The 48,216-nt window shown below is 35.0% G+C and carries 53 protein-coding genes and 1 riboswitch (1 of these 54 cut by a window edge); of the genes, 15 read left to right on the forward strand and 38 right to left on the reverse strand.

Features of this window, described 5'->3' with window-relative positions; translation table 11 throughout:
* From FD33_RS01990 to FD33_RS02025, 8 genes are all read right to left on the reverse strand, one after another.
* Nucleotides 1-849: the 5' portion of a LysM peptidoglycan-binding domain-containing protein gene (locus FD33_RS01990; protein WP_025085498.1), read on the reverse strand. The gene continues 318 nt to the left of window position 1, outside the view; the window shows 849 of its 1,167 coding nt (coding positions 1-849); it begins with the start codon at nt 847-849; its stop codon lies off the left edge, out of view.
* Between the two features lie 90 nt (nt 850-939).
* Entirely contained in the window at nt 940-1,491 is a 552-nt protein-coding gene (locus FD33_RS01995; RefSeq protein ID WP_034544213.1) for an ECF transporter S component, read from the reverse strand.
* A 72-nt stretch (nt 1,492-1,563) separates the two neighbouring features.
* Nucleotides 1,564-1,682: riboswitch (FMN riboswitch) on the reverse strand.
* 85 nt (nt 1,683-1,767) lie between these two features.
* Nucleotides 1,768-2,493 carry a pseudouridine synthase gene (locus FD33_RS02000; RefSeq protein WP_025085497.1) on the reverse strand — a complete coding sequence of 242 codons (726 nt, stop codon included), beginning with the start codon at nt 2,491-2,493 and terminating at the stop codon, nt 1,768-1,770.
* Nucleotides 2,480-3,007: an SMC-Scp complex subunit ScpB gene (gene scpB / locus FD33_RS02005; protein WP_034544216.1), complete on the reverse strand. Its 528-nt coding sequence runs from the start codon at nt 3,005-3,007 to the stop codon at nt 2,480-2,482. Before scpB ends, FD33_RS02000 begins: the two co-directional genes overlap by 14 nt.
* A gap of 19 nt (nt 3,008-3,026) precedes the next feature.
* Nucleotides 3,027-3,749, reverse strand: coding sequence for a segregation and condensation protein A (locus tag FD33_RS02010; protein WP_025085495.1), 723 nt, complete (start codon nt 3,747-3,749; stop codon nt 3,027-3,029).
* Nucleotides 3,749-4,141 carry a hypothetical protein gene (locus tag FD33_RS02015; protein WP_025085494.1) on the reverse strand — a complete coding sequence of 131 codons (393 nt, stop codon included), beginning with the start codon at nt 4,139-4,141 and terminating at the stop codon, nt 3,749-3,751. Before FD33_RS02015 ends, FD33_RS02010 begins: the two co-directional genes overlap by 1 nt.
* A 14-nt stretch (nt 4,142-4,155) precedes the next feature.
* On the reverse strand, nt 4,156-5,076 hold the full coding sequence (gene xerD, locus FD33_RS02020; protein WP_193322477.1) for a site-specific tyrosine recombinase XerD: 921 nt from the start codon (nt 5,074-5,076) through the stop codon (nt 4,156-4,158).
* 10 nt (nt 5,077-5,086) lie between these two features.
* Nucleotides 5,087-5,947, reverse strand: a complete 861-nt coding sequence (locus FD33_RS02025; protein WP_056955709.1) for a CvfB family protein — start codon at nt 5,945-5,947, stop codon at nt 5,087-5,089.
* A gap of 288 nt (nt 5,948-6,235) precedes the next feature.
* Between FD33_RS02025 and FD33_RS02030 the strand changes: the two genes are divergently transcribed.
* The 5 genes from FD33_RS02030 to FD33_RS02050 all read left to right on the forward strand — a co-directional run bounded on the left by FD33_RS02030 (nt 6,236) and on the right by FD33_RS02050 (nt 10,898).
* On the forward strand, nt 6,236-7,357 hold the full coding sequence (locus tag FD33_RS02030; protein WP_025085492.1) for an NAD(P)-dependent alcohol dehydrogenase: 1,122 nt from the start codon (nt 6,236-6,238) through the stop codon (nt 7,355-7,357).
* Between the two features lie 188 nt (nt 7,358-7,545).
* Nucleotides 7,546-8,418, forward strand: coding sequence for an ABC transporter ATP-binding protein (locus FD33_RS02035; RefSeq protein ID WP_025085491.1), 873 nt, complete (start codon nt 7,546-7,548; stop codon nt 8,416-8,418).
* Nucleotides 8,411-9,172, forward strand: a complete 762-nt coding sequence (locus FD33_RS02040) for an ABC transporter permease (RefSeq protein WP_025085490.1) — start codon at nt 8,411-8,413, stop codon at nt 9,170-9,172. Before FD33_RS02035 ends, FD33_RS02040 begins: the two co-directional genes overlap by 8 nt.
* Complete coding sequence (locus FD33_RS02045) at nt 9,169-10,287, forward strand: sensor histidine kinase (protein ID WP_025085489.1); 1,119 nt, start codon at nt 9,169-9,171, stop codon at nt 10,285-10,287. Before FD33_RS02040 ends, FD33_RS02045 begins: the two co-directional genes overlap by 4 nt.
* A 2-nt stretch (nt 10,288-10,289) precedes the next feature.
* Nucleotides 10,290-10,898 (forward strand): response regulator transcription factor, encoded by a 609-nt coding sequence (locus FD33_RS02050; RefSeq protein WP_025085488.1) that lies wholly within the window; start codon nt 10,290-10,292, stop codon nt 10,896-10,898.
* A gap of 397 nt (nt 10,899-11,295) precedes the next feature.
* Here FD33_RS02050 and FD33_RS02055 read toward each other — a convergent pair whose 3' ends face one another.
* The 4 genes from FD33_RS02055 to dnaE all read right to left on the reverse strand — a co-directional run bounded on the left by FD33_RS02055 (nt 11,296) and on the right by dnaE (nt 18,442).
* Complete coding sequence (locus tag FD33_RS02055; RefSeq protein WP_025085487.1) at nt 11,296-12,102, reverse strand: DUF4931 domain-containing protein; 807 nt, start codon at nt 12,100-12,102, stop codon at nt 11,296-11,298.
* A gap of 119 nt (nt 12,103-12,221) precedes the next feature.
* Nucleotides 12,222-13,991: a pyruvate kinase gene (gene pyk / locus FD33_RS02060; RefSeq protein ID WP_025085486.1), complete on the reverse strand. Its 1,770-nt coding sequence runs from the start codon at nt 13,989-13,991 to the stop codon at nt 12,222-12,224.
* 63 nt (nt 13,992-14,054) lie between these two features.
* Entirely contained in the window at nt 14,055-15,014 is a 960-nt protein-coding gene (gene pfkA / locus FD33_RS02065; protein WP_054642294.1) for a 6-phosphofructokinase, read from the reverse strand.
* Between the two features lie 104 nt (nt 15,015-15,118).
* Complete coding sequence (dnaE, locus tag FD33_RS02070) at nt 15,119-18,442, reverse strand: DNA polymerase III subunit alpha (RefSeq protein ID WP_025085485.1); 3,324 nt, start codon at nt 18,440-18,442, stop codon at nt 15,119-15,121.
* Between the two features lie 93 nt (nt 18,443-18,535).
* Between dnaE and FD33_RS02075 the strand changes: the two genes are divergently transcribed.
* Entirely contained in the window at nt 18,536-18,742 is a 207-nt protein-coding gene (locus FD33_RS02075) for a YjzD family protein (protein ID WP_082397480.1), read from the forward strand.
* 99 nt (nt 18,743-18,841) lie between these two features.
* On the opposite strand, the gene FD33_RS02080 is transcribed toward FD33_RS02075, so the two are convergent.
* The 7 genes from FD33_RS02080 to obgE all read right to left on the reverse strand — a co-directional run bounded on the left by FD33_RS02080 (nt 18,842) and on the right by obgE (nt 25,223).
* Nucleotides 18,842-19,585, reverse strand: coding sequence for a hypothetical protein (locus FD33_RS02080; RefSeq protein ID WP_056955710.1), 744 nt, complete (start codon nt 19,583-19,585; stop codon nt 18,842-18,844).
* A gap of 64 nt (nt 19,586-19,649) precedes the next feature.
* Nucleotides 19,650-19,832, reverse strand: coding sequence for a 50S ribosomal protein L32 (rpmF, locus tag FD33_RS02085; protein ID WP_025085314.1), 183 nt, complete (start codon nt 19,830-19,832; stop codon nt 19,650-19,652).
* A gap of 87 nt (nt 19,833-19,919) precedes the next feature.
* Complete coding sequence (locus FD33_RS02090) at nt 19,920-20,240, reverse strand: lipopolysaccharide assembly protein LapA domain-containing protein (protein WP_025085313.1); 321 nt, start codon at nt 20,238-20,240, stop codon at nt 19,920-19,922.
* A gap of 11 nt (nt 20,241-20,251) precedes the next feature.
* The gene (locus FD33_RS02095) at nt 20,252-21,049 is read right to left on the reverse strand and encodes an SDR family NAD(P)-dependent oxidoreductase (protein ID WP_025085312.1); all 798 of its coding nucleotides are present in this window, start codon (nt 21,047-21,049) and stop codon (nt 20,252-20,254) included.
* A 14-nt stretch (nt 21,050-21,063) separates the two neighbouring features.
* Entirely contained in the window at nt 21,064-21,990 is a 927-nt protein-coding gene (gene rnz, locus FD33_RS02100) for a ribonuclease Z (protein ID WP_025085311.1), read from the reverse strand.
* A gap of 20 nt (nt 21,991-22,010) precedes the next feature.
* Nucleotides 22,011-23,936: an acyltransferase family protein gene (locus tag FD33_RS02105; protein ID WP_025085310.1), complete on the reverse strand. Its 1,926-nt coding sequence runs from the start codon at nt 23,934-23,936 to the stop codon at nt 22,011-22,013.
* Between the two features lie 12 nt (nt 23,937-23,948).
* Entirely contained in the window at nt 23,949-25,223 is a 1,275-nt protein-coding gene (obgE, locus tag FD33_RS02110) for a GTPase ObgE (RefSeq protein WP_025085309.1), read from the reverse strand.
* A 200-nt stretch (nt 25,224-25,423) separates the two neighbouring features.
* On the opposite strand from obgE, the gene FD33_RS02115 reads away from it, so the two are divergent.
* Genes FD33_RS02115 through FD33_RS02125 form a run of 3 tightly spaced genes read left to right on the forward strand, consistent with a single transcriptional unit; the run spans nt 25,424 to nt 29,057 of the window.
* Nucleotides 25,424-26,176, forward strand: a complete 753-nt coding sequence (locus FD33_RS02115) for a DeoR/GlpR family DNA-binding transcription regulator (protein WP_025085308.1) — start codon at nt 25,424-25,426, stop codon at nt 26,174-26,176.
* Nucleotides 26,177-27,097, forward strand: a complete 921-nt coding sequence (pfkB, locus tag FD33_RS02120) for a 1-phosphofructokinase (RefSeq protein ID WP_025085307.1) — start codon at nt 26,177-26,179, stop codon at nt 27,095-27,097. It abuts the gene before it with no gap.
* Between the two features lie 19 nt (nt 27,098-27,116).
* Nucleotides 27,117-29,057 carry a PTS fructose transporter subunit IIABC gene (locus tag FD33_RS02125; RefSeq protein WP_025085306.1) on the forward strand — a complete coding sequence of 647 codons (1,941 nt, stop codon included), beginning with the start codon at nt 27,117-27,119 and terminating at the stop codon, nt 29,055-29,057.
* Between the two features lie 291 nt (nt 29,058-29,348).
* Here FD33_RS02125 and FD33_RS02130 read toward each other — a convergent pair whose 3' ends face one another.
* The 9 genes from FD33_RS02130 to FD33_RS02160 form a co-directional block, all read right to left on the reverse strand.
* Nucleotides 29,349-29,867 carry an NAD(P)H-binding protein gene (locus FD33_RS02130; protein WP_264372455.1) on the reverse strand — a complete coding sequence of 173 codons (519 nt, stop codon included), beginning with the start codon at nt 29,865-29,867 and terminating at the stop codon, nt 29,349-29,351.
* 12 nt (nt 29,868-29,879) lie between these two features.
* Nucleotides 29,880-30,008 (reverse strand): Rossmann-fold NAD(P)-binding domain-containing protein, encoded by a 129-nt coding sequence (locus FD33_RS13010; RefSeq protein WP_264372390.1) that lies wholly within the window; start codon nt 30,006-30,008, stop codon nt 29,880-29,882.
* A 12-nt stretch (nt 30,009-30,020) separates the two neighbouring features.
* On the reverse strand, nt 30,021-30,776 hold the full coding sequence (locus FD33_RS02135; RefSeq protein ID WP_025085305.1) for an SDR family NAD(P)-dependent oxidoreductase: 756 nt from the start codon (nt 30,774-30,776) through the stop codon (nt 30,021-30,023).
* A gap of 12 nt (nt 30,777-30,788) precedes the next feature.
* Nucleotides 30,789-31,142, reverse strand: a complete 354-nt coding sequence (locus FD33_RS02140; protein ID WP_025085304.1) for a cyclophilin-like fold protein — start codon at nt 31,140-31,142, stop codon at nt 30,789-30,791.
* Nucleotides 31,135-31,566 carry a cupin domain-containing protein gene (locus FD33_RS02145; RefSeq protein ID WP_025085303.1) on the reverse strand — a complete coding sequence of 144 codons (432 nt, stop codon included), beginning with the start codon at nt 31,564-31,566 and terminating at the stop codon, nt 31,135-31,137. Before FD33_RS02145 ends, FD33_RS02140 begins: the two co-directional genes overlap by 8 nt.
* A gap of 31 nt (nt 31,567-31,597) precedes the next feature.
* The gene (locus FD33_RS12835) at nt 31,598-31,693 is read right to left on the reverse strand and encodes a hypothetical protein (RefSeq protein WP_234031756.1); all 96 of its coding nucleotides are present in this window, start codon (nt 31,691-31,693) and stop codon (nt 31,598-31,600) included.
* An 89-nt stretch (nt 31,694-31,782) separates the two neighbouring features.
* A complete protein-coding gene (locus FD33_RS12840) occupies nt 31,783-31,974 on the reverse strand; it encodes a YbhB/YbcL family Raf kinase inhibitor-like protein (RefSeq protein WP_051564185.1) in 192 nt (63 codons plus the stop codon).
* Nucleotides 31,975-31,989: 15 nt separating this feature from the next.
* On the reverse strand, nt 31,990-32,628 hold the full coding sequence (locus FD33_RS02155) for an NAD(P)H-binding protein (protein ID WP_056955711.1): 639 nt from the start codon (nt 32,626-32,628) through the stop codon (nt 31,990-31,992).
* A gap of 9 nt (nt 32,629-32,637) precedes the next feature.
* Nucleotides 32,638-33,381 carry an SDR family oxidoreductase gene (locus FD33_RS02160; protein WP_025085302.1) on the reverse strand — a complete coding sequence of 248 codons (744 nt, stop codon included), beginning with the start codon at nt 33,379-33,381 and terminating at the stop codon, nt 32,638-32,640.
* 355 nt (nt 33,382-33,736) lie between these two features.
* Here FD33_RS02160 and FD33_RS02165 point away from each other — a divergent pair, with 355 nt between their 5' ends.
* A complete protein-coding gene (locus FD33_RS02165; RefSeq protein ID WP_025085301.1) occupies nt 33,737-34,630 on the forward strand; it encodes a LysR family transcriptional regulator in 894 nt (297 codons plus the stop codon).
* A gap of 20 nt (nt 34,631-34,650) precedes the next feature.
* Here FD33_RS02165 and FD33_RS02170 read toward each other — a convergent pair whose 3' ends face one another.
* The gene (locus FD33_RS02170) at nt 34,651-35,193 is read right to left on the reverse strand and encodes a GNAT family N-acetyltransferase (RefSeq protein ID WP_034544156.1); all 543 of its coding nucleotides are present in this window, start codon (nt 35,191-35,193) and stop codon (nt 34,651-34,653) included.
* Nucleotides 35,194-35,586: 393 nt separating this feature from the next.
* Between FD33_RS02170 and FD33_RS02175 the strand changes: the two genes are divergently transcribed.
* Both FD33_RS02175 and FD33_RS02180 read left to right on the forward strand, forming a co-directional pair.
* Complete coding sequence (locus FD33_RS02175) at nt 35,587-35,907, forward strand: hypothetical protein (protein WP_025085300.1); 321 nt, start codon at nt 35,587-35,589, stop codon at nt 35,905-35,907.
* A 78-nt stretch (nt 35,908-35,985) separates the two neighbouring features.
* Nucleotides 35,986-37,509 carry a hypothetical protein gene (locus FD33_RS02180; RefSeq protein ID WP_056955712.1) on the forward strand — a complete coding sequence of 508 codons (1,524 nt, stop codon included), beginning with the start codon at nt 35,986-35,988 and terminating at the stop codon, nt 37,507-37,509.
* 38 nt (nt 37,510-37,547) lie between these two features.
* Here FD33_RS02180 and map read toward each other — a convergent pair whose 3' ends face one another.
* Nucleotides 37,548-38,387, reverse strand: coding sequence for a type I methionyl aminopeptidase (gene map, locus FD33_RS02185; RefSeq protein WP_056955713.1), 840 nt, complete (start codon nt 38,385-38,387; stop codon nt 37,548-37,550).
* 14 nt (nt 38,388-38,401) lie between these two features.
* Nucleotides 38,402-40,219, reverse strand: coding sequence for an excinuclease ABC subunit UvrC (uvrC, locus tag FD33_RS02190; RefSeq protein ID WP_025085297.1), 1,818 nt, complete (start codon nt 40,217-40,219; stop codon nt 38,402-38,404).
* Nucleotides 40,220-40,421: 202 nt separating this feature from the next.
* Between uvrC and FD33_RS12785 the strand changes: the two genes are divergently transcribed.
* On the forward strand, nt 40,422-40,568 hold the full coding sequence (locus tag FD33_RS12785; protein WP_167593944.1) for an SPJ_0845 family protein: 147 nt from the start codon (nt 40,422-40,424) through the stop codon (nt 40,566-40,568).
* Nucleotides 40,569-40,637: 69 nt separating this feature from the next.
* On the opposite strand, the gene FD33_RS12600 is transcribed toward FD33_RS12785, so the two are convergent.
* The 7 genes from FD33_RS12600 to FD33_RS02220 form a co-directional block, all read right to left on the reverse strand.
* Nucleotides 40,638-40,787 carry a hypothetical protein gene (locus FD33_RS12600; RefSeq protein ID WP_156407818.1) on the reverse strand — a complete coding sequence of 50 codons (150 nt, stop codon included), beginning with the start codon at nt 40,785-40,787 and terminating at the stop codon, nt 40,638-40,640.
* Between the two features lie 139 nt (nt 40,788-40,926).
* Nucleotides 40,927-41,436, reverse strand: coding sequence for a hypothetical protein (locus FD33_RS02195; protein ID WP_025085296.1), 510 nt, complete (start codon nt 41,434-41,436; stop codon nt 40,927-40,929).
* A 138-nt stretch (nt 41,437-41,574) separates the two neighbouring features.
* Nucleotides 41,575-42,276, reverse strand: coding sequence for an MgtC/SapB family protein (locus FD33_RS02200; RefSeq protein ID WP_025085295.1), 702 nt, complete (start codon nt 42,274-42,276; stop codon nt 41,575-41,577).
* 62 nt (nt 42,277-42,338) lie between these two features.
* Nucleotides 42,339-42,914, reverse strand: coding sequence for a PTS sugar transporter subunit IIA (locus tag FD33_RS02205; RefSeq protein WP_025085294.1), 576 nt, complete (start codon nt 42,912-42,914; stop codon nt 42,339-42,341).
* Between the two features lie 53 nt (nt 42,915-42,967).
* Nucleotides 42,968-43,420, reverse strand: coding sequence for a low molecular weight protein-tyrosine-phosphatase (locus FD33_RS02210; protein ID WP_025085293.1), 453 nt, complete (start codon nt 43,418-43,420; stop codon nt 42,968-42,970).
* Nucleotides 43,421-43,422: 2 nt separating this feature from the next.
* A complete protein-coding gene (locus FD33_RS02215; RefSeq protein WP_025085292.1) occupies nt 43,423-43,704 on the reverse strand; it encodes a helix-turn-helix domain-containing protein in 282 nt (93 codons plus the stop codon).
* Between the two features lie 549 nt (nt 43,705-44,253).
* The gene (locus tag FD33_RS02220) at nt 44,254-45,123 is read right to left on the reverse strand and encodes a LysR family transcriptional regulator (RefSeq protein ID WP_025086323.1); all 870 of its coding nucleotides are present in this window, start codon (nt 45,121-45,123) and stop codon (nt 44,254-44,256) included.
* Nucleotides 45,124-45,355: 232 nt separating this feature from the next.
* Here FD33_RS02220 and FD33_RS02225 point away from each other — a divergent pair, with 232 nt between their 5' ends.
* Nucleotides 45,356-46,978, forward strand: a complete 1,623-nt coding sequence (locus FD33_RS02225) for a malolactic enzyme (RefSeq protein ID WP_025086322.1) — start codon at nt 45,356-45,358, stop codon at nt 46,976-46,978.
* Nucleotides 46,979-47,012: 34 nt separating this feature from the next.
* The gene (locus FD33_RS02230; RefSeq protein ID WP_025086321.1) at nt 47,013-47,978 is read left to right on the forward strand and encodes an AEC family transporter; all 966 of its coding nucleotides are present in this window, start codon (nt 47,013-47,015) and stop codon (nt 47,976-47,978) included.
* Nucleotides 47,979-48,216: the final 238 nt, after the last annotated feature.

Genomic DNA, 48,216 nt, shown 5'->3' on the forward strand with positions numbered 1-48,216 from the left:
AGCATTTGAGTTAGAACTATCATCATTCGTTGTAGCAGAGTTATTACTACTATTGTTGCTACTTGAAGAATTATTGCTGCTTGTTGACTTCTTAGTCGTTGTCTTCTTGGCAGCCTTTTTCTTAGGTGTAGCCTTTTTAGTAGATTTCTTCTTTTTCTTGGTTGACTTGTCTTTGTTCTCTACTGATTTAGCAGATTGGGTACTATCCAAGTCACCGCCACTGCTACCTTTAACAGCATTAATAACCACTGGTGTAAACATAATGATAATTAAAGCAATAACTAAAGTAACAACTAAAGTATGATTACCACGTTGTTTTTCTTTAGTTACAGCACGTGACACATGTCCGTCATCATCAGTATCAGTGTCAAAACTGTTTTCCCAAGGCTTACTACTCTTCTTGGAATCATCTTCCGCCTCATCATCAACTGAATCAGCTGGTTCAGATTGATCAGTTGCTTCAGATTCTACTGGTGCAGGTATTGGTGCTTCAGGAACAGACTGATCGTCTTCTGGTGCTGAGTCATAATTATTATCGTCATAATTTGGTTCCGGATTATTATCCTGTTTTGCTTCGCTTAAATGATCTTGGCTTTCTTCAGATTGAAGATGGTCTACAGATTCCTGATTCTCATTCATTGATGAGTCGTCAGTATTTTCTTCTACAGGTGCATCATTAGAAGTTTGATCGTCAGAAACCGCACTAGTAGGTGTAACCACATCACTTGTGCCATCACTAATTAGATGATATTTCTTCAAATCTTCGAGACTAACGGATCCTTCAAGTCCTTGTGTGGATTTAGGAACGCGAGAATCGCCAGACATATTGTTTTTATCCTTATCGGCCATTAAAAACCAACCTCCTAATTTCTATCTCTTAAAGCATATCATAAAAGTTTAAAATTTTTCTTTAAAGATTTATAAAATTCTGTTAGTTTCTCATTTTATTGAGAAATGCCCTTTGATACGTGGATAAACAATCATCGTAGCCGCTGAAATAATCAGTGCCTTGACAATATTAAATGGTACCACACCTGTTGCCACATATTCGGCCAAACTCATATTTAGTTTCATTCCGATCACATTCATGTAAAGGGGCATCACAACAAAGTAGTTCAATAACGACATGATAACCGTCATTACAACTGTTCCTGCTATCACTGCCATAACCTTTTTATCTTTCTTCCAGAAGTAATTGAAAGGTAATAATAAAGCAACCGAACCTACAAAAGCAGATCCGTTACCAATCAAACCAGCTACACCACTACCAGTGACAATTACGTGCACCATTGACTTTAGTAATGCAATCAAAACTCCACCTACGGGACCAAATGCAAAAGTTCCAATCAGCGTCACCACATCACTTAGATCAATCTTCAAGAAAGGTAACCAAAACAGAATTGGAAACTCGAAAAACATCAGAATTGTTCCCAGTGCTGCAAAAACAGCTACTCCTATTATTTCATGCATCTTATCTAAACTTTTCCCCATTAAAATCAACCTCTCCAATTGATTTCCAAAGAAAAAAGACCTATTTTGGGCACACCAAAACAGACCTTAACCTTCTGTTTTCTTTCATCTAGACTTTACTATCGGTATTGGAATCTAACCAATTCAACCAGCAATGCTGGGTCGCGGACTATACCGCCGGTCGGGAATTTCACCCTGCCCTGAAAACCAATTATTTAATTTTATACACTCAATATAGCAGAACGCCTGATATAAGGCAACTGTGGAGTTTTTAATCTTTAAAACCATTTAATCAAATTAACGATTATCTTGCTTCAATTGAGCAACTTCTTGTCTTGTCAAGTCACGGTACTTACCAGAAACTAAACCGTCTAGAGTTAAGAAACCATAGTTCTCACGAGCCAATTTCTCAACCTTATGACCAACAGCATCGAACATATTCTTAACTTGATGATTATGTCCTTCATGAATAGTTATCCTAACAATTGAAGAGTTTTTCTTCTTATCCTTAGACATAACTCTGACTTTCGCACGAGAAGTTGTGTAGTCCTTAAACTTAATTCCAGACTCCAACTTTTTGATCTCTTCAGTCTCTAAAATACCTTCGATTTTAGCAATATAAGTCTTATCTACATGGTAGCGAGGGTGCATCAAATGATTAGCAAATTCACCATCATTTGTTAATAGTAATAAACCTGAAGTATCGTAATCTAAACGACCAATTGGATAAACACGTTCCTGTACGTCTTCTTCCAATAAGTCAGTAACTACTTTTCTACCCTTATCATCCTTAACGGCTGAAATCACTCCACGAGGCTTATACATTAGAATGTAACGTTTCTTTTCTGTTTCTAGAGGCATCCCGTCAACTTCGACTTTATCGCTGTGATCAACTTTGATACCCATTTCTGTAACTACTTTGTTATTTACTTTAACATGACCCTTGGCAATCAATTCTTCTGATTTACGTCTAGAAGCTACCCCAGCATCAGCCATGAATTTTTGTAATCTAACTTTCTCCATTTATATCTCCTATATCGGAACTATCCTCAAAATTTTCTATTTTTGGTAATTCTTTTAAATTCTTGATTCCAAAATAATCGAAGAACTCATCAGTTACTACATAAAGATTAGGATGACCAGGAACATCTTTCTTCCCATTTTCTTTAATTAATTTTCTCATCAATAAAGTATTTAAGCTTCCAGAACTCTGCACTCCACGAATCTCATCGATTTCAATTCTAGTGATTGGTTGACGATAAGCTATAATCGACAAAACTTCGAGTGCTGCTTGACTCAACTTAGTAGCCAACCCAGTTTTAAAGTACTTGGTTAATAGTTCATTGAATTCATTTTTAGTAACCAATTTATAATTCGAATTAAATTCAACTAACTCGACCCCAGAATCGACGTCGGTCATTAATTTTACTTTTAACTCTTCAATATTCTGTCTTAAGGCTGCACTATCTATTTCTAAAAGTCCAGCGAGATCCTTTTCTTTAATACCTTGATCTCCGGCCACAAATAATAATGCCATTATTTTTGCTTGATACACATTAATTCCTCAATTCAATAAATAGTTCACTTTGGAAACCATCTTGACTAACTGAAACCAATTGTTTACTGGCTAATTCCAAGATGGCCATAAAGTCTGTAACTATTTCTTCGATATTATTATTTAATTTCAAAAGGGCTCTAAAAGTCATTTTTTTAGCCAATCTCAATTCGCCCATAATATTATTAGTTGCATCTTCAATCGATAGAGTCTCATTTTCGATGGTTTCAGTCTCTGGTTGATGATTCTTCTGAGCACGTAACAATTCAGAATACGTTGCTGCTAAATCATCCAGAACAACCGAACCAGGTTTTAAAAATTGATCTAATTGTTCTTTAGGTAAACTGACTTCCTTATCAAATTGTTGCTTTCTAACTTGTTCTTTTTCTTCAAAATAAGCTGCAACTCGTTTGTATGTTTGATAAGTCAAAAGTTGAGAAACTAATTCATCACGCGGATCTTCTTGAATTTCATCTTCGATTTCATCCGGTGCCTGCGGCAACAACATTTTACTTTTGATTGACATCAAAGTTGACGCCATAACCAAATAGTCTCCTGCAATGTCCAATTGTAAAACCTTCATACTTTTCAAATAATCAATATATTGCTGCGTAATTTGTGCAATCGGAATATCATAAATATCGACTTTTGATTCTTTAATCAAATGCAATAATAAATCAATTGGACCTTCAAAATCAGTTAAAACTAAATTCAATTTTTGCATTAGCTGTTTTCTTTTTCCTTCATATCTTTTTCTAACTTTTGTTTATTTTGACGCCACTGTTGAATTTGTTTACTCAAATTGAAATTCCCTAAAATTACTAAATTAGGAAATTTCTGTTGAATGTCATCAAAAATTTTAAAAACATTACTCTGTGAACGATATGAAGGATTCAATGAAACGTATTCGATAAAGACAGTATTATCCGAGAATGATAATGCCACAATACCTGAATAGTCTTCCATGTTGCTTTTCCAAAGATATAACTGACGGTTTTCATCTTCAGAATAAAGCTGTAATTCTTGCTCCAAATTGTTCAAATCCTTGAGGTCACTGATATAAGATAAAAAGCCCATAGCAATCTTCTTATTTTCATCACTATATTTACTAAGCATCCCTATCCCCCTATCTAAGCTCTTGGAAAGGCCTTATTATAGACCTGCTTCATTCTTGTTTGATTAACATGCGTATAAATCTGTGTCGTTGAAATATCAGAGTGTCCTAATAGTTCTTGGACAACTCGAAGATCAGCTCCATTTTCCAATAAGTTGGTGGCAAATGAGTGTCGTAAAGTATGCGGCGTAACGTCCTTTTTAATTCCAACTTGAGCAATATACTTTTTGATCATACGCCAAATTGATTGACGAGTTAATTTCTTACCACGAAAGTTCAAAAAGACTTCTTTTTGTTGACCGTATTTAGCCACCAAATCTTTTCTAGTTTCTGCAAAATATTTTTTCAACCACTCAATAGCCGTATCGCCAATTGGCAATAGCCGTTCCTTATTTCCCTTACCTAAGGTCTTGATCAATCCCAAGTCCAAATGCAAATCATCCATACTCAGATTGACTAATTCACTGACACGTAAACCAGTCGCGTACATCACCTCAAAAATAGTTCGATCCCTAATACCCAAGGGTGTGGAAACATCTGGCGACTCAATCAGCGAATTTACTTCATCCATCGACAATACTACTGGTAAGTGACTTCCCTTTTTGGGAGCATCTAGTTCATTCATCGGATTAGCGTGAATCTTATCAATAACTTCCATCCACTGATAGAAACGCCTCAACGAAGAAAACATCCGCATCTGTGAAGTTTTGGATTTATTTTCTTTATCTTGACTAACAAAAAATTGTGTGACAACAAAATGATCTTCTGGATAAAATGGTATTCGCTTCTTTTCCAAAAAACTACTGAATTCCAATAAATCCTGTTGATATGAAACAATTGTATTCTGTGACAGTCCTCGATCCAAACGAAGGTAATGAGCATAGTCGGCAATTGTATCAATCATCTTTTGATTCTTAATTGATAATTTCTCACTCATATTGTTACCTCTATTTGAGATAAGTGTAGCCATCTTTTTGTTCAATCTTCTTTTGTTTCATAAGATTTCCCAAAGCACGTTTAAAGCTACCCTTACTGATACCAAAGTATTCTTTAATATCATCAGGATCACTCTTATCGGTATAAGGCATTTTCTTATCACGAGAGTGTTCCAAAACAGCGACAATCATTTGAGCATCTGGAGTAATTTCCTCATAAGCACGAGGTCTCATTGATAGATTCAAACGACGGTGACTAGTACCAATGACACGAGCCTTAACATGTTGACCAATATGTAATGGTTGTGATTGTTCTTCTACATGAATGAAGCCAATGTAATAACTTTCCGTCATAACAAAGGCACCACTCTCTCTAATGGCGATAATTGTACCCTCCTCATCCTTGTTCTTAACATCAGCACCAGGACTACGAGCAATTTGCGTATAAAGTTCAATATCGGCTAATTTACCCCAAAGTCTTCCCTTGTGATCAATATCCAATTTGACCATTAAACTATCGCCCTTTTTAGGCCATTCAGAATGTTCAAAAGGTAAATCATCTAAAGAAACAACGATATCTTTATCGTCTAAACCAATATTAACGAACACACCCAAGTCGGTTCTAACTTCAGTTACTTCAGCAAAGTCCCAAATGCCTTGTACAACGAAGGGCATTACTGTCGTCATTTTATTTTTGTGAGCCTGATTCTCATAGAGAAAACCATTGATCTCATCACCCAATTCAGGGATCTCTGTTAATTCATTTAAGTCTAAAGCGAACGTCTTACCGTCGATTTGAACGAAAGCTTCATCTTTATTTAAATCAGTCACAGTACCCGTCAATACTTGACCATACATTTCTGTTATATCCATATTCACCATACTCTTTATTTTAATTTTCTTTGCTATTACATTTTACCAGTTTACGTTACATAATACTTTTAAGATTTTAATATTTTCATAAATTAATTTCTCTTTTTAAAAATCGTACTATCTTGTGATGAGATCGATTTTATTTTCACGATAAAAACTTATAAAATATAGCTCTTTAATAACAATTTTTTTAAAACCTAATTGAATTATTTTAAATATTGTGAAATAATTTCTTATTTAGTAAGCGTTTTCAAAAATGTTTTATTTTATGGAAGGGGGTTTCTTGTTATGAAAATTAAAGCTGCTGTTGTTGATAAAGTAAATGATCCATTTGTTATTAAAGATGACGTTGAATTGGCCGATCTTGAGGACGACGGTCTACAAGTTAAAGTTGTTGCATCTGGCATTTGTCACTCTGATGAAGCCTTACGTAAAGGTGATGCCGCATTTAGTTTCCCAGTAATTTTAGGACATGAAGGTTCTGGAATTGTTGAAAAAGTCGGTAAAAACGTTAAGAACTTCAAGCCTGGTGATCACATTATTATGTCCTTCTACTCCTGTGGTGAGTGTGACAATTGTTTAAAGGGCAAACCAACACAATGTCGCAATTATGCTAAATCAAATCTTTCAGGAACACGTCCTGATGGCACTGATCACTTCACTGAAGATGGTCATCACGTTAGTGATATGTTTAATCAATCTTCATTCACAACTCATACAGTAATCTCACAGAGAAATGCTGTTAAGGTTCCTAATGACCTTGACTTAAGAAAATTAGGACCTCTTGGCTGTGGCTACGTAACTGGTAGTGGTACAGTCTTCAATACCCTTCAACCAAAACCCGGTGATACAATTGCTGTCTTTGGTACAGGTGCCGTTGGACTGGCTGCAATGATGGCTGGTAAAATCTCAGGTTGTGTCAAAGTTATCGCTGTAGACATTGTTGATTCACGTTTGGAACTAGCTAAAAAGATGGGTGCTACTGATACCGTTAATAGCAAAAATGAAGATGCTGTTGAAGCCATCAAGAAAATCACTAATGGTTTAGGTGTCGACTGGGCCGTTGATACAACCGGTGTTGAAAAAGTTATGAAAGATTCAATCGCTGCTTTAACACAAGGTGGTACAACTGCAACTATTGCCGTTACTCCACATAACATCACTTTGAGTACTTGGAATAATCTCTGTGTTGACGATAAGAAGATTGTCGGTGTCAATATGGGTGATTCAATTCCTCAAATTGATATCCCTCGTCTAATTGAATTCTACAAGATGGGTGTCTTCCCATTTGATTTAACTGAAAAATTCTATGATTTTGATCAAATTAACGAAGCTGATGCTGATTCAATTAGTGGTAAGACAATCAAACCTGTTTTAGTTATTGATAAAGATTATAAACCTGAAGCATAATAGTTCTTTAAAATCTCCGGTCCACTTTTTTAGGGTTGGAGATTTTTTTGATGTTTATGTTTTCGTAAAACATTTAATAATACAAAAAACATGACATTTGTCATATAAATTAATGACATTGCTTACTATTGCTGTACAGCCAATTCTCTTAAAATAAAGTTATTCAATTAAGAGATGAGGTTAATCATATGACTATTTTAGAAATTCAACATATAAACAAATCCTTTGGCAAAAAAGTTATTTTAAAAGATATCAATCTTCAAATTGAATCATCATCCATCATTGCCTTAGTTGGTGCAAATGGTGCCGGAAAGACTACTTTAATCAATATTATTTTAAATCTAATTCCTCAAACCTCTGGTCAGATTAAATTTCTAACTAATGAAAATTGGAAACAAATTACCGGTGTTATGATGCAAGATAATATCGTATTGCATCGAATTACTGTTAAAGAAATTATTAGCCTAACCCGTAGTTATTTCGACAAACCACTTTCATACGAAGAACTCCTGAACATCTCTGGTCTAAATAATCATCAAAACAATCTAATGACTGGACTTTCCGGTGGTCAAAGGCGTCGATTGGCTTTTGCATTAGCATTAGCTGGTAATCCTGAAATACTTTTCCTTGATGAACCTACGGTCGGCATGGATAGCAACGCCCGAAATGAATTTTGGCAAGAAATTGATCGATTGAAAAAATCTGGTAAAACAATTTTTGTTACTAGCCATTACTTAGAAGAATTAGAAAACATTGCAGACCGATTCTTAATTTTACAGAACTCAACTATTGCCTTCGACGGTACAATCAAACAACTTCGTAGTCGTGAAGGCCAAAGTTTGGTTGAATTCGACAGTGAATTGAATCAAATTGACTTCGAAAATTTAGCAAATGTAATCTCAATCAATCTGATTGGACATCATTTTCAAATTATTACTAACGATGTTAATCAATTAATCACTGAACTAACACCTTACTTAAAAGCAATTGACAATTTACAAGTAAAACAAAGTACTTTGGACACGCTATTACTTAACTACAAGGAGAATAATCATGAATAAATTTATCTTTCAAACTAAAATCAACTTCAAACGTATAGTCCTCAGAAATAAAGCCTTCTTTTTCTTTGATATGTTACTACCAATCGTTTTTTATATCCTGTATACTAAAATTCTCGTAAGTAATGTGCCTGTTAGCTATCTCAAAGTTTGGAATAAAGACTATTTAGTTAGTATGATGATTTATGCCTGTATGTTAGGTGGGATTATCACTACAGCAAATACACTCTTAGAAGACCAAATGTCTAATTTCAAATTATTTGTCATGCTAAGTCCCCTTTCAAATTTTCAATACTATGGGTCCATGTCAATTGTTCTTATCACTTTGAATCTAGTATCCTCTATTGCACTTACTACAGTAGCAATGATCGTTAATCATGTCAGTATCTCAATCGGACTACTATTTGAATTAATTTCAATCAATCTTCTAGGTACCATATTATTAATTCTAATTGGTGTACTAATTTCATTTGCTAGAAAACCTAATACTGTTAATTTATTAACAAACTTGGTAGTATTTCCTTTGGCAATTCTAAGTGGATTATGGTGGCCCATTAATATCATGCCTACTTGGTTACAAAACATTGGTAAAGTAATGCCCACTTATCAATTATCCGTTATTGATAAAAATATTCTACATCAGACGACTCAACATATTGGTCCTTTTATTAATCTGTTGATTTGGTCCTTCATTATTTTCTTGATTCTATTTACAGTAAACAAAATTCAAAAAGAAAAAGGACTTGTTACGCAATGAAGAACTTCATACAGAGACAAATTTTATTCCCAAAAAGACTGGGCTTTATGCCCTACTTTTGGGTTTTTTCATTATTTCTTATGATAGCCCAGCTTTTGGCTCATGAGCCACATTTTAATTGGTGGCATTTAATTTTAATGATCATCTTTCTCAAATTTTATCGTGATGGCTACTGGATTAATCCCTATCTGTGGCTAGATCTTCTCGTACAATTGTCTATTGCCGTCTATTTTGTCATTTTATTTCCTGATGGTGGCGGTACGTTCTTCATTTACACTGCATGGGAAATTGGTTCATTACCGCTAAAATCTAAAAAATTCTTTCAATATTATGCTATGTTTCTAATAATTTCGCTAAGCTGCATTACATCATTCGTACTTTTTAGTCCAGTGATGAATAGTTATGGATTCATAGGTGTAATTATTACTTTAACTTTTACAATAGGTTCACCTCTTGCAGCCAGATCATTGGCCAACACTTATCGCCGTAACTATCAAACTAAGAAAAACAACAAACGTCTGGAATCCATTATTAAACAGAACGAACGTGACAGAATTGCCAAAGACTTACACGATAACATTGGTCAATCCTTTTCCATCATTACCCTCAAGGCTGAACTTGCTTCTAAATTAATCGATAAAGATCCTACAAAGGCTCAACAGCAGTTGCAAGATATTTCTAAAACCTCTCGTGAGGATTTGAATTTAGTTCGTAAAATAGTTGCCGATCTCAACGGAAAAACTATTGCCAGTGCCATGATTGAGGAAGAAAATAATTTACATGTTGCTGACATAAGGCAACATTCGGTCAACGAAGAAATATCAGCTGATTGGCCGAAAGCGGTTCAACACGTCTTATCTGCCATCATTAAAGAAGCTACTACAAATGTCATTCGGTACAGCAAAGCTAATATGATGAACCTCATCTTTGAGGAAGATCAAAACAACTACTTACTAAGAATTCAAGATGATGGAATAGGTTTCCAAAAGTCGAATAATCGTCAAACATTTGGTTTAACTGGCATGAAAACGCGTCTTAATAAAATTGATGGTAAAATTGAAATAGAATCCAAACACGGCGTGTTGATAAAAATATCTGTTCCAAAAGAGGAGTAATTATGACATCCATTTATATCGCTGAAGATCAAGAAATGCTTAACTCAGCTCTTTCCGCGATTCTTAATTTAGAAGATGATTTTACCGTTATCGGAAATGCGACCGAGGGACAAACAGCCCTTAAAGAAATAATTTCCTTAAAACCAGACGTAGCAATTCTAGATATTGAGATGCCTCAAATGACTGGTTTAGAGGTTGCTAAGGAACTTCGTTTAACAAAGCAGGATTTAAAAATCGTTATTCTTACAACCTTTGCTCGCAAAATCTATTTTGAACTGGCCGTAGCTGCTCAAGTGAATGCATATTTATTAAAAGATGGCCCTACCGATAAGCTAGTTGATACAATTCATAAGATTTTAGATGGTCAAACTATTTACGATTCAAATTTGGTCTCAACTATTTTAACAGCAGTCAAGAATCCCTTAACCCCTCAGGAATTGAAAATTATGAAGGAATTTTCTCAGGGAAAATCAACCCAAGAAATTGCCGACAGTGTTTTTCTCTCCAATGGAACAGTCAGAAATTACATTTCTTCCATTCTCAGTAAAACTGGTACCCACTCTCGGATTGAAGCTTTAAATATTGCTAAAAAGAACAATTGGATTGAATAGATTTAATTGTTCTTTATTTAGGGTTACATAACATTTTTACTCCGAAGCTAATATAAAAAAGTGATTCCTACTCAACTCTGGTTAAAGTGTGAATGTGTTTAATACGTAATTTTGTAAAGTAAAAACGACCTCTATTAAGAAATTCAAGTAAAGGATCTATCTTGAATACTTAATGGAAGTCGTTCTTTTGATTTAAAGCTTCTATATTCGTAGATTTAAAACACCAGATAATACTAGAACTAAGGACCAAGCGGTGGTAAAAATTTGTAGGCCTCATAGCTTGAAGTCGTATCCACCACGTTCCAGTGGACCATAGTTTTTTTGTGGACAACAGCATATTTCAAATATATTAGTTGGTATTAGTTACAACCAAGTTTAAAAAACCTTATCTTTTAATTTATTCTGGATTTTCAATTTCTGAACTATGAGCATTTTTTTGCAATCTTTGCAATAAAACAGCCGCAATACCTCTCACCTGCTTATCACCATCGCGTTGCGACAGACGATAACCTACAAAATATGGTGAAACTACATATCTAGCTTCAATTTTGCAAATGATCTTTTGTCCAATTTTATAGAAAAACAAATTGTAAGAGTCAAACTTACCACCATAAAGGTCATCCAAAACATATTTAACTGTTACACGTGTGAATTCAGCTAAATCATCAATGTATTTAGGATTATTGATAACTACATTGAATTCTACAAATCCCATGATTGGTTTTTCCGAAACATTAACATTAATGTGTTTTGAATTAAATACATTCATTCCAGTAAAATTTTCAGCTTCGATATGCTTATAACCATCAACTTTATCTAAACCTATCACTTGAAAATGTGGATGACGTAATGAGCCACCCGACATGGGGCCAAAATTCTTATACAACAAAACACTCTTGTATTTCTCACTCTGAATCATTTCATTCCAACAGTGATAAACAAATTCAAAAACTTCTCGATTCTTAGCAATTGAATAATTAGAAATATCACCATAATGATCACTTGATTCAATTAATACCGTCTGATTAGTATCCTTAAGAGTCTTAAATTTGTTTTCTAACCAAATCATATCACCCTTTTGTTCAATTATATTAGTTAAGTTTTCTCTATCACAGAAAGGACAATAATCCCTCTTCTTTTTAATATCTCGAGGCTTTCCTTTCGCCTGTTCGATCTCAAATACTAAAACATCTTTATTTGACAATTTTTCACCTCAGTATCTCTATTAATATGATATTACCGCAAACACAAAAAAACTGAAAGAAACTCGTCAGTTTCTTTCAGTCAATTTATGTTTTAAAACGTGTTTACTTCATTTAAAAATTAAAGTGAACGTGAAGCACCCTTGTATACAACACCACGTCTTGAATCAACAGTAACAGTGTCACCATCTTTAACAAGTGATGTAGCATTCTTAGCACCAACAACAACTGGTAGACCCATAGCAATACCAACAACGGCTGCATGTGATGTCAAACCACCGTTTTCAACAACAACGGCACTAGCTTTTTCAAGAGCTGGTAGGTAATCCTTGTCTGTCATCTTTGTAACAAGAATGTCGCCTTCGTTAACCTTCTTGTTAGCTTCTTCAGCTGAGTTAGCAACTACAACATTACCAACAACTGATTCTTCACCAACACCTTGGCCTTTAACCAATGTTGATCCAATTAGTTGAACCTTCATTAAGTTAGTTGTACCACTTTCACCAACAGGAACACCGGCAACAACAAGAATCAAGTCACCTTCCTTAGCAAAGCCAAGTTCTTGAGCTTTCTTAGCAGCTAAGTCAAACATTTCATCAGTGTTTTCTGGCTTGTCAACAACAACTGGATCAACACCCCAGTTAACTGTCAAACCACGTTGTGTAGTTTCATCAAATGTTAGAGCTAGGATGTCAGCACTTGGACGGTATTTAGAAATCATACGTGCAGTGTAACCTGACTTAGTAGCTGTAACGATTGTATTGATGTTTAGTTCTTCAGCAGTTCTAACAACTGATTCACCGATTGATTCTGTAACGTTTGAACCCTTGTAATCTTCGAAACGTTGGATTGCAAGTGAGTTATTCTTGTCTAATTGTTGTTCTGTACGTTCGTCGATACGAGCCATAGCAGCAACAGCTTCAACAGGGTAGTCACCATTAGCACTTTCACCTGAAAGCATTGTAGCATCTGTACCATCAAGAACAGAGTTAGCAACATCAGTAACTTCAGCACGTGTAGGACGTGGGTTTTCTTGCATTGAATCAAGCATTTGTGTAGCTGTGATAACTGGTTTGCCAAGAGCATTACACTTCTTGATCAAAGCCTTTTGAACGAATGGTACGTTTTCAAATGGAATTTCAACACCCATATCACCACGGGCAACCATCAAACCATCTGAAACTTTAAGGATAGAATCGATATTATCGATACCTTCTTGTGATTCGATCTTAGGGAAGATTTGTACGTATTCACAGTGTTTTTCTTCAAGGATTGCACGAATATCTAGGACATCTTGAGCTTTACGAACGAATGAAGCTGAGATGAAGTTAATACCTTGTTCCAAACCAAAACGAATATCATCTGAATCTTTTTCTGTGATACCTGGTAGACGAACTTCAACACCAGGAGCATTGATACTCTTTCTTGAACCGATCATACCGTCATTTTGAACAACAGTAACCAATTCACGGTTCTTGTCATCTTTTTCAGTAATCTTCAAGTCAACAAGACCATCATCGATCAATACGTGACCACCAACATGTGTATCATCATATAGACCAGGATATGTAGAAGCAATCTTTTCTGGAGTACCTGTTAATGAGTCATCCATTGAGATACGGATTGTTTGACCAATCTTAGCTTCAAACTTGTTACCTTCTTGAACAGTAGTACGGATTTCAGCACCTTTAGTATCAAGAACGATACCTACAGTTTTACCTGTAATCTTTTCAGCTTCGTGTACCATTTCCATACGAGCTTTATGTTCTGGGTGATCACCATGTGAGAAGTTGAAACGGAAGATGTTAGCTCCGGCTTCAATCAACTTAACGATTGTGTCAACATCGTTACTGGCAGGTCCAAGTGTACTTACAATTTTAGTTCTTTTCATCGAGAATCCCCTTTTCTTGTTTTCATCGTTTATTGTAACAAATTAAAACGTTATATGCTTAAATTATCTGCTTAAAGATTCATTTAAGTCATATAGTGATAAATCAGGTTTGTGCTTGCTATCGAACAAATCAAGAATGTCATGAGAAGTAATCTTGTTGTTTTCGATACCAACAGCAAGACCACCCTTGCCGTCAAGAAGCAAATCAACAGCATAAGCACCCATCTTACTTGCTAAGACACGATCCTTAACTGTTGGTGAACCACCACGTTGTACATGTCCTAAAACAGTAGCACGTGAATCAAAATCACCATATTTATCTAATTCCTTCTTGAAGTCATCAGCATGCATAACACCTTCGGCCAAAACAATAATCATGTTCTTGTTACCGTTTTGACGGCCTTCTTTAACTTCTTCAGCAATTTCCTTGATGTCAAAATCACGTTCTGGAACGATAATCTTTTGAGCACCACCGGCAACACCAGCCCAAAGAGCCACGTCACCAGCACCTCTACCCATTACTTCAACAATAAATGTTCTTTCATGGGAGCTAGCAGTATCATGCAACTTATCAATGGCATCAACAGCAGTAGATACAGCTGTATCAAAACCAATTGTAAAGTCAGTAAATGGAATATCATTATCAATTGTTCCTGGTAGACCAATTGCGTTGTAACCATGCTCTGTTAAACGCAATGCACCATGGTAAGAACCATCTCCACCAATAACAACTAATGCATCAATTCCAAATTTCTTTAATTGCTCAATACCCTTGAGTTGACCTTCTACGTTAGCAAATTCAGGATATCTTGCAGAATACAAGAATGTACCACCACGTTGAATACGGTCAGATACGTCTTCGCTTGTTAGTGGGAAAATATCACCAGCAACCAAACCAGCATATCCATAATTGATACCAAACACTTCAAGCCCTTTATCAATGGCTCTACGTGTGACTGCTCTAATAGCAGCGTTCATACCAGGGGCATCTCCACCACTGGTTAAAATACCAATACGCTTCATTTGTTCACACTCCAAAATTATTTGTTTCTAAAACAAAACCTAATCAAATATAACATTTTTATAGGTTACTTTGTAGAGCTGAAAACGTTTTTTAAGCAAATTTGTTAGTCTTTTTTTAAGAAAACACTCTTTTCGCCTAAGAAATCTTTCAATTGACTCTGCACATTATTATTAAAGCTTATCCAACGATTAGATTTCAATAGTAATGCTTGCTTCTTCTTTTCCCGATAAATAATGACTGGCATTTTTCCAGGATAATGTTCGATCAAACGATATAATTTCTCCAAATTATCAGGTGTATCAAGGCTTTTTGTAACCCGAAGATAAAGTTTTTCACTTGGTAATTGAACCGTATATTGTTTAGGATCACTTAGTCGATCAGCGATAAACTCTAAGTCACCTCGTTGACCTACATTACTGTGACCATCGAACAAGAAAATTTTACCATCTAATTCCATATTTTCAATCCTTTGAAAAACTTTAGGAAAAATTGTTACTGAGATGCTACCGGACTCGTCCTCAATTGTCATAAAGCACATTCTTTGACCTTTTTTAGTTCGAATAACTCGTAAATTTTTAATTAATCCCAAAATTTTTACAGAAATATTTTGAATCATTTTCAGTTCAGATATTTTTTTTGTGGAAATATTTAATAACTTACTACGGTATCGCTCAACTGGATGTCCTGAAACATAAACACCCAAATATTCTTTTTCCTGGTTCAATCTTTCCGTCAAGGTAAAATCATCGACTTCATGTTTTTTGGGATCCAAGACATCGAACAATGACAGATTACTACCTGCCAATTGAATGCTTTCAATTAAATCTCGAAAATCATATAGTAATTCCTTGCGATTCTTATTGAATGAATCAAAAGCCCCTGCTAAGATCAAAGGTTCCAAATAATCATTCTTGACGAATCTCGGATCTATTCGTTGTAAAAAATTTAAAGCGCTCGTAAACGGCCCATTCTTTTCTCTTTGTTCAACAATTGACTGAGCCAAATCACGACGCATTCCTTTGACGCTTAATAGACCGAACCGAATCGCTTTATTAGTCGAACTAAACTCATAGGAGCTCTGATTGATGTCAACATTTAAAATTTTAATTTGTTGATCTTTGGCATCCTGCACATAGGTCGAAACTTTATTCTCATTATTTAAATTAGAATTCAGCAAACAAGCAAAAAAAGCATCTGCAAAGTGAACCTTGATATAGGCTAACCAAAAAGCAATCATTGAATAAGCAACCGCATGTGATTTATTAAAACCGTAGTTACCAAACTTCTCAATATATTGATAAACCTTTTCAGCTGACTCTTTGCTGTGCCCTTGACCAATAGCACCGTTAATAAATTTTTGTCGGTTCTCTTCAATTAACTTCTCATTCTTTTTACTAATAGCTCGACGCAAGATATCCGCATCTGCCAGCGAGAAATTAGCCATTTGTGACGATGCTTGCATAACTTGCTCTTGATACACCAAAATACCATAAGTTGGTCGCAATAAATCTTCCAAAGATTTATCTGGATAAGTTACTGGTTCTTGACCATGCTTTCTTGCAATGAATGTAGCAATGTTTTGCATCGGACCTGGACGATACAGTGCATTAGTTGCCACAATATCATCAAAACTAGTCGGTACAAGCCTTCTTAAGACACTTCTAATACCATCTGATTCAAACTGGAAAACTCCGTCAGTAGCGCCTCTTTGGAATAATTTTAATGTTTTAGGATCATTTAACGGTATCTTCTCTGGAATAAATTCTCGACCATAATCGCGTGAAATTATTTGAATGGCTTTATCTAGAATGGTCAAATTCTTTAAGCCTAAGAAATCCATCTTCAACAATCCAACACTTTCAACGTTATTCTTAGTCTGCTGGGTTAAATTGATACCATCGTCTTCTAGTTGAACGGCCACAATATCGGTCATCTTTTTCTTACTTAAAACGATTCCTGCAGCATGCTTGGAATAATGACGTGGAATACCTTCGATTCGTTTAGCCACTTGATAGATCAACTCATTTTCACGTGAATTATTGACCAAGTTTCTCAAAGCACTGGATTCATCAAAAGATTCTTGCAAAGTTATATTTAATTTTTTAGGAATGGCATTCGACCACTGTGACATTTGAAATTGTGTTTGACTAAAAGTCCTAGCAATATCACGTAACGCCATCTTAGCAGCCAAAGTTCCAAATGTGATGATCTGTGCCATATGGTCGGAACCATACTTGTCATGCATATACATAACCATCTCATCACGTCGATTATCTGGTAAATCCAAATCGATATCCGGCATATTCACTCGTTGAGGATTCAAAAATCGTTCAAAAAGCAAATCATACTTAATTGGATCAACTTGAGTAATTCCCAAACAATACGAGACTAACGAACCTGCTGCCGAACCACGTCCAGGTCCTGTTTTAATTCCAACTTCATGGGCATGTTTAATAACATCCCAAACAATCAAGAAGTAATCGGAAAAGCCCATTTTATCAATGACACCAAGTTCATAATCTAATCTTTGAACATATTCTTTAGGAATCTGGCCTACTAGACGTTTATTCAAACCTCTTTGTGTCAATTCCGTTAGGAATTGTATTGAAGACTTTCCATCAGGCGTTTCAAATTCAGGTAATTCTGTCTCTTTAAATTCAATCTCAACATTACACTGATCAGCAATATAACCGGTATTTTCTACCGCATCTGTCATATCAACTTCCGAAAAATCAGACATAAAATCAGTTGCTGGACGTAAATAATGATCTCCAGTTTCCACAACTTGCTCCAAATTGTCGAAATGCTGCCCTGTACGCAAATAATTGACTACCTGGTAAGCTAGATGGTCGTCAGCTTTAATATAGCGTACATCGCCTAAGGCTGCCATTTTAAGGCCATTCAATTTAGATACATCTTTAATAACTCGGACATTATCAAGCTGCTCAGAATAAATTCCTACTCCCAAATAAAGTGCTTCTTTATCAATTAATTCCAATAACTTTTGGATATAATCTCTTTTATCGTCGATTGCAATAATTTCTGCACCACTTGCCGGAGTAATCACAAAAACGTCCTTCAGGTATAACTCTAAAGTTATTAAATCCAATGACTCTTTAGCCGACATGACCATTGAAGAGATTTTAATAAGATTTTGATAGCCACTATTATTTCTTGCCAACAGAATCAGAGGATAACTATTTTGGTTATCAATCAACCCCTGCGTTTCAACTGTTAAGCCAATAATAGGTTTGATACCGGCTTTACGAGCATATTTATAAAAATCTATCGAACCATATAAATTATTAATATCTGTTAAAGCAATAGCTTTATAACCTAGTTTCTTAGCTTGATCGACTATTTCGGTCAATTTGGCCGGACTATGTAATAAACTATAACTACTAATGACTTGTAATTGGGCTTGCAATTTACCGCCCCCTTTGTTTAAAATTATATCAAAATCAAGCAGAAGTTTATTGGGTAAAAATCCATTTTGTGCTAAACTACTTGAGAAAGTGAGATGGAAGAAATGAGATATATTGCTGTAATTTTCTGGTCAATCATGTTGGGACAAGTTGCCGGTTTTATAGGTGGTGCCCTAAACCAACAAACTTACAATACAAATTATTCTATCATTGTTAGTATAGTATTCGCTGTCATCTTCAGTGTAATTCCATTGATGCTCGACAGTTCTGTTAAGGAAACAAAGACCGAAAAAAATGCTTAATTCAGTTTAAGCGTTTTTTTGTGCTTTTAAAACTTCTAAAATGTAACTAAAAAACTTCAACTCAATTTTCAGAGTTGAAGTTTTTATTTTATAAGTAAATTAATACTTAGTAATGTACATATAGAAATCTTTAGTCGTCAAATTAATATTATAATTAATTCCCTTAGAAGTGATTGGATTCATTGAAGTTTTAGTAGAATTCTTATCAGCATTTTTAGTTTGCTTAGCAAAATCCTTTAAAACTTTTTTACCATCAGCTCCCAATAACTTGGAAACAATCATCAAATCTGTAGCGAAGTTCTTTTGGCCAGTCTTAGATTTAAGATCTTTATAAGAGAACTTTGTTGCAATTCCCATTAATTGGTTATTTTGAACGTTGTAATACCACTTCGTTCCATCATTCTTCTTATGCGTAATAATTCCATTTTTAGAAATTAATTGCAATTGATCATTTTGTTGTCCTAATGATAGCAATGTATAATTATACGACTGCGCAAAAGTCAAGTAATCTTCAAGTGCCTTAGCTTTTTTCACTTTAACTAACTTAGTCTCTGTCTTATTACCATTATTACCATTAACAGCTTTGATTCTTACATTCTGATCACTTGCTGAAACAGGTACAGAGATAGCAAAATGTCCACCGTCTACAGCTACTTTCTTAGTTTCGCCATTAATTGTATAAGTCAGCTTCTTATAATTATTAGCCTGACCCTTAACCACAGCAACTAAACCATCTGCACTATATGACTTCTTAGTCGTTGATAAACTTAATTTTGAACACCCTGAGAGCATTAAAAAGAATAGCGGAATAACCAACAACAATAAATACTTTAATCTTCTCATAGTTGTTTCCCCATCTAATTAAAAATATTAAAAAAAAGCCAAGACCAATTGACTTGACTTTTAATTAAGCTTCTTTGTTATCACTGATAACTTTTTCACCTTTATACATACCTGATGGTGAAACGTGATGACTTAAACGATATTCACCAGTAGCAACGTCGAATTGCATGTTTGGTGTGTTCAATTTAATATGTGCACGTCTTTGACGTTTTCTTTGTTTTGATGATTTTCTCTTTGGAACTGCCATATTTAAAAACTCCTTTATTTATATTACTTAATCAAATCTAACGTTTAATATAATACTATCATAAAAACATTAGAGCAAGCAAAAATCCTATTTTGTTTGCTTTTTTGCATTATTTTCCTTTAAAGCGTCCGCAATTTGGTTATCATGTGACACTTTTACGTTGGAAATTTGTTTTTGTGCATGACGATTAAGTTTATTTTCTTTCTTATTTCCTGTATTAGCTAAAAGCAATGTGATCACTGCTCCCAAAAGTAATGAGACAATAATCAAAATAATTAATGGTAACTTCACTCTTGTAAAACCAAAACTGACTGTAACTGGATCTACATTCAACACAGCAAAGATTACCACAATCAAAGCTATAACTAATCCAATGACGAATCTTGATTGTTTACCATTGTTACTCATTTTTTAACCCTCTATTTGCGATTTCCAAGCGTTGAAGCAAAATAATCCCCTAAACTTGGTGCTAATTTATAAAGTACTGCTGCTAATTCCATATAACGAGGACGATTAATTTCACGTTTATTTTTATTAAACGTATTAACTATTTCCCAGGCTAACTTATTCGGATCAAGCACAAAATTCTTCACCGAATCAAGATAATTTCCGTTATGATCAGCTACAGAGAAGAAATTGGTTGCTACAGGGCCTGGATTGATAGTTGTTACAAATACACCTAGTGGTTTCAATTCAAGCCTTAAACCGTCTGAAAACGCGATTACAGCTGCTTTAGTAGCTGCATAAGCTGCCGACTTAGGAGTCGTGATCTTACCAGCCATTGATCCAACATTAAAAATATGTCCGCGACCATTATCAATCATTTTGCTAGCAACTAATCTTGTCATTAACATTAAACCTAAAACGTTCACGCGAAACATCTTTTCAATCTTATCAAAGTCTGTCTCTAAATAATGAGAAAAGTCACCAAAACCTGCAGCGTTAACTAAGACATCAATATCATCAGTGATTTCAAAAGCCTTTGTTACGCCTTCAGTAATTTGTTGTGGGTCACTCATATCAACACTCAAATACTCATGATGAGCACCCTCTGCGCCTACACGGATACATTCGTTCTTTACCTGCAACAATTTATCCTCATTACGAGCTACTAATATCAAATTAGCACCAGACTTGGCAGCATTAATAGCTACATCTTTACCAATTCCGGAAGATGCTCCTGTGACCAAAACTGTCTGATTCAATAAATCAACCATAGTCATCCTCTTTTCTATTTGAATGGAACTTCAAACAAATCAAAATCACTAGCTACTTTAGTATTCTTAAAGATTCTTTGTGCCTCTCTTTGCAAAACTAAAGCACCTCTACCAGTATATCTAGCAGAAATATGTGTCAAAATCAATCCTTTTGCATGACATCTTTTGGCTACTTCTGCCGCCTGTGTAGCAGTCGAATGGAAATAATTATAAGCTAGTTTCTTTTCATCGTTAGAAAAAGTTGATTCGTGAACGATTACGTCTGCATTTTGCGACAATTTATCAATTTCCGGAGTATAGCGGGTATCAGAAATGATCGTAACAACTTTACTTGGCTTATCAGGACCAATAAAGTCATTACCGTTTAGAACCGTACCATCATCTAAAGTAACCGTCTTACCTGCCTTCAATTGACCGAAAAGCGGACCATTGGGAATATTGTACTTTTGTAAATCATCCACTAATAACTCACCAGTTCTTGGTTTCTCAACTACACGATAGCCAAAACAAGTCACCCGATGTTTCAATTCGCCTGCATATACAGTGAAAGTTTTGTCGTTAAAGATTTCTCCGCCATTTTTCATCTCAATGTATTTGATTGGATAACTTAATCTACTACCGGTTACCTTCAAGGAGGTCTCAACAAACAACTTGATTCCAACTGGTCCATATATTTCTAAAGGTGAATTTCCACCTTGATTAGAACGACTAGATAATAAACCAGGTAAACCAAAAATGTGATCCCCATGTAAATGAGTGATAAATATCTTTGTGATCTTTCTTGGCTTAATCGCCGTTTTTAAAATTTGATGCTGTGTAGCTTCGCCGACATCAAACAGCCAGACTTCGTTTCTTTCATCCAGCATTTTTAGAGCTGTACTTGAAACGTTACGACCCTTTGATGGAACGCCAGCGCCTGTTCCTAAAAATTCTAATTCCATAAAAAATTCCTATTCTACTTCTACTTTTTATCCAATGACTTCAAAATTTCCTTAGCCACGAAGGATGTGTAATACATTGAACCGTCCGGATTTGGATGAACATTATCATCATAGAACCAATCAGTATGTCCATTAGAATATCCATTCCAATCAATCACGGTTAAATTCTTATACTTACTTTGAGCTTGGCTTAAAACGCCATTAACTGTCTTTTCCCATGGTCTAGTTGGAACATGGACATTGATCCAGTAAACATGGCGTTGTGGACCAACTAACGACATGATTTGTCCAAGTTGTTGCATATTGAATGGTCCATTAGTTCCTAAACCAATCAAAACATTAGGTGCTAAGACACCCTGATCTTTGTACTTTTGTAAGATATCTAGACTAGCAGTTAATTGACGACTAACTGCTGCATCAACAACGACTTTCTTATCATCAAACAATTTCAAGAAATTATCTGATCCATCAGCCATAACTGAATCACCGACAGCTGTTAATGGTACATCTTTTAATCTCTGCAAGTCGATCTGTGTTAAACCATACTTTTCGAATTCAGTATTAATTGGATGATCTTTAGCAGCCTTTTTATATCTAGCATAATCAGCCGCCGACATCTTACCTGTTGCATTTTGTTTCTTTTTAGCTTTTTTCAAATTCTCAATAGCTTGTTGTTTCTTTTTCTTATTAGCTTTTTCATTCTTATTAATCTTATTAGCCAATTGGCTGTGGTTAACGTTAGGATTTGGTGCACTAACGGCCTTAACCACACTGTAACAACCTGTAATACTGATCAAAGCAATTACTAAAGCCAATACACGTTGAATCCCTGTTGAAGATTTAAAGAAGTTCTTAACATCACTCCACTTAGCATGTGCCAAAGGTTGTTCGACAAACCTGAATGAAAATTCAGTTACTAAGATAATTAAAATAACTTCAATCACCGGATATAAAATCGGATGATCTGCAACATTTTTGAATTTAGATTCAAAAAAGATCATAACAGGAAATTGGTATAGGTATAATCCATAACTTCTTGAACCCACATAATGGAAAACCTTGTTCGATAACAAGCCATTCCATATAGAATCTGGATGGGCCACAACCGCAATAAAGATACATGTTGTAACAGAGAAGATAAACATACCACCACGATAAAGGAATGGATCAGAATCTTTAATTGTAAAAATCATCAACAGCATTAAGGCTAATGACAATAAACCAACAATGTTCAATTTCCATTTATCGGACTTTTTAAGACCCTCTTTTAATTTTTCGGCAGGCCAAACTAATGCCAAACCACATCCCAAAAGGATTGAGAATAATCTAGTATCAGTACCATAGTAAATTCTACTTGGGTCAACGCCCGGCTTAAATAAAATTGCCATCCAAATTGCTGATGCAATGGAAACAATCATAGAAAACCCAAAAATGCGACCCTTTTTAACATGGAATTTACTAAACAAAATCAACAGAATTGGCCAAATAATATAAAATTGACCTTCAATAGACAATGTCCATAAATGTGTAAACGGTGACTCATTGTTAGCAAATCGTTCAAAATATGATTGACCATTAAAAATTTGCCACCAATTGTAAACATTCAAAACATTTGTCACGAAAATCTGATCGAAATGGTATAGCAGGTTCTTTAAAAACAAAACAATGTACGCACCCGATGCCAACAGTACGAATAGCATTCCTGGGTACAATCTTTTTACTCTTCTTAGATAAAAATTACTTAATGAAAATGAACCACCATAATCAACAGTATTAAAAAAATGATCCGTGATTAAGTATCCAGATATCAGGAAAAAAATTGGAACTCCCAAATATCCACCGGAAAAAACATTAGGATTTAAGTGATACATAATAACACCTATAACCCCTAAAGTACGTAGTCCATCAAATCCAGTAATAAATCTTCTTTTCGGTGATTTATTCATTATTTCTAACCCCTAAATAAATTCAAAAGTAAAGTCAAGAATTGTAACTGAATCACCTGATTCGGCCCCTGCCTCAATCAAAGCATCTTCAATACCCATTGACTTCAATTGTCTAGCGAAACGCATAATTCCGTCTTGATGATCCAAATTAGTTCTTTGAAGAAGTAATTCAACTCGATCACCTTTAACCACAAAGCTATGTTCAGCATCTTTCTCAATGGTGAACTGTTTCTTCTCTGGTTCAAAGTTATATTCTTTCGAATCATCAGTTTGTACATCAAAGTGAATTGGTTCTGCTTTGGACAATACTTCACTAGTATGATTCATCAGATCTTTAACACCAGTATGTTGAATACTTGAAATAGGAAAAATATCAACATCAGTATCTAATTTCTTTTTAAATTCTGCCAGACGTTCTTCAGAACCGGGAATATCTAACTTAGTTGGCACAATAATTTCTGGACGTTTTAAAACATTTGCATCATAGTTACCTAATTCTTTACGAATAGCTAAATAATCTTCATAAGGTTCACGGCCATTGTTAGGATCCATATCAACTAAATGTAAGATGACTCTAGTTCTTTCAACGTGACGTAAGAATTGAATTCCCAAACCAACGCCATTAGAAGCTCCTTCAATCAATCCTGGTAAATCGGCAATAACAAAATCTTGTCCATTTTCCAACTTAACCATCCCTAAATTAGGAGACAAGGTAGTAAAGTGATATGCCGCAATCTTAGGTTTAGCTGAAGTTGCTACAGATAATAAGGTAGACTTCCCAACTGATGGGAATCCGACCAAACCAACATCAGCAATCAATTTCAATTCAAGCTTCAAATGTTTTTCTTGACCAGGTTCACCGTTTTCGGCTACTTCTGGTGCTTGGTTCTTAGAGGTAGCAAAGTGAATATTACCACGACCACCATCGCCACCTTTGGCAACAATTAATTCTTGGTTATTCTCAGTCAAATCTCCAACTAATCTACCACTATCTTCATCGTAAACTGATGTTCCTGTAGGAACGACAATGTAAACTGGATCAGCCTTATGACCATACATTCCCTTGATTTGGCCATTTTGACCAGGTTGAGCTTTAAAAATTCTCTTGTATCTAAAGTCCATTAAGGTATTCATACCTTCATTAGCCTTTAAAATTATGTCGCCTCCGCGACCACCGTCTCCACCTGAAGGTCCACCAAGTGGTACATACTTTTCGTGGCGGAAGGCAACAGCGCCGTCTCCACCCTTACCAGATTTTACGGTGATTTTAACGTTATCTACAAACATTAAAATCCCCCTTTCTAAACTTAATTATCATTTCTAAATTTTAGCACAAAAACATACTTCATAATACTTTGAAGTATAATTGATTGTCCAGAAATTTATTAATTGGTTAATATCTTTTGGAAGTTTTTGAGAGATTTTGAGTTTTTATGATTGATTTTGAATGAATATGGAGGTATTATATTTTTTGCGAGGTGATGAAAGTGCTTACTGAAGAAAGACAACAAATTATTTTAGAACAATTAAAAATACATAATATTGTCAAACTCCACGATTTAATTCCATTAACGGGTGCTTCCGAATCTACCTTGCGTCGTGATTTGCAAGATCTTGAGAATTGTCACAAGTTATTACGAATCCACGGCGGTGCTCAAAACGTCATTTCATTACACGAGGAACCAGCGCTTTCTCAAAAAGCAGCTGTACATATCAATGAAAAGAAACTGATCGGTCAAACAGCCGCAAGTTTAGTTAGAAATCATGAAGTAATTTTTTTAGATTCCGGAACTACCATTCAATTCATGATTCCCTACTTAATAGAACATAACGACTTGTTAGTCATTACCAATAGTGTCGATAACGCTTCGATGTTGGCCGATTACAACGTGAACACATTTCTTCCTGGGGGAAAGTTAAAATCATCTACAAAAGCATTGATTGGTGCAAACATTATTCAAACACTTGAAAGGTATCATTTTGATCGTGCTTTTCTCGGCGCTAATGGTTTTTCTATTGATGCTGGTTATACGACACCAGATCCTGAAGAGGCAGCCATTAAAAGTTTGGCAATCACGCAATCGAATCAATCCTATATACTATCCGATAGTTCCAAGTTTTCGCAAGTTAGTTTTAGTCGTTTTGCAACTTTAGATGAAGTTCCATTAATAACAAGTAGGCTATCAGAAAAAGAAGCGAATGCTTTGAAAAAATTTACTAAGATAACGGAGGCAATCTAGTTGATCTATACAATTACAGTTAATCCTTCAATTGATTACGTTCTACAATTGAAGAATTTAAATACTGGCGAAGTTAATCGTACTCAAAACGATGTTAAACTTCCTGGGGGAAAAGGAATCAATGTTTCTAGAATTATGAAGGAACTTAATATAGATTCCACAGCATTAGGATTTATTGGTGGAGCCACAGGCTCAATGTTTGAAGAATTACTTTCTCAACATAATCTCAAGACTTCATTCACTAGAGTTAAAGAAGACACTCGTATTAACGTCAAAATTAACGCTACTGAACAAAATGAAGAAACTGAAATTAATGGTGCTGGTCCTGTCATCAGCGATGATGAGCAAGAAAACTTCATGAATAATTTAAATGAAATTGGTAAAGGCGATATCGTTGTTATGGCTGGAAGCCTTTGCAGAAATCTTAATACTAATTTTTATTTAGATATTGCTGAAAAGATTCAAAAACAAGGTGCTGAATTCATCATTGACACTACTGGTCAAGCATTGTTGGATACTTTACCACTACATCCATTAGTCGTAAAACCAAATCATCATGAACTAGCTGATCTGTTCAAGGTTACTTTCAAAGATGAGCAAGAAATCATTACTTACGCTAGAAAGCTTTTGGACAAGGGTGCTAAGCACGTCTTGGTTTCTATGGCCGGAGATGGTGCCCTGCTAGTTACTAAGGATAAAGCCTACAAGGCAAATGCTCCTAAAGGCACTGTCATCAATTCAGTTGGTGCTGGTGACTCTATGATTGCCGGATTTGCTGGTACATTCATGGAAACAAACGATCCTATCGAGAGCTTCCATATGGGTGCTGCTTGCGGATCAGCTACTGCCTTCAGTCAAGACATAGCTATTAAAGAAAAGATCGACGAAGTTTATAAGGAAATTTCTATTATAGAAATCTAATTGAGGGGGACTCTTAATAATGGACTTAAAGCAACTATTGTTAAAAGACGCCATGATTATGGACTTGAAAGCTACTACTAAAGAGGAAGCCATTGAAGAAATGGTTGATAAGTACTATCAAGTCGGCGTTATTGATGACAAAGAATTATATAAAGCAGATATTTTAAAGCGTGAAGCTCAAACAAGTACTGGTATTGGTGAAGGAATTGCCATGCCACATGCTCGTGATAAAGCCGTTAAACGTGCTACAGTTTTATTTGCTAAAAGTGCTAAAGGTATCGATTATAAATCACTAGATGGCCAACCAGCTTACCTATTCTTTATGATTGCTGCCCCAGATGGTGCTGATAATCTTCACTTGCAGGCTCTTGCTGCACTATCCTCACTTCTAATTAATCCTGAATTGGTTAAGAACTTAAAAGCTGCCAAAACAGCTGACGAAGTTCAAGAATTATTTGATAAGGCCATGAAGGAAAAAGAGGCTAAGGATAAGGCTGACGAAGAGAAAGAAAAAGCTAAAGCAGCAGCTGCTGCTCAAGCTAGTGATTCCGACGAAAAGAAACCTTATGTTGTCGCTGTTACAGCTTGCCCTACTGGTATTGCTCATACATACATGGCTGAAGCTGCTCTAAAAGAACAAGCTGAAAAAATGGGTATCGACATTAAAGTCGAAACTAATGGTTCCGAAGGTGTTAAGCACAAGTTAACTGCCGACGAAATCAACCGTGCTGATGGTGTTATCATCGCTGCCGACAAAAAAGTTGATATGCCTCGTTTCGATGGCAAACACCTAGTTAACCGTCCTGTTAGTGATGGTATCAATAAAGCTGAAGAATTGATTAACTTAGCTGTTGAACAAAAAGCTCCTGTCTTCCATGCCGAAGGTGGTGCTACCGAAGAAAAGGAAGATAGTGAAGAAAAGAAGTCACTTTGGTCAAGAATCTATGCTGATCTAATGAATGGTATTTCTAATATGCTTCCATTCGTTGTTGGTGGTGGTATTCTGATGGCTATTTCCTTCTTATTAGAAAACTCCGTTGGTGCTCACTCACAATGGTTCCTCTTCTTTAATAACGTTGGTAACTACGCCTTTAGTTTCTTGATCCCTGTTTTAGCTGCTTATATTGCCGTTTCAATCGGTGATCGTCCTGCCTTGTTACCTGGTTTTGTTGGTGGTTATATGGCATCACAAGCTACAGCTTCTGTAGTTAGTTCCAAGAGTCCTGCCGGCTTTATCGGTGGTCTTCTAGCTGGTTTCATTGCTGGATGGGTTGTTGTTTTCTTAAAGAAATGGCTCAAGAATTTACCTCATTCACTAGCTGGTCTTAAAACTATTTTGATTTACCCAGTACTAGGGTTGCTCTTTACAGGAGCTATCATGTACTTCGCTGTTGATCCAATCTTCGCCGTTGTCAATGCTGCCATTACTCACTTCCTAGAATCAATGGGTACTGGTAACGCTGTTATCTTAGGTACATTGCTTGGTGGTATGATGTCTATCGATATGGGTGGTCCTTTCAACAAGGCTGCTTACACATTTGCCATTGGTACATTTACTGCAACTCAAGATGGCGCTTTGATGGCTGCCGTCATGGTTGGTGGTATGGTTCCTCCTCTAGCTATTGCGATTGCAACAACATTCTGGAAGAACAAGTTTACTGAACAAGAAAGACAAGCTGGTCTTTCAAACTATATCTTAGGTTTATCATTCATTACTGAAGGTGCTATTCCATTCGCTGCTGGAGATCCATTACACGTTATCGTATCAAGTGTTATCGGTTCTGCTATCGGTGGTGGTTTGACACAACTATGGGGCGTTAATGTTCCTGCTCCTCATGGTGGTATCTTCGTTACACCACTTGCTAACAAACCATTACTTTACTTGTTAGCCGTTGTTATCGGTGCTGTAATTTCTGGTGTTATCTATGGTATTTGGAAACCTGCTAAGAAAAATAATTAATTATATTTCTCTGTTATCTGTAATTTTTTTTACAATGTATTTTATAAATAAATGAAGAATAAAAGCTCTGTTTCTACTGGATAGTTATCGACTATACCACGGAAACAGAGCTTTTTGATTATTCTCTTTTAGAGTCTCTATAAAACGCATAGGTTTACATTATTTGTTGTTTACAGAACACAAAACTAAAATAGCAAGGTCTCCTTTACAAAGAGCTAATGCTAAAGTTTCACTAGAATCTTTTTCATCATATTTTTTGAATTTTGTTATAAATTTCAAACTAAACAACAGTTAAAAATCATGTTCAATTTTCCTAATTTCATCTAACATGTCATCAGTCCCAGGTTTACTAATACCTAGACTCTTCCGGTAATAATCGGTCGGTTGATTAATTATCTTGACTACCAAATCAGCGATACTTTTACGAGATATCATAGTACCTTTAAATGCTTCACCTTTTTGAGTTAATTCATAATCCACTTCATCATCATTTGTCATATATGCGGCACGAATAATCGTATAACTTAAATCGCTAGTTTCGATAATTTTAGCGGCCCAACGAGTATCTTCTTTTGATTCATGACCAACATAATTCTCAACCCAGCTACCAAATGGATCTGGTGTTTCATGGTAGAGACCTGATCCCGTGATCCAGATTAAATCTTTAACGTTACTTTTTTGCATTAACTCAACGATATTCTTTGCATGTCTCTCCATGTTACCGTTCAAATTAACATAAATGATATCTTGGTCTGACATCACTTCATTTAACAAATTACGATCATCAACATCACCGTCAATTAAAGTAATATTTTTAGCATTTTAGAACTTGAATAGTCTTCTAACATTTCTTAAAACTAAAGTCAGATGATATTTCGGATTATTTAACAAATCCTTTTCAACAATTCGAGCAATTTTACCATTTGCTCCTAAAATTAATATTTTTTTCATATTTTCTCCTGATTAATGAACTGTATAACCACCATCGACAGGAATTCCTTGACCAATAATGTAACTAGCGGCATCACTACATAAGAACAAAACTACTTGAGCAACTTCTTCAGGACGAGCTAATCTACCAATTGGAATTTCTTTGGTAAGATCATCCATTGCAGACTTCTCAGTTTGATCCATTCTGGCAACCATAGGCGTTTCAATGATTCCAGGACAAACGGCGTTGATGCGGATGCCATCTTTGGCATATTCCAAAGAACTGCTCTTGGTCAAACCTAGAACACCATGTTTAGATGCATGATAGGCAGTACGTCCGGCAATTCCGACTAGACCACCCATTGATGAACAATTGACGATAGCTCCTTTTGAATCTTGTTTACTCATTTGTTTTAATTCATATTTCATCGAAAGAAAAATACCTTTCAAGTTAATGTTTAAAACATTGTCATATTCTTCCAAAGATAGATCTTCTGTCTTAGTAACGGGACTTTGAATGCCGGCATTGTTATAAGCAAAGTCTAAATGACCAAACTTCTTAACTGTGAAATCAACCATAGCTTTAGTGTCTGCTTCCTTTGAAACATCAGCTTCAAAAGAAACAGCTTCATATCCTTGTTCGGCTAAATTTTTAGCTTCTTTTTTAGGTTCATGTCTTCCAACTAAGACCACTGCCGCACCGGCTTTAGCAAACAAATTTGCTGCACTCAAACCAATACCAGTTCTAGCACCTGTTACAATTACTACTTTTCCATCAAAATTATTCATTTTATTTGCCTTCTATTTTTCTAACTTGAATTCAATTATGGAGTCACCGGTGGATTTAAAGAAATTAATATTGTCCGTAATATGTCCAACAATCTGTAATTGATCGATTATTTCGCCTGTCTGTTTGTAAAAGATCACTAAACTGTGAAGTGGCTTCCAATATCCAATATCACCAACTTCATAACCATCTGTTTTCGCCTTTTTAGCAGGCAATGCATTGGGAAAACGATAGGTCATTTCACGTGAATATAGATTCATCATTTTCACTGATAAGGGCATTCTGCTCATTAATTCCTTAGCAGTATCGCTGTTATTAAAATCTGCGGTTAATTCTTGTCCGTTTAAAGTTATCTTTATTCTAGTCATCGGTTTGGTCCTCCTTGGAGAGTTGGTCATAATCTGCATCTGAAACTGGTTCTTCCCAAATTGGTGTTCCAGCAGTGATTGCAATGTGACTGAACCAACTATCCTTAGTAGCCCCGTGCCAGTGCTTAACACCATCAGGCGTTACTACTACATCACCTGGATGCAACAGACGAGCTTTTTTGCCTTCTTCTTGATACCAGCCCTCACCGCCAGTTACCAAAAGGATCTGATAACCATTGTGATGAATGTGCCAGTTATTACGTGAACCTGGCTTGAAGGTAACGTTACTGACAGTCACATTCACATTTGGATCTTTTACTAATGAATTGTGATAAGTCAAACCAGTAAAATATTTTTGAAATTTTAAATTTTCATCGCCAATAGCGAATAGTCCATTCTTTACTTCATCTTCACTTGTACTCATAATACTTTATGCCCCCATTAATTTTTGGCCGTTAAGTCAATTCCGTTTGTTCAATAATTTTGTTCTTTAATGCTTCTCGAAATTCATTATAGAAAAACTTATTTGATAATTTCATTGTTTCATTCAACGCATAAACCGTTAACGTATAGTTGTGCAGTTTGTCTGGTGGCGTTGGGCCAGGATATATTCATCAGTCACTGGAATATCCGTAACTAATCAATGAATAAATGGGAAAACAGTTCTGGGAACGGCATCATAGTCAGCCAGTGAAATAGCTAAGTATTTCGTATCTTTTGCATTCAAAGTAATTGGAAACGAGATGACCGGCTGATCACTTTGTTTTATTTCTGAATATTTAGTGTATTTATCTGGTAAAAATCCTTGATTCAAACTAACCTTAACTTGCATGTAAACAACTCCTTTTTAATAAAATGAAGGTTTATCCCACTCGGTATTTGGTTCTACGACACCGATACTTTGAGCGGCATACAATTTGGAATCATTGACTATATCAGTGACTAATTTGACAACTGCTTGACGAGTAACTTGAGTGCCTCTCATTGGCTGGCCTTGGGGAACTATTTCATATTTATAATTATTATCTTGGTTGTACAACCAACTCATCCTCAAAAAGGTATATTGCAAACCGCTTTCGTCAATTACGGCAGCGGCTTTTTTAATACTTGTATAATCACCCATCATCCGCGCATTCCATTGACCAAATTTTCCAGCAACTTCATCATAAATACCTAAACCACCGGCAACAATCAAACGTTCTACATGATTATTCTTCATCGCCGCGACTACATTTTTATTAGCATCGATAAAATGACCAGTGGCCATGTAGACAATGTCCTGACCTTTGATAGCAAAGTTTAGATCCTCTAGATTGTTCCAATCACCATCAATGATTGAAATATGCGGATTGTCAGCATATTCGGTCAATCTTCGTCCAGCACGTCTAGCGAAAAGAGTTATTTGTGAATCTGTTTCATTCAATAACATTGGAATCAAATATTTAGAAATATTACTTGTAGCACCTAATAAAATAACTTTTTTCATAACTTTCTCCTAACCTTGCTTTGTTGGGTAAACAGTGAATTCATTGACATTGACATCTTCTGGTTGATCAATAGCAAAGTTAACGACACGAGCAATAGCATCTGGAGTAATACCAACGGATTGATAAAGTTTATCCATTCCTTGTTTAGAACTCTTATCAGTAATGTGTTGTAATAACTCAGTATTGATGGCAGCTGGGTAAATCGTGGCGGTTCTAATGTTAGTTTGTTCCTTAGCACTTTCCATCCGGATTACTTCCATTAGATTTCTGACTGCAAACTTAGTTGCACCATAAACACCCGAACCGATAAAACTCTTTAAACCAGCAACTGAAGAAGTGGTAATAATTTGGCCATGTTTTTGACTTGTAAAATCTGGCATTACAGCGGCCACGCCATTTAAGACACCTTTCAAGTTGACATCGATCATGGCGTTCCATTCATTAGTCTTTAAAGCACTGATTGGTGAAGTTGGCATGATACCTGCATTATTATAAATAACATCGATAGCCCCAAATTTCTCTTTAGCTAAAGCAACTAGAGCTTTCAAATCTTCGGGATCTGTTACATCGGTTACTCGATAAGCAGCTTTGCCACCATTATCGATGATGCTTTGACTGATTTCTTGTAAACGTTCTTCACGTCTAGCTCCTAAAACAACGGCTGCTCCATTCTTAGCTAACAACTTAGCAGTTGCTTCTCCAATTCCTGATGATGCTCCTGTAATTACGACTACTTTATTTTCTACTGACATATTAATGTCCTCCTATTTTTCCTTATTAAAAACATGGTGATAACTAACAGCATTTATTTGACGGTGATTATTTTTATTGAAGACGATTTTTCGCCATCTGTGGATCTTTGATTGCCCTGAACAACGGTTGAATTATCGCTCGGTCCGTATCGAAAACTGATAAATAATAGCAGACCTACAAACACCATTGTTCTAATTAAATATTTAAACTGTTTGTTCATCCCCATTTCTTTTCGTTGTGATTTCTTCTTAATTACAAATACTAGTATAGCCGGGTTATAAAGAATTTGAAGAATCTAAAAGTTGAGGTTGTATCAACCATAGGTTTATACTTGCAACAATAGGAGAATATATCATGGATATAACACAATTACAGACTTTTATCAGAGTCAGCGAGTACGGTAGCTTTACTAAAGCTGGCGAACAAAGTTTCATTTCAGGAACAGCGGTCATGAAGCAGATCAATCGATTAGAGAATGAATTGAACTTACAACTATTTGTTCGGACTGCCACTGGCACAAAGCTCACCATTGAAGGACAGACTTTTTTACCTTATGCTAAACAGATTCTGAATATGTTAGACACCGCTATCGAAGAAACAAGAAAATCTTCCATTATTGGCCAAAATATTATTACTGTGGGAACCTCGATCTTGCATCCGGCTGATCCATTCATGGATATTTGGAAAAAAATAACCGCACAGATGTCAGATTTTCAAATCCGCATCGTGCAGTTACAAGAAGATCTCCAATCCCAAAACCGTGAGTACGCCACCTTGGGAAGAAGTTGTGATTTAATTGTTGGTACATTTGATAATGCCACTTTAAAACAGTCTTTTAAGGCTTTACAACTAGGACAATATGACTTCGGTATTGCCGTCAGAAGTGACAATCCTTTAGCTAAATTGAGTGAAATATCATTCAATGACTTAAAAGGACAATCATTATTGAGTGTTCCGATGGGAATCAGTAACACTAATGATCAGTTACGAAGAATTATTGCAAAAGACCATCCGCAAATAAAAGTAGTCGAAACGAGCGGTCGATATGATATGAATACCTTTAATCAGGCTGTTGAGGAGAATATCCCTTTGATTACCGTTACACCTTGGAAAAGAATCCATCCTAATTTAGTTTCAATACCTTTGAAAACCGACGTTCACGTACCTTATGGTATTTTAACTACCAAATTACCTGGTAGTACTGTTGATAAATTTATGTTGCAACTAAATAAAATTCTAAACAAATAAAAAAATTAAGATTGAAGTTGCTACTGCAAATCTTCCCTAAGTAAACTGTATAAATTCTCATCATGAAAGCCATCATCCAATAACTCATTTTGGCGCAATGTTCCTTCCAAAATAAAACCGGCCCGCTTGGCTACTGCATTACTAGCTTCATTGTCAACAGCCGCTTGGATTATGACACGATTTAGGCCATAATCTTCAAAGCCTAAGTTAGCAATACATTTTACTGCTCTTGTCACGATACCCCTTCCCTGAAACTTCTTGCCCAACCAATAACCAATATCAGCACTGGCTCGTAAATGGTCAAAGTGATTAAAACTGATCATTCCAGCAATTTCATTTTGATACCAAATTACAAGATTCAATGAATCTTTCGTTCCCATATGGCGGTTAGTCATCTGTAAAAATTCAACTTCATCACTTGCCACTTTAGTTAATTGTAACCATGGTAAATAATATTCAAAATATTCTCGTTGCTCGTCTAACAATTTGAATAATTTGGGACCGTCAATTTTGGGTCTTGGTATCGCTAGTTTAATATCGTCTGATACTTCGCAAGATAACATCCACTTACCGCTTCCTTTATTGCCCAACAAGATTTTTGTCATTCCTAAGTAGGCATTTTTTTGAGTTACATTTTTCTTTAATTAATATTATTTTTATTCATTATTTAAGAAAAACCAAAAATTTTAAAAATCTATCTCCTAAAACGTAAGAGATGAAATTTCAGTAATTCAACTCTATTACTGAAACTTTATCTCTTTTCTATTTTTATTAGTTTCTATAATTCTTTTCTCATAATCTAAAATAATCTTCCATAAAACGATTTTTAACTTATCATTGTTTGTTGATATAACGCATTATTTGACGCTTACCCTTAGATTTTGTCTGTTATACTGAAACCACTTACAAACCAACAGGTTTGAAAATTCCCTACCACAAAACGCAAGGAGTTTATTATGAAAAAGAAAACAATCTTACTATCAGCTATTATTTTAGGAGGTTTCGCAGCCCCTGTCGTACAACAAACAGTTGTTAACGCACAGACTGTCCAAACTGAAGTCACTCAGAACAAAAAAGACCAGGAAGGTAAAAGTAGTAATAATCAAGAACCACGTACTAACAAAATTAAATTAGGTGATAAAATTTCCTTGGATCAATTAAATGCTGAAACCAGCATCGTAGTTCCCTCTACAAATAAAGATGTTAATACCAAATTAGATGATATTTTTGTTAATCTTACTGATGAGGAACTTGCTGAATTAAAAGCTAATAAATAAACCACCTTCCAAGTCAATGACTTAGAAATTACCACTAATTGGAAGGGTTCTCTTAGTTATGAGAGTGTTAGTCCCGACATGCAATTACAATATGACGATAACACTCAGACGCTTTCTTTACTAGATGATTCTAAAAAAGTTAATCATATCACCTATGAATTAATCAATGGTGACGCTAATGTTCATTATGTTTTCAAAGATACTGGTGAAGAAATTTATCAAAAAGTCCATAAAGAAGCCTTTGAATCCTCTGAACAAGATTTCACAGTTAAAAGATTAGAATCCCTTGAAAAGGGCTATTTATTAAAAGGACATTTTGACGCTGTCTCTATTGACTTAGATAATCTTGCTAATGTTGCGGACCCCTTAAGACCGACTGACATTAGTTTTGAAGAGGAACCTCTTGTTAAAGAATTTGATCGTGACAAGATTAACAAAGATAACGCCGAATTTACTGTCAAATTAGAAAAGGCAAAACCTACTACTTTTAATTTAAATGTTTATTTGGATGGTAAAATTTTCTCCAAACAGAGTGTTACAGCTGATATTTTCACAAAAATTCCTAAACAAACTGATGAAAAATTACCAGATCCGGCAACAGCCAAGCTAAACAACAATAAAACATATACCGACATGAGTTACTCTTACTTTCCACAAATGGGAGTATCCACAATGTCTGGTAAAGCCTTCCACCAAACTATTTTCGACGTTGTAAATAACGGAATAGATGAGCCTACAACCGAAGACTTTTTTAATCAAGCTTTAAAATATTATACACTCGATATGAGAGTACGTTTTATGCTAGCTGGTCGTAAACAAAATATCTACATTTACTATGAATCAGATGATTATTCCGAAGAAGAAGCCAATTCTACCGTAACTTCTAACGTACATATCAATTCCAATCTAGGATTACAAACAGTTCTAAATGTTACCGGTAAAAAAGGTGAAACTGTCCTTGTCAAAGTACCTCAAATTGAAGGTTACAAACCTGACAAAGAAACCGTTAAAGCCAAAATAAATGAAGACGGTACTATTACTACTGATGAAAAAGTAAAATATTATTTAATTGAAGATGATGAAGGTTCAGGTTCTACTAAACCACCAGTTACTACCCCCGAACCAAACCCTAATCCAACTTCAAATCCTAATCCTGCTCCAAATCCTAATCCTGCTCCAAATCCTAATCCAGATAAAATGAATGGATTCGTTGGTACTATGAAACAATACGTTAAATTGTATCAATTAGAAAAAGGGCAAATGAAACTTATCACCAATAAAGAATTGGGTAAGCATTCCAATTGGAAATTTGATCAAACTATTAAAGTAAATGGCAAAATTTACTACCGTGTTGCTACTAATGAATGGGTCGATGCTAAAACCGTTTATCGTTACCAAGTTGAATCCGGTATTGTTGAAACCAAAGATAAAGAATTTACCAGTTTAGTTAGTTCTGATGCCAAATTAATTTCTAACCGTGGTCTAGGAGCTCATTCATCTTGGCAATACGACCGTATTGCCTACTTAGGTGATAACGAAGAGAAATACTATCGTGTTGCCACTGATGAATTCATTGCTTTTAATGATGTTATCCAAAAATAGATTAAAAAAAAGCAGTCCTTTTACGGGCTGTTTTTTAGTTATTTCATTTGATTATGTTCTTTTAAATATTTACGTGCCCAACTGAGATACTTCTCATCCTCAGCAGCATCTTGTGATGTTAAAATTTGGGGACCATTTTCTGTAATAGCCAAAGTATGTTCATATTGTGCAGACCATGAACCATCGGCACTAGCATAATAGATCCAATCATCGTTAGGATCATCCAACGAACGATCAACAATTTCCCATGTTCCTTCGTTAATCATAGGTTCAATTGTAATTGTCATACCATTTTTAAGACGTAATCCTTTACCTGGTTCACCATAGTGTAAGACATCAGGTTGTTCATGCATTGTTGGTTGAATACCATGTCCACAGAGTTCTCTGACATCCCCATAACCATGTTCATCTTCTGTGTAATGCTGGATTGCATAACCAATATCACCTAATCGATTACCCTCAATACTCTGAGCAATTCCTAAATATAGTGATTTCTTGGTAACTTCCATCAAATCAGATGTTTCTTGAGTAACTGAACCAACGGCATAGCTCCAACAAGAATCGCTTTGGTAACCTTTATAGCTGACGGTCATATCTACCTTAACTAGGTCGCCTTCTTTTAAAATCAAATCTTTACGCGGTGTACCATGTGCAACTTCATCATTAACGTCAACACAAGTTGCATACTTGTAACCTTCGAATCCCTTTTCAGAAGGAACGGCTCCATGGCTAACAATATAATCATTAGCAAATTCCTCAATTGAATATGCTGAAATACCAGGTTTAATCATATCGCGCAAGCCCAAATGGACTCCAGCCAATATCTTTCCTGATTCACGCATACCTTCGATCTCTCGTTCTGACTTCAATGTAATCATCAAATCTCTCCCTTTTAACCTTTATGGTATTTCTTGTGAAAATCCGTACTTGCTAACGTTATTTTAATTGTTTGTGCTGTTGTCTTAGGAATTCCCAAATCAGTTAACTGTTCAACTGAGGCTTCCTTCATCTTTTTAACCGACCCAAATTTTTTCAATAGTTTCGTTCTTGTCTTCGGACCCACACCTTGAATATTATCAAGTTGTGATGATAAAGCATTTTTGCTCCGAGTCTTTCGATGGAAAGTAATCGCAAAACGGTGTACTTCATCTTGAATTCTTTGTAATAAGTAGAAACCTTGACTCTTACGGTCTAATGGTACCTCAATTCCTTCTTCACCGACAATTAAATGTGAAGTGTTATGGTGATCATCTTTGACCATTCCTGCTACGGGTATGTTAATTCCTAATTCATTAGTAAGAACATCCATTACAGCACGCAATTCAATGATACCACCATCCATCAAAATCAAATCAGGTAACGGATCATCTTCTTTAATCAATCTTGAATAACGACGATAAATGACCTCACGGGTATTAGCCGCCTCGTCGGCACCTGACTGATGTTCAACCTCACCTTTAATTTTATATTTACGATAACCACTTTTTTCAGGGCGACCATCTTTAAACATGACCATTGCTGACACTGGATTAGTTCCTTGGATATGTGAGTGGTCAAATGATTCAATAATATGACCATATGGCAAATCAAGTGCTTCAAAAATTTGTTTCTGGGCGCCGTAAGTTTGACGATTGTCTAATTCCATTAACCGGAATTTCTCTTGAAGAACTAATTTAGAATTTTCAGCTGCCATATCCATCAGATCACGTTTTTGACCACGCTGCGGTGTCCTAAATGGGATATTTAAGACTTGAGACAAAGTATCTTTATCTAAATTATCAGGCACCAAAATTTCTTTAGGTAAAACTTGGTTTCGACGATTATAAAATTGCAGGATAAATGTCGACAGCTCTTCCTCTGGAGTATTGATGCAAGCAAAAACTTTTTTCTCACGCTTCATTAAACGAGCCTGACGAATAAAGAATATTTGAATTGAGATCCAACCTTTTTCAACGTAGTAGTTAAAGATATCTCTAGGTGTACTATCATTGGATATAATTTTTTGTTTCTCAACTGTAGTTTCAATATACTTAATTTGATCTCTTAATTCAGCAGCTCTTTCAAATTCCAGTTTTTCTGAAGCTGTTTCCATACAATCTTCTAATTGATGCTTGATTTCACCAACATTACCGCCTAGAAACTTTTTGATTTTTTCAATTTGTTGATCATATTTTTCTTTAGGAACTGTTTGAAAACAGGCCCCTAAACACTGACCCATATGATAGTACAAACAAGGTCGTCCTAAATTTCCTTGACATCTACGTAATGGATAAACCTTTTGTAAAAAATTTAGAGTATTAGAGGCAGCCCAAACATTTGGATAAGGGCCAAAATAGTAGGCACCATCTTTTTTAACTAAACCTGTAATCTCCATCTTAGGATCACGTTCATTAGTAATTTTAATGTACGGATAGCCTGTACCACGCTTCAATTTAATATTGTAATATGGTTGATGCTTTTGAATTAAAGTAATCTCTAACAAAAAAGCTTCCTTATCATTGGAAGTAATAATTGTTTCAAAATCACGAATCTCTGATACTAGACGAGCGGTCTTACCTTCATGTGAACTCTTAAAGTAAGAACGTACTCGATTACGTAAATTTTTAGCCTTACCCACATAAATAATTTTAGAATTAATGTCCTTCATTAAATAGCATCCAGGACGTGGTGGTAAAAGGCTTAATTTATGTTCAAGATATTCAGTTGCCAATAAATATCCCTCCCTCTTATAGTCCGAACTTATTTAATCTTAAGTTAATCTGAATAATTGTCAAATGAAGTGACATATTCGACCAAAGATACCAATCAACTCAAAAAATTAACTAATTTAATTTACCTAAATAATTGTTATTCTTTTTGAAAGGCTATATAATAATGGTAGATATAAAGAAACTTGAAAGGGGCTGATACCGATGGGCTTAACAGTGAAACGCGAAAGTGATTTTGGCAGTTTGTTTGATAAGTTTGCCTCTCTTCCCGATGATGTAAAAGAAAACGAAAAACGCGTAGATTCCGCAGATAAAAAATCTGCTAAGAATAAAAAGGAATCTAAAAAGTAGTAATTAAAACTTCTCTTGTTTGATGTCACTTCTCATAAGTAAAATGCCATTTAATTTTTTACTATTTCTTTAAGAACCCTTTTGATATAAAATGTGTGCCCTCCATTTTGGATATTTGCCATCCAAATCTTGGAGGGTTTTTTGTATCTTAAAAATAATAGCCTCAACAAACTCAGCTTTGAGTTTATTGAGGCTATTATTTTCTATTTCGGCTTGCATAAATGTTTCCTGACAATTGAATTTTTAACTAGTCTGGAAGGACTTCTGATTCCATTTTTCTTAAATCGATTAATTCTTGAAACATTAAATATTCAAAATTATCATCTAAGATACTACTGTATAATTTCATAATTTCCCCTTATTCATTTATTTTTAATTGTATGAAATTAGCACCTATCACAGGACGTCTAATTTGACGACCTTTCTCATTGATATAATTGTCAACCGAAAGAACTTCACCATAAAACTTCACAGCATCATCTTCCTGTAAACTGCTAATATTTCTAGCAAAATTTGAATCAGTATATCTCACTTTGCAAACTCTTGAAGCATCGTTACCATCTAATGCCACTAACATATACTTATCTTCTGGATCCAATTTTTTAATATGTCCAAATTGAAAAATTTTCGATCCAAAATATAAAGTTGTATTCTCATATAAATTGTCAAAAGAAACATAAGAGTATTTTTTACTCTCATTACTAAATTCCGAAATACTCTGCTGCTTTTGTTTTGATTCACCTACTAAAATAATATTTTCACGGTTACTGCCAATCACTTTATTCTTTGATAGAAATAAATAACCTATCAGTATCAACAGTGTACATAAAAAAGCAATTAACAATTTGGATCGTAAAATTCTTATCATTTAATTCCCCCAACTACAAAAGATAGCAAAGGTCTAGACTAATTACAATGAATTATCCAGACTAAAATATTTAAATAAGTTCTCATTAAAAATGAGCATAAAAAAATATCTCTAAGTTAATTTAGAGATATTCTTACTTTAAACATTAATCGTTTCTACCTTAATAACATTTTCATTCATTGACAGTCCTTCAACAATATCAACATAATCAATATTTTTTCCAAAATCAATTGAATAAACATTAGTGTAGATCTTTGTATCATTAAAATTGGATACGCTGAATCTTACACCTTCAACTGTAATATCATGTCTTTGAAAATACTCATCAATAAACTTCTTAGTATCTAATTTGTGTTTATACTCAATTTTTAATTTTCGCACTGGGCTGATCTTGATAATCTTCTTCAAGAAACCTAATACTGCATAAACAACTAAGAAACCAACTATAGCAATAATATAATCACCCATACCAATGGCAATTCCTAAACAGGCAACTACCCAAAGACTAGCCGCAGTTGTTAATCCACGGATCGAATGATGTTCTACAATAATTGTTCCAGCACCTAAAAATCCAATACCACTAACCACTTGAGCTATCAGTCGAGCATCGTCAGCTCGCAAAACGCCCTTATATTGGGGATACTGGCGTGCCATTTCCAAAGCATCAAATCCAATATTCTTTTGAATCATCGCAATAATACAAGCACCCAAGCAAACCAAGATATGAGTCCGTAAACCCGCAGGACGATGTTTGTATGCTCGATCCAATCCAATGATTCCTGAAAATATCACAGCCAATAGGAGTCGAATTACAACATTTAGCACACTTAACTGGCTCAAAAATAATCCCTCCAATATTCTCATTAAATAACTCAATTATTATAACATTATTATCTGTTTTTTTAATTAGTACCATTAATAAACATATCCGCTATTTGTTCAGGACTAGCGGCCTCACTTAATGCATAACGAAAATTAGGTTTTAATAGTAAAAGTGAAATACTGGCTAAATACTTTACATGCAAAAAATCTGGCTCAACTTTAGGAATTAATAAACTAATGGCCATATCAATTTTTTCATCATTCCACATAATTGGATTACTAAGTTTTATGACTAACATAGTCAATTCTTTTACTGAATCATCAATAACATGAGGTAAAACAATGCCATCACCTAAATTGGTAGATGCCTGTTGTTCACGTAATAAAAGTTGACCATATAGCTCTTCTTCATCCATACCTGCTTGTTGCTCACAAGCAAACCTGGCCAAATAATGTAATAATTCATTCTCAGAAGAAACAGAAACATCCACCTTGATATTCTTTAACTTCAAAATTTGTGAAAAATCACTAGTTTCTTCTTCCTTGCTTCGAGCTTTATTCTGAGGATCATTAATATCATTAGTTAAAATGGTATTACTATCCTTTTCCTTCTTGGTAAAAGCGTTTTTTAACTGGCTCCATAATGATTGATGCATCATACAACCTCCATTAACCAAAAAAAGTCAAAATCTCGAATGGAGTTTGACTCTTAGGATCTCAATTTTTCTAGCCAAATAGGTAGAACCTCAGCTAACTGACGATATGTTCGATCAAACTTATGATCATACCAAGGATCTTCAATTACAGCATCACTATCCAAGGCCTCATAAGCCATGTGGATCTTATTCCTATCAGAAAAAGGCGCCATTTCTTTCAAATCAATGATATTCTGTTTATCCATACCAATAATTAAATCAGCCTCTTCAAAATCACGAAGAGTTATTTGCTTAGCAACATGTTCGACAATAGGAACATTTCTTTTCTTGAGTTCAGTAATAGCCCCAAGATGAGGTGCATTCCCAATTTCATAAGTTGAGGTAGCTCTTGATTCGACCTTGATTACTGAATTCAAGCCTTGTTCATCAACCAACTGTTTCATCATCATTTCTGCCATTGGTGAACGACAAATATTACCTAAACAAACGAAAATGACTTTTCTCATAACTATAACAGTCCTAGTCGTTTCTTAACTTCACGTAGCTGGGCTTCTAAAACAGGATCTTTACGGTTCAAAACGTCCAACATACTTGGTTGTGACTCTTTTTGAACTTCAGAAGCCATTTCAGTACTTTTTTCTGGCTTTGTCTGCGATTTTTTATACTTTCTTACCCATGCAGCTACTTGTTGATATGAAATTCCGTACTTCTCACCAGTAGCCTTGTAGTTGTTATCATGCTCTACCGCATATTGGGCAATTTCTTTTTGTTGACTAACATTGTAATTCATACTAAAAACTCCTAAATAGCTTATTACAAAAAATTATACCATAGAACGCAATACCATTATTGATATAACAAAGTTTAACAAATTGAAACCACAAAAAAATGGTAGCTCAGGGAGGAACCACCATTAATCTTATATTCTAATTATATAATCATAAAATCATCTAACAAAGATTTAGCACAAACCTTTGCTCACATTTAATATTACCATAGTTGTACGTTATAGCTAAGTAAGTTTACAAAAGTCGACAACTTTTTATAAATCAATTTTCCACTAAAAAAAGACCTCTTTGTATGGCCTTTTCTCAGTAAGTGGATTGTTTAGACATGACTATCCCATAATAATTTAATTCATTTTAATTATAAAAAGTGATAATTACACAATATATTCACAAAACCAAACGCTATGTTGATGAAGTATAGCATCCTCATTCTTAATATAATTAATCCACTTCTCTCAATAACCAATTCATTAATATCAATTGACTATTATATTTTACTAAAGTGGGCTAGACCTGTATACCACGTTTTATTTATAAGTAAAAATTACTATCTAAGTATTTTTAAAAATTTCCATTAATCGCTTTAAAACTGGACTGCTGGTCATATTGTGACGATAAACAAACAGAATATAAAATGATGGCAAATCTAAATCATTAACATGAACTTCTTGAATTCCCGGAACATCCTGAATTGCTGTTTCAGTCACGAAACTAAATCCCTTATCCTGTTTAACCAGGCTCAACATCAAACGATAATCATTTGTTTTGAACATTGTATGAGGCTTGACATTGTAACGTTCAATAATTCTTTTTAATACTTGACTATGAACAGATTTTTCATCCAATGAAATAAAATCTTCATCAAATATTTTCTCAACCGACGTAATATCGGAAACGTCTCGATCAGCTGAGGCAATAAATTTAAAGTGATGTTCTTTAATTAACTGATAATCCAGTTGATTTTCTTGTGGCAAAATAGTCGACCCTAACAAGGATAAATCAATTTTGCCATTTTTTAATTCCGATAATAACTGACGAGAACTAGCTCCTTCAGGCACAATGGTATTAAATAAATTGTCATCACGTAACTGATCGAATACTTTTGGAATAACATAATTGCTGATAATCGGTGGCCATCCCATAACAATCTTTTTTCTTTTAATTCTATTCATATCATCACTAATTAAATCATTTTCCAACAAAATTCTATTTATATGAGATAACAACTGTTCTCCAGCATAAGTTAATGACAATGAATTAGCATAACTTTTTCGCTTAACTAAAGAAATCCCATAAGTATCTTCTAATCTTTTTAAAGAATAGGTAATAGTTGGTTGACTAACGCCAAAAAAATTGGCTGTATCTGAAAAGCTCTTCAATTCTGATAATTTTTTAAAATATTGATAATCCTTTATATTCATATCTACACCTATAAATTTTATTTATCGAAGATAACATATTTGACTATATTTTTTATTATGTTTTATAGTACCATACGAAAGTTATTTACAAACACCAATAATAAATATGCCATGTGGACTATATATAAAATTCATTATTTGTAAATTTATTTTATATAATCCGATATATAAATGTATACCAATTATTATAGTGTTTACTTGTATAAAAAAATAATTAGGAGGAATTAATTCTATGAAATATGAGGGTTTAGATTTATTAAATAATCACTTCTTAAATAAAGGTACTGCTTTTACTAAAGAAGAAAGAAAAGAAAATCATCTTGAAGGTTTACTTCCACCATTCGTTCAAACTTTGGACCAACAAGTTGAACAAGCTTACGAAAATTATTCAAATAAGAGTACATTTCTTGATAAAAGAATGTATTTGATGGATTTATTCAACGAAAATATTACTTTGTTCTATAAACTATTTAGCAAACACGTTTATGAATTCATGCCCGTTGTTTATGATCCAACAATCGCTGACACAATTGAAAACTACAGTCACTTCTTCTTAGATCCACAAAATGCTGCTTTCCTATCAATTGATGATCCTGATGATATTGAAGCATCATTAAAGAATGCTGCTAAGGGCCGTGACATCAAACTTATCGTTGTTACTGATGGTGAGGGTATTCTTGGTATTGGTGACTGGGGTGTTCAAGGTGTTGACATCTCTGTTGGTAAATTGATGGTTTATACAGCTGCTGCTGGTGTTGATCCTGAATCAGTTCTTCCTGTTGTTCTTGATGTAGGTACAAACAGAAAAGAATTACTTGACGACGATCTATACATGGGTAACCATCACGAACGTGTTACTGGTGACAAGTACTACAACTTTGTTGATCAATTTGTTGAAACTGCTGAGAACTTGTTCCCTAATATGTATCTTCACTTTGAAGACTTTGGTCGTAGCAATGCTGCCAACATCTTGAATAAGTACAAAGATCAAATTCTTACATTTAACGATGATATTCAAGGTACAGGTATTATTACACTTGCTGGTATCCTCGGTGCTTTGAACATTTCTAAACAAAAACTTACTGATCAAGTTTATCTATCATTTGGTGCTGGTACTGCTGGTGCTGGTATCACAAAGAGAATCTTTGACTCAATGGTTGAAGAAGGCCTATCTGAAGAAGAGGCTAAGAAACACTTCTACTTAGTTGATAAGCAAGGTCTATTGTTTGACGATACTGAAGGTTTAACACCAGAACAAAAACCATTTACTAGAAAACGTAGTGAATTTGCTAATGCTGACGAATTAACAAACTTGGAAGCAGTTGTTAAAGCTGTTCATCCTACAATTCTTGTTGGTACATCAACACAACCTGGTACTTTCACTGAATCAGTTATTAAAGAAATGGCTGCTCATACTGAACGTCCAATTATCTTCCCACTATCAAATCCTACAAAACTTGCTGAAGCCAAGGCTGAAGATCTTTTGAAATGGACTGATGGTAAAGCTCTTATTGCTACTGGTATTCCTGTTGATCCAATCGAATACAATGGCGTAACTTACAACATTGGACAAGCTAACAATGCCTTGGTATACCCTGGTCTTGGCCTTGGTTCAATGGCTGTTAACGCTAAATTGCTTAGTGATGGTATGATCAATAAAGCTGCTCACTCATTAGGTGGTATTGTTGATCTTACAGAACCAGGTGCTGCAGTATTGCCTCCTGTTTCAAAATTAGATAAGTTCAGTATTACTGTTGCTGAAGGTGTCGCACAAGAAGCTATTGATGAAAAATTATCATCTGCTACTGATGCCAAAAAGGCTGTTGCTGACCTTAAGTGGGAACCTAAATATTAATATATAAATTTGTCAAATAAAGGGGAATTATTTTATGGCTGCATTTATCACTTCACTAGAAAGTGTTGCTGAAATCGTTATCGTTATCGCCTTAGGATACTGGTTAAGAGGATCTGGTCGCCTAGGTGATGAATTTAAGAGTAATATTTCATTCATCATCATGAAAATTGCCTTACCTGCTTCTATCTTCGTTTCTGTTCTTAAGTACTTAAACAGAGATAAACTGGCTAGTTTATCTGGTGGTTTAATTTTTACTTTTGCTAGTTTTACTTTAGGCTACATTGTAGCTTGGATCTTAACTAAAGTATTCCGTATCAGAAAGGGTCGTCGTGGTACTTTCATTAACATGTTTGTTAATGCTAATACTATCTTCATTGGTTTACCATTGAACATGGCTCTATTTGGTACAAAAAGTTTACCTTACTTCCTTGTTTACTATGTTATGAATACAATTTCTACTTGGGCCGTTGGTATCTTCTTTATCTCAAGTGACGATCCAACAGTTGAAAAAGGTGCTAAGAAAGACTTTAACTGGAAGAAACTTCTTCCTGCTCCACTTGTTGGTTTCTTAGTTTCATTGGTCTTCTTACTACTAGCTATCCCTGTTCCAGAATGGATCAATAAGACTTTGGACATGGTCGGTGGCATCGTTACACCTATGTCACTTATCTACATTGGTATCATTTTAGCCGATGCTGGTTTGAAGTCTATCAAATTTGACCGTGATACAATTCTTGCCTTAGTTGGTAGATTTGTCATTGCTCCTGCCTTGATGATCAGTATCATCTTGCTAGGTAAATCAATGATGGGTACTAGCCTACCTGCTCTAGAAAGCAGTTCATTCATCATTCAATCTGCTGCTCCTGGACTTGCTGTTTTACCTATCTTAGTTGACCAATCACACGGTGATGTCGACTATGCAACAAACCTTGTTACAACTTCAACAGTTCTATTCGTTATCGTTGTTCCAATCTTAATGCAAGTAGCAAACTTGATCTAGTTTTAATTAAGAATCATTCACACATTCAAAACCTCCTATAAATATCTTTTCACATTCATTTAAAGATTGAGCTTTCCGTGTTCATTCTTTCAACTGATTTTTATATCTAACACATTAACGAAAAAAACTCCCTAACTTGGAATTAACCAGGTTAAGGAGTTTTTTTTAATATTCACGTTTTTTAAAGGCTGTTCGTCAAATCAAGTTGATGGCGGTTCAAGTTAACAGTTAGACCATA

It is taken from the genome of Companilactobacillus paralimentarius DSM 13238 = JCM 10415, assembly GCF_001434985.1.
Lineage (GTDB): Bacteria > Bacillota > Bacilli > Lactobacillales > Lactobacillaceae > Companilactobacillus > Companilactobacillus paralimentarius.

Coding starts and splice junctions, on each gene's coding strand:
- FD33_RS01995 (WP_034544213.1), bottom strand. CDS start 1,491: ATGGGGAAAAGTTTAGATAAGATGCATGAAATAATAGGAGTAGCTGTT.
- FD33_RS02000 (WP_025085497.1), bottom strand. CDS start 2,493: ATGGAGAAAGTTAGATTACAAAAATTCATGGCTGATGCTGGGGTAGCT.
- scpB (WP_034544216.1), bottom strand. CDS start 3,007: ATGGCATTATTATTTGTGGCCGGAGATCAAGGTATTAAAGAAAAGGAT.
- FD33_RS02010 (WP_025085495.1), bottom strand. CDS start 3,749: ATGCAAAAATTGAATTTAGTTTTAACTGATTTTGAAGGTCCAATTGAT.
- FD33_RS02015 (WP_025085494.1), bottom strand. CDS start 4,141: ATGCTTAGTAAATATAGTGATGAAAATAAGAAGATTGCTATGGGCTTT.
- xerD (WP_193322477.1), bottom strand. CDS start 5,076: ATGAGTGAGAAATTATCAATTAAGAATCAAAAGATGATTGATACAATT.
- FD33_RS02025 (WP_056955709.1), bottom strand. CDS start 5,947: ATGGATATAACAGAAATGTATGGTCAAGTATTGACGGGTACTGTGACT.
- FD33_RS02030 (WP_025085492.1), top strand. CDS start 6,236: ATGAAAATTAAAGCTGCTGTTGTTGATAAAGTAAATGATCCATTTGTT.
- FD33_RS02035 (WP_025085491.1), top strand. CDS start 7,546: ATGACTATTTTAGAAATTCAACATATAAACAAATCCTTTGGCAAAAAA.
- FD33_RS02040 (WP_025085490.1), top strand. CDS start 8,411: ATGAATAAATTTATCTTTCAAACTAAAATCAACTTCAAACGTATAGTC.
- FD33_RS02045 (WP_025085489.1), top strand. CDS start 9,169: ATGAAGAACTTCATACAGAGACAAATTTTATTCCCAAAAAGACTGGGC.
- FD33_RS02050 (WP_025085488.1), top strand. CDS start 10,290: ATGACATCCATTTATATCGCTGAAGATCAAGAAATGCTTAACTCAGCT.
- pyk (WP_025085486.1), bottom strand. CDS start 13,991: ATGAAAAGAACTAAAATTGTAAGTACACTTGGACCTGCCAGTAACGAT.
- pfkA (WP_054642294.1), bottom strand. CDS start 15,014: ATGAAGCGTATTGGTATTTTAACCAGTGGTGGAGATGCCCCTGGTATG.
- FD33_RS02075 (WP_082397480.1), top strand. CDS start 18,536: ATGGAAGAAATGAGATATATTGCTGTAATTTTCTGGTCAATCATGTTG.
- FD33_RS02080 (WP_056955710.1), bottom strand. CDS start 19,585: ATGAGAAGATTAAAGTATTTATTGTTGTTGGTTATTCCGCTATTCTTT.
- rpmF (WP_025085314.1), bottom strand. CDS start 19,832: ATGGCAGTTCCAAAGAGAAAATCATCAAAACAAAGAAAACGTCAAAGA.
- FD33_RS02090 (WP_025085313.1), bottom strand. CDS start 20,240: ATGAGTAACAATGGTAAACAATCAAGATTCGTCATTGGATTAGTTATA.
- FD33_RS02095 (WP_025085312.1), bottom strand. CDS start 21,049: ATGGTTGATTTATTGAATCAGACAGTTTTGGTCACAGGAGCATCTTCC.
- rnz (WP_025085311.1), bottom strand. CDS start 21,990: ATGGAATTAGAATTTTTAGGAACAGGCGCTGGCGTTCCATCAAAGGGT.
- FD33_RS02105 (WP_025085310.1), bottom strand. CDS start 23,936: ATGAATAAATCACCGAAAAGAAGATTTATTACTGGATTTGATGGACTA.
- obgE (WP_025085309.1), bottom strand. CDS start 25,223: ATGTTTGTAGATAACGTTAAAATCACCGTAAAATCTGGTAAGGGTGGA.
- FD33_RS02125 (WP_025085306.1), top strand. CDS start 27,117: ATGGACTTAAAGCAACTATTGTTAAAAGACGCCATGATTATGGACTTG.
- FD33_RS13010 (WP_264372390.1), bottom strand. CDS start 30,008: ATGAAAAAAATATTAATTTTAGGAGCAAATGGTAAAATTGCTCGAATT.
- FD33_RS02135 (WP_025085305.1), bottom strand. CDS start 30,776: ATGAATAATTTTGATGGAAAAGTAGTAATTGTAACAGGTGCTAGAACT.
- FD33_RS02140 (WP_025085304.1), bottom strand. CDS start 31,142: ATGACTAGAATAAAGATAACTTTAAACGGACAAGAATTAACCGCAGAT.
- FD33_RS02145 (WP_025085303.1), bottom strand. CDS start 31,566: ATGAGTACAAGTGAAGATGAAGTAAAGAATGGACTATTCGCTATTGGC.
- FD33_RS12840 (WP_051564185.1), bottom strand. CDS start 31,974: ATGCAAGTTAAGGTTAGTTTGAATCAAGGATTTTTACCAGATAAATAC.
- FD33_RS02155 (WP_056955711.1), bottom strand. CDS start 32,628: ATGAAAAAAGTTATTTTATTAGGTGCTACAAGTAATATTTCTAAATAT.
- FD33_RS02160 (WP_025085302.1), bottom strand. CDS start 33,381: ATGTCAGTAGAAAATAAAGTAGTCGTAATTACAGGAGCATCATCAGGA.
- FD33_RS02165 (WP_025085301.1), top strand. CDS start 33,737: ATGGATATAACACAATTACAGACTTTTATCAGAGTCAGCGAGTACGGT.
- FD33_RS02170 (WP_034544156.1), bottom strand. CDS start 35,193: ATGTTATCTTGCGAAGTATCAGACGATATTAAACTAGCGATACCAAGA.
- FD33_RS02175 (WP_025085300.1), top strand. CDS start 35,587: ATGAAAAAGAAAACAATCTTACTATCAGCTATTATTTTAGGAGGTTTC.
- FD33_RS02180 (WP_056955712.1), top strand. CDS start 35,986: ATGCAATTACAATATGACGATAACACTCAGACGCTTTCTTTACTAGAT.
- map (WP_056955713.1), bottom strand. CDS start 38,387: ATGATTACATTGAAGTCAGAACGAGAGATCGAAGGTATGCGTGAATCA.
- FD33_RS12785 (WP_167593944.1), top strand. CDS start 40,422: ATGGGCTTAACAGTGAAACGCGAAAGTGATTTTGGCAGTTTGTTTGAT.
- FD33_RS12600 (WP_156407818.1), bottom strand. CDS start 40,787: ATGCAAGCCGAAATAGAAAATAATAGCCTCAATAAACTCAAAGCTGAG.
- FD33_RS02195 (WP_025085296.1), bottom strand. CDS start 41,436: ATGATAAGAATTTTACGATCCAAATTGTTAATTGCTTTTTTATGTACA.
- FD33_RS02205 (WP_025085294.1), bottom strand. CDS start 42,914: ATGCATCAATCATTATGGAGCCAGTTAAAAAACGCTTTTACCAAGAAG.
- FD33_RS02210 (WP_025085293.1), bottom strand. CDS start 43,420: ATGAGAAAAGTCATTTTCGTTTGTTTAGGTAATATTTGTCGTTCACCA.
- FD33_RS02215 (WP_025085292.1), bottom strand. CDS start 43,704: ATGAATTACAATGTTAGTCAACAAAAAGAAATTGCCCAATATGCGGTA.
- FD33_RS02220 (WP_025086323.1), bottom strand. CDS start 45,123: ATGAATATAAAGGATTATCAATATTTTAAAAAATTATCAGAATTGAAG.
- FD33_RS02225 (WP_025086322.1), top strand. CDS start 45,356: ATGAAATATGAGGGTTTAGATTTATTAAATAATCACTTCTTAAATAAA.
- FD33_RS02230 (WP_025086321.1), top strand. CDS start 47,013: ATGGCTGCATTTATCACTTCACTAGAAAGTGTTGCTGAAATCGTTATC.